The sequence below is a fragment of the Allobosea sp. Leaf344 genome (genome assembly GCF_001426225.1).
Taxonomy (GTDB): domain Bacteria; phylum Pseudomonadota; class Alphaproteobacteria; order Rhizobiales; family Beijerinckiaceae; genus Allobosea.
In genome coordinates this window covers 923284-980954 of sequence record NZ_LMRT01000001.1, presented here as the reverse complement: position 1 = coordinate 980954, position 57671 = coordinate 923284, and the positions used below count along the sequence as shown (strand labels likewise).

47 protein-coding genes, 4 pseudogenes and 1 riboswitch (2 of these 52 only partly in view) are annotated in these 57671 nt (G+C 63.2%); of the genes and pseudogenes, 23 read left to right on the top strand and 28 right to left on the bottom strand.

Going from position 1 to position 57671, the window contains the following annotated elements:
- Nucleotides 1-969: the 5' portion of a bifunctional cobalt-precorrin-7 (C(5))-methyltransferase/cobalt-precorrin-6B (C(15))-methyltransferase gene (locus ASG72_RS04340; protein WP_056709360.1), read on the bottom strand. The gene continues 282 nt to the left of window position 1, outside the view; only the first 969 of its 1251 coding nucleotides appear in the window; it begins with the start codon at nucleotides 967-969; its stop codon lies beyond the left edge, outside the window.
- On the opposite strand from ASG72_RS04340, the gene ASG72_RS04335 reads away from it, so the two are divergent.
- Nucleotides 968-1732 carry a cobalt-precorrin-6A reductase gene (locus tag ASG72_RS04335; RefSeq protein ID WP_056709358.1) on the top strand — a complete coding sequence of 255 codons (765 nt, stop codon included), beginning with the start codon at nucleotides 968-970 and terminating at the stop codon, nucleotides 1730-1732. The genes ASG72_RS04340 and ASG72_RS04335 overlap by 2 nt on opposite strands.
- Here the strand turns inward: ASG72_RS04335 and cobJ are convergent.
- The 8 genes from cobJ to ASG72_RS04295 are packed head-to-tail and all read right to left on the bottom strand — an operon-like array spanning nucleotide 1675 to nucleotide 10615.
- Entirely contained in the window at nucleotides 1675-2463 is a 789-nt protein-coding gene (cobJ, locus tag ASG72_RS04330) for a precorrin-3B C(17)-methyltransferase (RefSeq protein WP_056709356.1), read from the bottom strand. The two genes, ASG72_RS04335 and cobJ, sit on opposite strands and share 58 nt — an antisense overlap.
- On the bottom strand, nucleotides 2460-3188 hold the full coding sequence (locus ASG72_RS04325; protein WP_280137733.1) for a precorrin-2 C(20)-methyltransferase: 729 nt from the start codon (nucleotides 3186-3188) through the stop codon (nucleotides 2460-2462). Before ASG72_RS04325 ends, cobJ begins: the two co-directional genes overlap by 4 nt.
- Nucleotides 3189-3207: 19 nt before the next feature.
- Nucleotides 3208-3840: a precorrin-8X methylmutase gene (locus ASG72_RS04320; RefSeq protein WP_056709351.1), complete on the bottom strand. Its 633-nt coding sequence runs from the start codon at nucleotides 3838-3840 to the stop codon at nucleotides 3208-3210.
- Nucleotides 3837-5138 carry a precorrin-3B synthase gene (cobG, locus tag ASG72_RS04315; RefSeq protein ID WP_082540069.1) on the bottom strand — a complete coding sequence of 434 codons (1302 nt, stop codon included), beginning with the start codon at nucleotides 5136-5138 and terminating at the stop codon, nucleotides 3837-3839. Before cobG ends, ASG72_RS04320 begins: the two co-directional genes overlap by 4 nt.
- The gene (gene cobN / locus ASG72_RS04310) at nucleotides 5135-8491 is read right to left on the bottom strand and encodes a cobaltochelatase subunit CobN (RefSeq protein WP_056709348.1); all 3357 of its coding nucleotides are present in this window, start codon (nucleotides 8489-8491) and stop codon (nucleotides 5135-5137) included. The genes cobG and cobN overlap by 4 nt, the downstream gene beginning before the upstream one ends.
- Nucleotides 8492-8497: 6 nt before the next feature.
- Nucleotides 8498-9523 carry a cobalamin biosynthesis protein CobW gene (cobW, locus tag ASG72_RS04305; RefSeq protein ID WP_056709962.1) on the bottom strand — a complete coding sequence of 342 codons (1026 nt, stop codon included), beginning with the start codon at nucleotides 9521-9523 and terminating at the stop codon, nucleotides 8498-8500.
- 23 nt (nucleotides 9524-9546) lie between these two features.
- Nucleotides 9547-9966, bottom strand: coding sequence for a DUF1636 domain-containing protein (locus ASG72_RS04300; RefSeq protein ID WP_244488688.1), 420 nt, complete (start codon nucleotides 9964-9966; stop codon nucleotides 9547-9549).
- A 7-nt stretch (nucleotides 9967-9973) separates the two neighbouring features.
- On the bottom strand, nucleotides 9974-10615 hold the full coding sequence (locus ASG72_RS04295; protein WP_162246189.1) for a HupE/UreJ family protein: 642 nt from the start codon (nucleotides 10613-10615) through the stop codon (nucleotides 9974-9976).
- Between the two features lie 128 nt (nucleotides 10616-10743).
- A riboswitch (cobalamin riboswitch) is annotated at nucleotides 10744-10929 on the bottom strand.
- A gap of 59 nt (nucleotides 10930-10988) precedes the next feature.
- Between ASG72_RS04295 and cobU the strand changes: the two genes are divergently transcribed.
- Both cobU and cobO read left to right on the top strand, forming a co-directional pair.
- Entirely contained in the window at nucleotides 10989-11501 is a 513-nt protein-coding gene (gene cobU / locus ASG72_RS04290) for a bifunctional adenosylcobinamide kinase/adenosylcobinamide-phosphate guanylyltransferase (protein ID WP_056709344.1), read from the top strand.
- Nucleotides 11502-11514: 13 nt separating this feature from the next.
- Nucleotides 11515-12126 carry a cob(I)yrinic acid a,c-diamide adenosyltransferase gene (gene cobO, locus ASG72_RS04285; RefSeq protein WP_056709343.1) on the top strand — a complete coding sequence of 204 codons (612 nt, stop codon included), beginning with the start codon at nucleotides 11515-11517 and terminating at the stop codon, nucleotides 12124-12126.
- 1074 nt (nucleotides 12127-13200) lie between these two features.
- Here cobO and cbiB read toward each other — a convergent pair.
- Complete coding sequence (gene cbiB / locus ASG72_RS04280) at nucleotides 13201-14181, bottom strand: adenosylcobinamide-phosphate synthase CbiB (protein WP_056709341.1); 981 nt, start codon at nucleotides 14179-14181, stop codon at nucleotides 13201-13203.
- A gap of 17 nt (nucleotides 14182-14198) precedes the next feature.
- On the opposite strand from cbiB, the gene cobD reads away from it, so the two are divergent.
- Entirely contained in the window at nucleotides 14199-15275 is a 1077-nt protein-coding gene (gene cobD, locus ASG72_RS04275) for a threonine-phosphate decarboxylase CobD (protein ID WP_244488687.1), read from the top strand.
- 16 nt (nucleotides 15276-15291) lie between these two features.
- The gene (locus ASG72_RS04270; protein ID WP_056709339.1) at nucleotides 15292-16263 is read left to right on the top strand and encodes a D-2-hydroxyacid dehydrogenase; all 972 of its coding nucleotides are present in this window, start codon (nucleotides 15292-15294) and stop codon (nucleotides 16261-16263) included.
- Between the two features lie 49 nt (nucleotides 16264-16312).
- On the opposite strand, the gene ASG72_RS04265 is transcribed toward ASG72_RS04270, so the two are convergent.
- From ASG72_RS04265 to ASG72_RS04255, 3 genes are all read right to left on the bottom strand, one after another.
- Complete coding sequence (locus ASG72_RS04265) at nucleotides 16313-16837, bottom strand: hypothetical protein (RefSeq protein WP_056709338.1); 525 nt, start codon at nucleotides 16835-16837, stop codon at nucleotides 16313-16315.
- Nucleotides 16834-18468, bottom strand: coding sequence for a GMC family oxidoreductase N-terminal domain-containing protein (locus ASG72_RS04260; protein WP_056709335.1), 1635 nt, complete (start codon nucleotides 18466-18468; stop codon nucleotides 16834-16836). Before ASG72_RS04260 ends, ASG72_RS04265 begins: the two co-directional genes overlap by 4 nt.
- A gap of 87 nt (nucleotides 18469-18555) precedes the next feature.
- Nucleotides 18556-19293, bottom strand: a complete 738-nt coding sequence (locus ASG72_RS04255) for a haloacid dehalogenase type II (protein WP_056709333.1) — start codon at nucleotides 19291-19293, stop codon at nucleotides 18556-18558.
- Nucleotides 19294-19523: 230 nt separating this feature from the next.
- Between ASG72_RS04255 and ASG72_RS04250 the strand changes: the two genes are divergently transcribed.
- The 6 genes from ASG72_RS04250 (at nucleotide 19524) to terL (ending at nucleotide 26870) form a co-directional block, all read left to right on the top strand.
- On the top strand, nucleotides 19524-19865 hold the full coding sequence (locus tag ASG72_RS04250) for a hypothetical protein (RefSeq protein ID WP_056709331.1): 342 nt from the start codon (nucleotides 19524-19526) through the stop codon (nucleotides 19863-19865).
- A gap of 160 nt (nucleotides 19866-20025) precedes the next feature.
- Nucleotides 20026-21447 carry a phosphomannomutase gene (locus tag ASG72_RS04245; protein ID WP_056709329.1) on the top strand — a complete coding sequence of 474 codons (1422 nt, stop codon included), beginning with the start codon at nucleotides 20026-20028 and terminating at the stop codon, nucleotides 21445-21447.
- 126 nt (nucleotides 21448-21573) lie between these two features.
- A complete protein-coding gene (locus tag ASG72_RS04240; protein WP_056709327.1) occupies nucleotides 21574-22989 on the top strand; it encodes a mannose-1-phosphate guanylyltransferase/mannose-6-phosphate isomerase in 1416 nt (471 codons plus the stop codon).
- A gap of 660 nt (nucleotides 22990-23649) precedes the next feature.
- Nucleotides 23650-25032 carry a DNA methyltransferase gene (locus ASG72_RS04235; RefSeq protein WP_082540066.1) on the top strand — a complete coding sequence of 461 codons (1383 nt, stop codon included), beginning with the start codon at nucleotides 23650-23652 and terminating at the stop codon, nucleotides 25030-25032.
- On the top strand, nucleotides 25022-25441 hold the full coding sequence (locus ASG72_RS20580) for a DUF5681 domain-containing protein (protein ID WP_156395791.1): 420 nt from the start codon (nucleotides 25022-25024) through the stop codon (nucleotides 25439-25441). The genes ASG72_RS04235 and ASG72_RS20580 overlap by 11 nt, the downstream gene beginning before the upstream one ends.
- Complete coding sequence (gene terL / locus ASG72_RS04225; protein ID WP_082540065.1) at nucleotides 25434-26870, top strand: phage terminase large subunit; 1437 nt, start codon at nucleotides 25434-25436, stop codon at nucleotides 26868-26870. The genes ASG72_RS20580 and terL overlap by 8 nt, the downstream gene beginning before the upstream one ends.
- An 18-nt stretch (nucleotides 26871-26888) precedes the next feature.
- Here the strand turns inward: terL and ASG72_RS04220 are convergent, their stop codons facing one another.
- The 4 genes from ASG72_RS04220 to ASG72_RS04205 all read right to left on the bottom strand — a co-directional run bounded on the left by ASG72_RS04220 (nucleotide 26889) and on the right by ASG72_RS04205 (nucleotide 29364).
- The gene (locus ASG72_RS04220; protein ID WP_056709322.1) at nucleotides 26889-27353 is read right to left on the bottom strand and encodes a hypothetical protein; all 465 of its coding nucleotides are present in this window, start codon (nucleotides 27351-27353) and stop codon (nucleotides 26889-26891) included.
- Nucleotides 27350-27979 (bottom strand): lambda exonuclease family protein, encoded by a 630-nt coding sequence (locus ASG72_RS04215; protein WP_056709320.1) that lies wholly within the window; start codon nucleotides 27977-27979, stop codon nucleotides 27350-27352. The genes ASG72_RS04220 and ASG72_RS04215 overlap by 4 nt, the downstream gene beginning before the upstream one ends.
- A complete protein-coding gene (locus ASG72_RS04210; protein ID WP_082540064.1) occupies nucleotides 27976-28713 on the bottom strand; it encodes an ERF family protein in 738 nt (245 codons plus the stop codon). Before ASG72_RS04210 ends, ASG72_RS04215 begins: the two co-directional genes overlap by 4 nt.
- A 255-nt stretch (nucleotides 28714-28968) precedes the next feature.
- Nucleotides 28969-29364: a hypothetical protein gene (locus tag ASG72_RS04205; RefSeq protein ID WP_156395790.1), complete on the bottom strand. Its 396-nt coding sequence runs from the start codon at nucleotides 29362-29364 to the stop codon at nucleotides 28969-28971.
- Nucleotides 29365-29484: 120 nt separating this feature from the next.
- On the opposite strand from ASG72_RS04205, the gene ASG72_RS04200 reads away from it, so the two are divergent.
- The 5 genes and pseudogenes from ASG72_RS04200 (at nucleotide 29485) to wecB (ending at nucleotide 38139) form a co-directional block, all read left to right on the top strand.
- Nucleotides 29485-29712, top strand: coding sequence for a helix-turn-helix domain-containing protein (locus tag ASG72_RS04200; RefSeq protein ID WP_056709314.1), 228 nt, complete (start codon nucleotides 29485-29487; stop codon nucleotides 29710-29712).
- A gap of 458 nt (nucleotides 29713-30170) precedes the next feature.
- A pseudogene (locus ASG72_RS04195) lies at nucleotides 30171-31371 on the top strand (IS256 family transposase).
- A 125-nt stretch (nucleotides 31372-31496) separates the two neighbouring features.
- Nucleotides 31497-33764 carry a glycosyltransferase gene (locus ASG72_RS20210; RefSeq protein ID WP_082540063.1) on the top strand — a complete coding sequence of 756 codons (2268 nt, stop codon included), beginning with the start codon at nucleotides 31497-31499 and terminating at the stop codon, nucleotides 33762-33764.
- On the top strand, nucleotides 33761-37021 hold the full coding sequence (locus tag ASG72_RS20575; protein ID WP_156395789.1) for a glycosyltransferase: 3261 nt from the start codon (nucleotides 33761-33763) through the stop codon (nucleotides 37019-37021). The genes ASG72_RS20210 and ASG72_RS20575 overlap by 4 nt, the downstream gene beginning before the upstream one ends.
- Nucleotides 37022-37026: 5 nt before the next feature.
- The gene (gene wecB / locus ASG72_RS04190; protein ID WP_056709312.1) at nucleotides 37027-38139 is read left to right on the top strand and encodes a UDP-N-acetylglucosamine 2-epimerase (non-hydrolyzing); all 1113 of its coding nucleotides are present in this window, start codon (nucleotides 37027-37029) and stop codon (nucleotides 38137-38139) included.
- Between the two features lie 250 nt (nucleotides 38140-38389).
- Here the strand turns inward: wecB and ASG72_RS04185 are convergent.
- Nucleotides 38390-39351, bottom strand: a pseudogene (locus ASG72_RS04185) (IS481 family transposase).
- 5 nt (nucleotides 39352-39356) lie between these two features.
- Nucleotides 39357-40142 (bottom strand): annotated as a pseudogene (gene istA / locus ASG72_RS04180) (IS21 family transposase); the annotation flags it as partial.
- A 149-nt stretch (nucleotides 40143-40291) separates the two neighbouring features.
- Between istA and ASG72_RS20195 the strand changes: the two are divergent.
- Nucleotides 40292-40747, top strand: a pseudogene (locus tag ASG72_RS20195) (integrase core domain-containing protein); the annotation flags it as partial.
- Between the two features lie 118 nt (nucleotides 40748-40865).
- On the opposite strand, the gene ASG72_RS20190 reads toward ASG72_RS20195, so the two are convergent.
- Together ASG72_RS20190 and ASG72_RS20570 are read right to left on the bottom strand one after the other, a co-directional pair.
- The gene (locus ASG72_RS20190; protein ID WP_156395788.1) at nucleotides 40866-41672 is read right to left on the bottom strand and encodes an ABC transporter permease; all 807 of its coding nucleotides are present in this window, start codon (nucleotides 41670-41672) and stop codon (nucleotides 40866-40868) included.
- Nucleotides 41659-42702 carry a capsule biosynthesis protein gene (locus tag ASG72_RS20570; RefSeq protein ID WP_156395787.1) on the bottom strand — a complete coding sequence of 348 codons (1044 nt, stop codon included), beginning with the start codon at nucleotides 42700-42702 and terminating at the stop codon, nucleotides 41659-41661. The genes ASG72_RS20190 and ASG72_RS20570 overlap by 14 nt, the downstream gene beginning before the upstream one ends.
- A 366-nt stretch (nucleotides 42703-43068) precedes the next feature.
- Here ASG72_RS20570 and ASG72_RS04170 point away from each other — a divergent pair, with 366 nt between their 5' ends.
- From ASG72_RS04170 to ASG72_RS04160, 3 genes are read left to right on the top strand one after another with little or no spacing between them, the layout of a single operon-like run.
- Nucleotides 43069-44262, top strand: coding sequence for a capsule biosynthesis protein (locus ASG72_RS04170; RefSeq protein WP_156395786.1), 1194 nt, complete (start codon nucleotides 43069-43071; stop codon nucleotides 44260-44262).
- 10 nt (nucleotides 44263-44272) lie between these two features.
- A complete protein-coding gene (locus ASG72_RS04165; RefSeq protein ID WP_244488686.1) occupies nucleotides 44273-44986 on the top strand; it encodes an ATP-binding cassette domain-containing protein in 714 nt (237 codons plus the stop codon).
- Between the two features lie 20 nt (nucleotides 44987-45006).
- Nucleotides 45007-45999 (top strand): hypothetical protein, encoded by a 993-nt coding sequence (locus tag ASG72_RS04160; RefSeq protein WP_056709306.1) that lies wholly within the window; start codon nucleotides 45007-45009, stop codon nucleotides 45997-45999.
- 128 nt (nucleotides 46000-46127) lie between these two features.
- Here the strand turns inward: ASG72_RS04160 and ASG72_RS04155 are convergent, their stop codons facing one another.
- Entirely contained in the window at nucleotides 46128-47288 is a 1161-nt protein-coding gene (locus tag ASG72_RS04155; protein ID WP_056709303.1) for a polysaccharide biosynthesis/export family protein, read from the bottom strand.
- 300 nt (nucleotides 47289-47588) lie between these two features.
- Here ASG72_RS04155 and ASG72_RS20565 point away from each other — a divergent pair, with 300 nt between their 5' ends.
- On the top strand, nucleotides 47589-48620 hold the full coding sequence (locus ASG72_RS20565) for a hypothetical protein (protein WP_156395785.1): 1032 nt from the start codon (nucleotides 47589-47591) through the stop codon (nucleotides 48618-48620).
- Here ASG72_RS20565 and ASG72_RS04150 read toward each other — a convergent pair.
- From ASG72_RS04150 to ASG72_RS04135, 4 genes are all read right to left on the bottom strand, one after another.
- Entirely contained in the window at nucleotides 48583-49380 is a 798-nt protein-coding gene (locus tag ASG72_RS04150) for a hypothetical protein (protein ID WP_056709301.1), read from the bottom strand. The genes ASG72_RS20565 and ASG72_RS04150 overlap by 38 nt on opposite strands.
- 175 nt (nucleotides 49381-49555) lie before the next feature.
- Nucleotides 49556-50407, bottom strand: coding sequence for an SDR family oxidoreductase (locus tag ASG72_RS04145; protein WP_056709298.1), 852 nt, complete (start codon nucleotides 50405-50407; stop codon nucleotides 49556-49558).
- A gap of 24 nt (nucleotides 50408-50431) precedes the next feature.
- A complete protein-coding gene (locus ASG72_RS04140; RefSeq protein ID WP_056709296.1) occupies nucleotides 50432-51289 on the bottom strand; it encodes a lysophospholipid acyltransferase family protein in 858 nt (285 codons plus the stop codon).
- Between the two features lie 4 nt (nucleotides 51290-51293).
- Nucleotides 51294-52724 (bottom strand): cytochrome P450, encoded by a 1431-nt coding sequence (locus ASG72_RS04135; protein ID WP_082540061.1) that lies wholly within the window; start codon nucleotides 52722-52724, stop codon nucleotides 51294-51296.
- 314 nt (nucleotides 52725-53038) lie between these two features.
- Between ASG72_RS04135 and cysD the strand changes: the two genes are divergently transcribed.
- Nucleotides 53039-53962 (top strand): sulfate adenylyltransferase subunit CysD, encoded by a 924-nt coding sequence (gene cysD, locus ASG72_RS04130; protein ID WP_280137738.1) that lies wholly within the window; start codon nucleotides 53039-53041, stop codon nucleotides 53960-53962.
- A complete protein-coding gene (gene cysN / locus ASG72_RS04125; RefSeq protein WP_056709294.1) occupies nucleotides 53962-55863 on the top strand; it encodes a sulfate adenylyltransferase subunit CysN in 1902 nt (633 codons plus the stop codon). Before cysD ends, cysN begins: the two co-directional genes overlap by 1 nt.
- A 66-nt stretch (nucleotides 55864-55929) precedes the next feature.
- Here cysN and ASG72_RS04120 read toward each other — a convergent pair whose 3' ends face one another.
- Both ASG72_RS04120 and ASG72_RS04115 read right to left on the bottom strand, forming a co-directional pair.
- A complete protein-coding gene (locus ASG72_RS04120) occupies nucleotides 55930-57255 on the bottom strand; it encodes a glycosyltransferase family 1 protein (protein WP_082540060.1) in 1326 nt (441 codons plus the stop codon).
- Between the two features lie 18 nt (nucleotides 57256-57273).
- Nucleotides 57274-57671, bottom strand: the 3' end of a protein-coding gene (locus ASG72_RS04115; protein WP_056709291.1) for an FkbM family methyltransferase. Its footprint extends 469 nt past the window's final position; only the last 398 of its 867 coding nucleotides appear in the window; its start codon lies off the right edge, out of view; it ends in the stop codon at nucleotides 57274-57276.

Sequence of the window (57671 nt, the reverse complement as noted above, 5' to 3'; positions counted from 1 at the left end):
CGCGCGCCCCTCGACGATGGTCACGGGCAGCGCGCCCAGCGCCTGCCGGTTGGCGGCGATCCTTGCCGCCCGCTCCGGCCGCTCCTCGAAGGCGATCGCCCGGTTCGCGCCATGGCGCAGGCACCATTCCAGCCCGATCGATCCCGAACCGGCGCCGACATCCCAGAGCAATTCGCCGGCCCGCGGCTGCAGGGCCGAGAGCGTGACGGCGCGGATATCGGCCTTGGTCAGCTGGCCGTCATTCGCGAAGAACCCGTCGTCGAGCCCGGCCGCGAGCGGCAGGATGAACGCCTCCGGCGCGGCCTGCAGCTCCAACGCCACGAGGTTCAGCGGGTCGATTTCCGACAGCGCGAAATCCCTAGCCGTCGTGGCACGCACCCGCTCCCTCGGCCCGCCCAAAGCTTCCAGCACCACCAGAAGCGATGCGCCGAAGCCGCGGTCGCAGAGCAGCTGCGCCAGCCGGGCCGGCGTCGTCCCGTCCCAGGACAGGGCGAGCACGCGCCGGCCCGGCTGCAGATGCGGCACGATCCGCTCCAGCGCCCGCCCATGCAGCGAGACCAAGGCGCAATCCTGCTGCGCCCAGCACAGCCGCGCGCAGGCGAGGCTGAAGGCCGAGGGCTGCGGAAACGCCGCGATCTCGCTGGGTGCGACCAGCCCCGCCAGCTGCACGCCGACGCCGTAATGGAAGGGGTCTCCCGAGGCGAGGACGCAGACCGGCCGGCCGCGCCGTGCCATCAGCGCCGGGAACGCGTCGCTCAGCGGGCTAGGCCAGGCTAGTGTCTCGGCCGCGACGGGGGCGACCAGCGCCAGATGCCGCGCCCCGCCGACGACCAGCTCGGCTCGGTCCAGCGCCGCCAGCGCCACGGGCGCCAGCCCCGCGCGCCCATCCTCGCCCAGCCCGACGAGGCTGAGCCAGGGTCGCAGCGGGGCGCTCGACAGCCCGGCCGTTTCAGGCGAGAACATGGTCATGACCGTCCTCATCCTCGGCGGAACGAGCGAAGCCGTCGCGCTTGACCAGCATCTCGCTGAGCAGGCTCCGGATATTCGCGCCATCATCTCGCTGGCCGGCCATACAGCCGATCCCAGGCCGCTGAACCTGCCGGTCCGCAGCGGCGGCTTCGGCGGCATCGACGGGCTCAGGCGCTATCTCGTCGAGGAAGGCATCATCGCCGTCATCGACGCGACGCATCCTTTCGCGGCGATCATGCCCTTCCATGCCCAGGCGGCCTGCAAGGCCGAGGGTGTGCCGCTGCTCGCCATCCGGCGCAAGGCCTGGACGCCCATGCCGGGCGACCGCTGGACCAGCGTGCTCGACATGGAGGCGGCCGTCGCCGCGCTCGGCGAGGAGCCGCGCCGGGTCTTCCTTACCGTCGGCCGGCTGGAGCTGCCGCATTTCGCGGATTCGCCGCGCCACCGCTATCTCGTCCGCGTCATCGAGCCGATCGGCGACCGGCTGCCGCTGCACGACGTCACGGTGCTGCAGCAGCGCGGGCCCTTCCTGGTCGATGAGGAGGAGGCGCTGATGCGGAGCGAGGGCGTCGAGATCCTCGTCACCAAGAATTCCGGCGGGGATGCGACGGCCGCCAAGCTGATCGCCGCGCGCCGCCTCGGCCTGCCCGTGATCATGGTGGAACGCCCGCCCAAGCCCGATGTCGAGACCGTCGACCATATCGATCAGGTCCTGCCCTGGCTGGTGGCGCAGGGGCTCTTCGTCACCGAGCGCGGCGTATAGACGATCGGCTCCCGGCCCGGCCGCGCGATCAGCCGGGTGGTCGAGGCGCCGATCATGACCAGCGTCGCCATATCCGCCATCTCCGCCCGCGCCTGGGCCAGCGGCACGACCTGCAGCGCTTCGTCCGGGCGGCCGATCGCGCGGGCGAACAGCACCGGCGTCTCCGGCGCGCGATGCCGCGCGGCCAGCGCCAGCGCCTCGCCGAGCTGCCAGGGCCGCGCCTTGGAGATCGGGTTGTAGAGGCAGATCACGAAATCGGCTGCCAGCACTGCCGCGAGCCGGGCGGTGACGAGCTCCCAGGGCTTGAGATTATCCGAGAGCGAGATCGCGCAGAAATCGCCGCCGAGCGGGGCGCCGGCACGGGCGGCGGCGGCCAGCATAGCGGTGATCCCGGGCTCGACCAGGATCGGCAGGTCGAGCCAGCCGGGCTCGCCCGCCTCCAGCGCCTCGAACACCGCGGCCGCCATGGCGAAGACGCCGGGATCCCCGCCCGAGACCACCGCGACCCGGTGGCCGGCGGCGGCGAGCGCGAGCGCATGCCGCGCCCGCTGCAGCTCCACCCGGTTGTCGCTGCCATGCTTAAGCCGTCCCTCCCGGTCCGGCACCCGGTCGAGATAGGGGCCGTAGCCGATCAGATCGGTCGCATCGTCGAGCGCCGCCTGCGCCGCCGGCGTCAGCCAATGCGCACCGCCGGGGCCGAGGCCGATCAGGGTCACGCGGCCGCCGCTCATAGCCGCCGCCCTTCGCCCGGCACCAGCACGATCGAGAAATACGGCGCCCGATCGTCTTGCTTGTCGGCGAGGCGGGTGATGGTTTGGCCCGGCATGGTGGCGTGCTCGACATAGATCGCGCGGTGGAGCAGCCCGGCCACGGCCAGCGCGCGCCGGACCTTCGGCAGGTTGCGGCCGAGCTTCATGATCACCGCGGCGTCGGTATCGCCGAGACGGCGGGCGAGTTCCGCCTCCGGCAGCGTGCCCGGCAGCACGGTCAGCACATCGTCGCCCCAGGTGATCGGCGTCTGCGCCCGCACCCAGGCGCCCGTCATGCTGGTAACCCCCGGCACCACCTCGGTGGGGAAGCGATGCGCGAGCCGCCGCCACAGATGCATGAAGGAGCCGTAGAAGAACGGGTCGCCGTCGCAGAGCACGGCGCAGCTGCGCCCGGCCTCCATCTCCGCAGCCAGACAAGCGGCCGATTCATCGTAGAAGGCGGCGATCGGCACGGCATAGCCCGGCTCCGCCACCGGCACTTCGATGGTGACGGGGAAGGCGAGCGCGATCTCCCGCGCGGCATCCGGCGCCACCACCCTGTCGGCCGTCTCGCGCGCATGGCCCCTGCTGCCGCGCTTGCAGAAATGCACCAGCCGGTCGGCCTTGAGGATGATGTCGCGGGCGCGCACCGTCATATAATCGGGCTCGCCGGGGCCGAGCCCGACGCCGAAGAGAAGCGGTGTCACCGGTCCTGCCTCCACCGGCTCATTCCCTCTCTTGCGCCAGCGCGTTGACGGCCGCGGCCGCCATCGCCGAGCCGCCGCGCCGCCCATGCACGACGATGAACGGCACCCGTCCGTCCCGCGACAGCGCCTCCTTCGATTCCGCCGCCCCGACGAAGCCGACCGGGATGCCGATCACCGCGGCCGGCAGCGGCGCGCCCTCGTCCAGCATCTCCAGCAGCCGGAACAGGGCGGTCGGCGCATTGCCGATCACGATCACGGCGCCGGCCACCTGCTCGCGCCACAATTCCATCGCCGCCGCCGAGCGCGTCGTGCCGAGCTTCGCCGCCAGCCCGGGCGTGCGCGGGTCGTCGAGCGTGCAGATCACCGGGTTGGCCGCCGGCAGCCGCGTCCGCGTCACGCCATTGGCCACCATCTTGGCGTCGCACAGGATCGGCGCGCCGGCCCTCAGCGCCGCCTCGGCCGCCTCGCAGGCGCCGGGCGAGATCTCCACGTCCGGCGGCAGGTCGGTCATCCCGCAGGCATGGATCATCCGCACCACGACCCGTTCCGCCGTGCCGGAGAAGCGCGACAGATCCGCCTCGCTGCGGATGATCTGGAAGGAGCGGTCATAGATCGCCGCCCCGTCATGGATGTAGTCGTAGCGCGTGGTCACGGCATGCGTCCCGAAGGCCGGGCGAGCCGGCTGTACAAATCCTGTCCGGGCTGCAGACGCGCCAGAATGGCGGCGAGGTCAAGCCGGGCCAGCGCCTCGTCCCGCGGCGCGCCCCCCACCACCAGGTCATAGCCGCCTTCCGCACCGACCAGCGTCAGATCGGCGGGCCCGGGATGGGCGCAGCCCTTGATGCAGCCGGAGACATGCAGCGACAGGCCCGCGGCGAGCAGCGGCGCCAGCCGCTCCGCCAGCACCGCCGCATCGGCCATGCTGTCGCTCTGCGCCCGCGCGCAGGCCGGCCTGCCGGCGCAGGCCTGCACCCCGAGCCGCGGATCGCCATCGGCGACGATGAGGCCGAGCTCCTCCGCCTGGGCGAGGAAGCGCAGCGCCGCCGCCCGCTCGAGGTCGAGACAGGACAGGCCGCGCCAGGGCGTCAGCCGCAGGGTCTTCGCCCCGCCTGCCGCGGCGGCCTCGCCGAGCCGGCGGAGCACGCCGGCGCCGCAGCGGCCGAAGGGCAGGGCGACCATTGCGGCGCAGCGCCCGTCGGCGGCCGTGAAGAGCCCGGCGCGCGCCGGCGCAGGACGCGGTGCAGGCGCGGCGCAGCGAGGTGTCGCGATCATCGCGGCGAGGTTGGCCGGCGTGCAGTCGCGCAAGCGGCGCAGCTCCGGCCGGTCCGGCCGCATCGCGGCGAAGCCGCGCAGCAGCGCCAGCGCCGCCGTCAGCGCGGAATCGGGCGCGAGCGGCCCGTACCAGAGCCCATGCGGCAGGCCGAGGCTGACCAGCCCCGGCGCCACCCCCACCAGCCGGAGATCGGCCGCGACGCCGTCGAGCGCCATCGCTCCGCCGCCATCGACCACGATCGCGCATTTCGGCGGCAGACCGGCCAGTTCGCGCCCCGCCGCGGCGAGCTCGCGGGCGAGCGCCGCCGCATCGACGCAATCGCCGAAATCCAGACCGGGGAAGCCCGGCCGCTCGTCCAGCAGCGGTGAGGTCAGGACCAGCCGTTGCGGTCCCTCTCCCGCGACCTCGTCGACCAGCCGCTCCCGCAGCAGCGCCGCGACGAGCTCCGGATGCGCCGCCGCGCTGATGCCGCGCAGCTGCAGGTTCGCCCGCGCGGTGATCTCGATCAGCCCATTGCCGAAGCGCTCGGCCAGTGCGGTGATGGCGATCAGCTGTGGCGGGGTGAGGCAGGCCTGCGGCGGATGCAGGCGCACCAGCCAGCCATCGCCGGTTTCCATCGGCCGCAGCGTGCTCGGGCACCAGCCGCGCCGCAGGGATGCGGGAGAGGCGGCCGTCATTCCGCCGCCTCCCGCGCCAGGAAGGCGCCGACCGAATTGCGCCGGCTGGTCCAGAGGCCGCGGCGCTGGGCCTCCGCCAGCCTCGCCCGGATCGCGGCGGCGGCCGGGGCATTGGCCTGCTCCAGCGCGCTCCAGACCTGCGCATCGGCGCACCAGGCCTGGAAGACCGCCTCGAACAGCCCATCCGGCACCGCATCGGTGCTGGTGGCGAAGACGAAGAGCGTATCCACCGCCTCGGCCAGCTCGGCCGCGCCGCGCCAGCCATGGGCGAGCTGCCCTTGGATCCAGCGCGGATGGGTCAGCCGCCCCAGCACGATGCGCGCCAGATCCTCCGGCAGCGTGCGCACCACCGGCCGCTCGGGCTGCGACGTGTCGAGGCTGTAGATCATCGGCGCGGCGCCCAGGCTCTGCGCCGCCGCCACCAGCCCGCCGATCGCATCGGCCGCGCTGCTGGCTTCCAGAATATCGCGGCCGGCCGTGTCGCTGACATGGACGAAGGCGTCGGAGGCCGCGATCCGCGCCGCGAAACCCTCATCCGCCTGCGCCTCCCCCTCGGCCCCGCCATAGGCATGGTCGGAGGCCGCGAGATAGCGCGCGGCGAGGTCCGATCGCGCCTGCCAATCCCCGTCCAGGGCCGCATCGGCCATGCCGGCGCCATAACGGCCGGGCGCCGCACCGAAAATCCGCGCGCCGCTCTCGCCGCGGCGGCGGGCGGCCGCCGGCTCGTTCCACTCATCGGGCTCGTCCAGCGCCGCGACCGCGCGCGCAGCGGCGTCGAGCAGCGCGATCTGGGCGGGAAACGTGTCGCGAAAGGCGCCGGAAATGCGGATCGTCACGTCCAGCCGCGGGAAGCCGAGTTTTGGCTGCGGCGTGATGGCGAAGCCGGTGACGCGTGTGGAGGCATGGTCCCAGATCGGCGCCACGCCCATCAGCGTCAGCGCCTGGGCGATGTCCTCGCCCCCGGAGCGCAGGGTCGGCGAGGCCCAGAGATCCATCACGATCCGGCGGGGATGGTCGCCGCGCTCCTGCAGATGGCGCGTCACCAGCGCCTGCGCCGCGGCCGCGCCCAGGCTGGTGGCGGCGCGAGTTGGGATCGCGCGCGGGTCGAGCGTCGACAGGTTGCGGCCGGTCGGCAGCACGTCGTGCCGCCCGCGATGCGGCGAGCCGGCCGGACCGGGGACGATGAAGCGGCCGTCCAGCGCCCGCAGCAGATTATCGCGTTCCGACTGCGCGGAGACGGGGTCATGCGCCGCCGCGCCGAAGACGTGCAGCCCGTCGCGGAAGGGCAGTTCCGCGATATCGCATAATTGCGCGTCGAGCCGGGTCAGCGCCTCGGAGATCGGCATCTCGGGCGTGACGCCGCAGGCCGCCGAGAGCCCGCTCGCCTCGGCGCGGGCGCGGATCTCCCCCGCCACCAGCGCCGCGCGTCGCGGATCCATGACCTGCGCCTGCGCGAATTCCTCGACCAGCTCGCGCAGCAGCGCCACCTCGCCGCCGGCTCCGGTCTCGGCCAGGCGCGGCGGCAGATGGCCGAGGGTGATCGCCGAGAGCCGGCGCTTGGCGGGCGCGGCCTCGCCGGGGTCGTCGACGACATAGGGATAGATGACGGGCAGGCCCCGGGTGACGATGCGCGGCCAGCAGGCAGCGGAGAGCGCCACGGCCTTGCCCGGCAGCCATTCCGTGGTGCCATGCGTGCCGAGATGGATCAGCGCATCGCTGCCCGCCCGGCGCAGCGCCAGGTAGAAGGCGAGATAGCCATGGCAGGGCGGCATGTCGGGGTCGTGATAGCCCGCCTTGCGGTCGCCGCCGTCGCGTGGCGGCTGCAGGGCGACGAGGAGATTGCCGAAGCGCATGGTGCGGAAGCGGAAGCTGCCATCCGTGCAGGAAGGATCGTCTTCGGCCCCGCCATGGGCCGCGAGCAATGGGTCGCGCGCTGCCGCCGGCACGGTCGCGAGCCAGTCGCGATAGGCAGCGAGCGGCACCGTCAGCCCCTCGGGCCCGGCGGTCAGCGCCTGCATCAGCTCAGGGCCCGCGCCGGCCGGGTCCGGAAGCGGCGCCTGGGGCTGCGGCGCCAGGTCCTGCCCGACATCGTAACCGGCCCCCGCGAGCAGCGCGCGGATGGCGCCGACGCTCGCCGGCGTGTCGAGTCCGACGGCGAACCCCGCCCGTCCGCCCCGCGCCGGATAATCCGACATCACCAGGGCCAGCCGCCGCCGATGCGCGGGGGTCGCGGCCAGCGCGATCCAGCCCGAAGCCAGCTCGGCCAGCGCGGCGATCCCGTCATCATCCGGCACCAGGCGGCGCGTCGGCAGCCCGCTGGCGGGGTCGAGGCTCTCCAGCTTGAAGGCGACGGGGATGGCGCCGAGCCGGCCGTCGAATTCCGGCAGCGCCACCTGCATCGCCAGATCGACGGCGGACAGCCCGCGCGGCGAGGCCGCCCAGGCCTCGCGCGTCGCACCGACCGGCACGGCCTGCAGGATCGGGCAATCCGCGAGGTCGAGCGGAAATCGCGCGCCGTCACGGGCCGAAAAGGCGGTGGTGGTGACGATCAGGGCCGGTTTGCGCGTGGCGATCAGCGCCGCGAGCTCGGCGAGAACCTCCTTGTCCTTCAGGCTGGTCAGCGCCAGCGGCAGCGGCGCGTGGCCCGCCTTGGCCAGGGCCTGGACGAGCGCCTCGCCCATCGCGCCGTCGCCGGCGCCGATCGCGGAGCGGTAGAGCAGGATCGGGATCAGCGCCTTGTCAGCGGGCAGGGCGGCGAGCGCCTCGCGCCAGGGCTGCGGCCCGCCGGCGGATGCCGCGAATAGCGCCGGCAGGACGGCCGGACGCAGCGGCTCCGGCATGTCGAAGCGCGTCTCGCTCGCCCTCTCTCCGGCGGCGAGGACGAGGGAGATGCCGCCCAGCAGGCGGCGCATCGAGTCTACGCCGCCGCCGTCCCTGAAATAGGCCAGCAGCGCCTGCGCGCAGGCGGGCGGCACGGTGCCGAACTCCGCCAGCCGCGGATCCGCGCGGTCGTCGCCCGGCAGCACGGCCAGCGCCACGCCATGCGCGCGGCAGGACAGCGCCAGCTGCTCGATGCCGTAGCGCCAGTAATCCAGCCCGCCGAGGCAGCGCAGCAGCACGAAGCGGCAATGCCGCGCCGTCTTCTCGATCAGCAGATCGACCGAGAGCGGGTGCTGCAGCCGCCGCAGTGACGCCGATCTGACGGCGAGGCCGCCCGCCCCCGCCGCCGCCGCCAGCGCGGCGAGATCGCCGTCGCTGAACGACAGGACGAGGACATCCCCCGGCGGCAGCGCGAGATCGACGGCATCCGCGCCGTCGTCGAGCCTGATCTCGCTGGAGGGCAGGAGGTGCATGTCACATCAGCCCGCCAGGGCCGCCTCGACGGCCGCACGGTCGAAGCCCTTCAGGCCGATCACCACGAGCCGCCCCTCGCGTGCCTCGTCCGCCGCCCAGGCGCGGTCGAAATGATGGCTGACGCGCTGCCCGACACCCTGCACCACGAGCCGCATCGGCTTGCCGGTGACGGAGGCGAAGCCCTTGAGCCGCAGCACGCCCTCGGCCTCCGCCGCCCGCGCCAGCCGCTCGGCCAACACCTCGGGGGAGGTCACGGATGCGAGCGGCAGCGCCACCGAATCGAAATCATCATGGTCGTGCTCCTCGCCTTCGCCATGATGCGAGGGCCGCGCGGCGAGATCGCTCTCCGCCGCCGCGCCGAGCCCGATGATCAACGCCGGATCGACGCTGCCATGGGCGGTCTCGACGATCTTGATCGCCTTGGGCAGATGCGCCGCGATCTCCTGCCGGACGCGCGCCTTGCCGGCCTCGTCCATGAGGTCGCTCTTGTTGAGCAGGATCAGGTCGGCGCAGAGGATCTGGTCCTCGAACACCTCCTCCAGCGGATTGTCGTGGTCGAGCGAGGCATCCTGCGCCCGCTGTGCCGCGAGCGCCTCCGGATCGTCGGCGAACTGCCCCTCCGCCACCGCCGGCCCGTCGACCACCGCGATCACGCCGTCGACGGTGACCCGCGCCCGGATCGCCGGCCAGTTGAAGGCCTGCACCAGCGGCTTGGGCAGGGCGAGCCCCGAGGTCTCGATCAGGATATGCGACGGCGGGTTCGGCCGGGCGAGCAGCTTTTCCAGCGCGGGGACGAAATCATCGGCCACCGTGCAGCAGATGCAGCCATTGGGCAGCTCCACCACATCCTCGCGCGTGCAGCCGGCGATGCCGCAGCCCTCCAGGAAGTCGCCGTCGAAGCCGAGATCGCCGAATTCATTGACCAGCACGGCGAGGCGCCGGCCGCCGGCATTCTCGAGCAGATGACGCACGAGGGTCGTCTTCCCGGCGCCGAGAAAGCCGGTGATGATGGTGCAGGGCGTCTTCGCCATGCCGGTCGTGGGATTGAGCTCTGTCACGTCGGTCTCGCAATCGGGAAGGGGGGCAGGCGTGCGATCACGCTCTTGCGGATGATCTCGGGTCGCTCGCGCCAGGGCACGACCCCGTCCGGCGTCGCGCCATATTGACGGGCGAAATCGAGCAGCGTCTGCGCGCCGGTCTCGGCATCGAGATCGCCATAGATATAGGTCCAGCGCCCCTCGCCGCTCAGCGCCACCGTGCAGGGACGCTTGCAGACCGACAGGCATTCGACCGTCTCGACGCTGATCCGGGGATCGCCGTCGCGGACCAGCCCGGCGGCGAGTTCGGCGGCCAGCCGGGCGCCGGGCCGCGGCGCATCGGGATCGCCCCCGGCCGCGCGGCAGGTCGCGCAGACGAGGATGCGCACGATGTCCGCGCCCGTCGCCGGGCGCGGCATTGCCAATGTCTCGCTCATGGTCCGCTCAGGCGAGGCCGGGCAGAGCGGAGACCAGGAAGACGACGCCGATCGCCGCCAGCGCGCCACCGCCGGCACGCAGCACCAGCGGCGTCGACGCATGGCCGGCCAGCAGGCGCCGCACCAGCAGGATGGTGGCGACGGTGATCGTCGCCTGGATGGCGACGAGCCCGACCAGATAGGCGCCGACCACCGCCGTATCGGCACCGATGATCGATTCGGCCAAGGCATGGCCATGGGCGAAGCCCGCGGCGGCGAAGACCAGGCCGAGCAAAGCGAGCGGCAGGGTCGGCCTCAGCAAGGCGAGACAGCCGAGGCCGATCAGGCTGGCCGCGACCATGAGCTCGCCGCCCGGCAAATCGATCCCCCGCATATGGGCGAAGGCACCGAGCGCCATGCCGATGATCCACAGGACGGGCAGCGCCAGCGCCCCGCTGGCGAAGCGCGAGGCCAGCAGCCCGACCGCGACCAGCGCGGCGAGATGATCGAGGCCGAGAATGGGGTGGCCGAGGCCCGAGAGCAGCCCCTCGCTCAGGGTCGAGGGGGTCTTGCCGCCCATCGGATGGTGGGCGAGCGCCGGGCTGGACGCCAGCACCGCGAAGGCGAGGGCGGCAGGATGGGCGAGAAGGGAGGCAAGGCGGGCGCGCATCGTCACTGTCATCTCCGTCACAAGCAGCCGCGCCGATCCGGCTCCGGCCAACGCTCCCACAGACGGAGCCGCGCGATTCGACATCGCACGGACACAGCCGCCATCGGAACACCCCGTCCGAAGGGCCCATGAGAAGCAGTCTCGACGGCAGGTCTCCTGGCTCGCGGGTCCGGGTCCTTCGCCGCCTTCCCGGAGGGGTTCTCCAGTGGCCGATGGCGCAGAACTCACCGCTTACAGTTGCGGGGGCAGCCGTGGCATCGCACCACGTTCCCTTTTCACCCCGTCGCCGGGGCACCGTCGCCGCCAATCATTAGCCATCCAAGGGCGGCTGTGCAATGGAGCGAATCTCTGATGGCGCGCAACGGGTCCGGTCATGGCGACAGCTTCCCTCACCCTCATCCTCGGCGGCGCCCGCTCGGGCAAGAGCCGCCATGGCGAAGGGCTGATCGAGGCGCTGCCCGGCCCCTGGACCTATATCGCGACCGCGCAGGCCTGGGACGACGAGATGCGGACGCGGATCGCCGAGCATCGCGCCCGTCGCTCGCCGGACTGGCTGACGGTGGACGCGCCGCTCGCTCTGGCCGCCGCCATCGCGGCCACTCCGCCGGGCCGGCCGATCCTGGTCGATTGCCTGACGCTGTGGCTGACGAATGTGATGCTGGCGGAGCAGGATACGCAGGCGGGCTGCGCGGATCTGTTGCGCGCCTGCGCCGGACGCGCCGGCCCGATCGTGCTCGTCGCCAGCGAAGTGGGGCTCGGCATCGTGCCGGAGAACGCGCTGGCGCGGCGCTTCCGCGACGAGGCGGGCCGGCTGCATCAGCGGCTTGCGGCGCAGGCCGACCGCGTGGTCTTCATGGTCGCCGGCCTGCCGATGCAGGTGAAGTGAGCGGGACAGCCCCATGACGATCGACGAAGCCGAGGCCAGCCGCCACAGGGCGAAGATGGCCAAGCGCAAGGCGGTGCAGGATGCCGAGGTCGCGTCCAAGACCGTCGAGAAGGGGCTGCTGATCGTCAATACCGGCCCCGGCAAGGGAAAATCCACCGCCGCCTTCGGCCTGATGCTGCGCGCGCTCGGCCATGGCTGGCGTGTCGGCGTGGTGCAATTCATCAAGGGCGCCTGGGAAACCGGCGAGCGCAAGGCGCTCGACGCCTTCGGCGACCGGATCGTCTGGCATACGATGGGCGAGGGCTTCACCTGGGAGACCCAGGACAAGGCGAGAGACATCGAGGCGGCGGGGCGCGCCTTCGCCAAGGCGCGCGAGCTGATGGCCGACGAGAGCATCCGGCTGATCGTGCTGGACGAGCTCAACATCGCGCTGCGCTATGATTATCTGCCGCTGGACGCGGTGGTGGCGGCGCTGTCGGCCCGGCGCGCCGACCTCCACATCGTCGTCACCGGCCGCAACGCCAAGCCGGAACTGATCGCCGCCGCCGATCTGGTGACGGAGATGACGCTGGTGAAGCACCATTTCGCGGCAGGGGTGAAGGCGCAGCAGGGGATCGAGTTTTGAGCCGGGGGCCGGGGCTCATCGTCCTTGCGAGCGCAGCGAAGCAACCCAGTCCAGTAGCGCTCTGCGGCTCTGGATTGCTTCGCTACGCTCGCAAGGACGGAGTCGCGCTTCACCGCTTGAGTGACCGGCGTCACGCCATCAGCGCCCCACTTCCCGCCAATCCGGCCACAGCAGCCTCGGTCAGCGCAGAACCGGCTCCCCGTCATTGCGAGCGCAGCGAAGCAACCCAGTCTCGTAGCGCTCTGCGGCTCTGGATTGCTTCGCTGCGCTCGCAAGGACGGAGTCGCGCTTCACCGCCTGAGTGAACGGCGTCACGCCGCCAGCGCCAGCACCGCTGCGCTTCCCGCCAATCCCGCGAGCCTCATCCCCAGCGCGCCTGGCCTGGCAGCCTAGGCTCATCGTAATTGCGAGCGCAGCGAAGCAACCCAGTCTCGTAGCGCTCTGCAGCTCTGGATTGCTTCGCTGCGCTCGCAAGGACGTGTTTCCGCTCCCGCCCGAGTAACCAGCCTCACGCCACCAGCGCCAGCACCGCCCACTTCCCGCCAATCCGGCCACAGCAGCCTCGGTCCGCGCAGGATCGGCTCCCCGTCCCTGCGAGCGCAGCGAAGCAACCTAGTATCGTAGCGCTCTACGGCTCTGGATTGCTTCGCTATGCTCGCAAGGACGGAGTCGCGCTTCACCGCCTGATTGACCAGCCTCATCCCATCAGCGCTAGCATCGCCCAGGACCCCGCCGATTCAGCCAGCCTCAGCCCCAGCGCGCCTGCCATGGCAGCCTCGGCTCCCCGTCCTTGCGAGCGTAGCGAAGCAACCCAGTGTCGTAGCGCTCTGCAGATCTGGATTGCTTCGCTGCGCTCGCAAGGACGTGTTCGCGCTTCACCGCCTGAGTGAAACGGCGTTATGCCGACAGCACCCCCCACTTCCCGCCAATCCGCCGCTGACAGCCCCGGCCAGCGCAGGATCGGCTCCCCGTCATTGCGAGCGTAGCGAAGCAACCCAGTCTCATAGCGCTCTGCGGCTCTGGATTGCTTCGCTGCGCTCGCAAGGACGTGTTCGCCCTCCCGCCCGACCAGCCTCACGCCACCACCGCCAGCACCGCCCCGCTTCCCGCCAATCCCGCCAGCAGCAGGCAGGCGCGACGATAGAGGCGCAGTGCTCGTCTGATATCGGCCGCATCGGCTTGCGCCCTGCCATCCCCCATCCAGCCATCCGCGACCAGGACCTCGCCATAGACCCGCGGCCCCGCCAGCCTCAGCCCCAAGGCGCCGGCCATCGCGGCCTCGGGCCAACCGGCATTGGGCGAGCGGTGGAGTTTGGCGTCGCGCCGCACCGCGCGCCAGGCTGCCGCCGCATCGGCCTCCTCGTCCAAAGCTGCGGCGGCCAGGATCAGCAGCGCCGTCAGCCGCGAGGCCGGGAGGTTGACGAGGTCGTCGAGCCGCGCCGCCGCCCAGCCGAAGGCACGGTGCCGCGGCGTCCTGTGGCCGATCATCGAATCCGCCGTGTTGATCGCCTTGTACAGCGCGATGCCGGGCAGCCCGGCCAGGCCCAGCCAGAAGGCCGGCGCCACCACCCCGTCCGAAAAATTCTCCGAGAGGCTCTCGATCGCGGCCCGCGCCACCCCCGCCTCGTCGAGCTGCTGCGGGTTGCGCCCGACGATCATCGCCACCGCCGCCCGCCCCGCCGGCAGCCCGCCACGCTCCAGCCCCTCCGCAACGGCCGCGACATGGACGTGCAGGGAGCGTTGCGCCAGCAGGGAAGAGGCCAGCAGCGCCAGCGGCAGCAGGGCGAGCGGCCCGGCCAGCCGGCACAGCGCCTCGAGGAGCAGCGCGGCCGCGGCCGTGACGGCGAGCAGCGCCGCCAGCGCCGCGATCCCCTGGGCCCGCCTCGTCGCGAAGGAGGCGGTCTCGCGGTTCAGGCCGCGGTCGAGCCGGCCGATCAGGGCGCCGATCCAGGTGACGGGATGGCCGATCCGCGCATACAAGGCTTGGGGATAGCCGACCGCCGCCTCGACCAGAAGCGCGCCGAACAGCAGGGGCAGGGTGTCGGGCAGGCTCATGAAGGGCGAGGCTTATCGTGGTTGAGGAGATCTGGCATGGCGGCGATCTGGCCGAGGCGCGGGCGCTGTTTCCGCAGGCGCCCGAGCCCTGGATCGATCTCTCCACCGGCATCAACCCCATCCCCTATCCGCTTCCCGCCCTGCCGTTAAGCCTGTGGCAGCGGCTTCCGGGCGGCGAGGAGGAGGCGGCGCTGCTGGCGGCCGCCCGCGCGGCCTATCGCGTGCCGCCGGATGCGGAGATCGTCGCCGCGCCGGGAACCCAGATCCTGATCGACTTGCTGCCGCGCCTGCTGGGCGAGGGCCCGGTCGCCGTGCTCGGCCCGACCTATGCGGAGCACGAGGCGGCCTTTCGGCGCGAGGGGCTGACGGTGGAGACCGTCACGCGGCCGCAGGATGCCGGCTCGGCCCGTATCCTCGTGCTGGTGAACCCGAACAACCCCGATGGCCGGGTCGTCGCGCCTGCCGAGCTCGCAGGATGGGCGCGGCGGCTCGCGGCCCGCGACGGCTGGCTGATCGTCGACGAGGCCTTCTGCGATTTTTCGCCTGAGGCCAGCCTGATCCCCAGCCTGCCGGCGCGCACGCTGGTGCTGCGCTCCTTTGGCAAGAGCTATGGGCTCGCCGGCCTGCGGCTCGGCTTCGCCATCGGCGATCCCGGTCTGGTCGCACGGCTGCGCGCGGCGCTCGGCCCCTGGGCGGTGGCCGGGCCCGCGCTGCGCATCGGCGCCGAGGCGCTGGCGGATCGGCCCTGGCTGGAGCGCGCGGCGCAGGACCGCGCGGCCGATGCGGCCAGGCTCGACGCGCTGCTCGCGCCCTATGGCACGATCCTCGGCGGCACCAGCCTGTTCCGGCTGCTGGGCTGCGCGGAGGCGCCGGGGCTCTTCGCCCATCTCGGCCGGCACGGGATCTATGTCCGGCGCTTCCAGCATCGGCCGGGCCTGCTGCGCTTCGGCCTGCCGGCCGGGGAGGAGCCGTGGCGGCGCCTCGCCCAGGCGCTGGCTTGCTTCGCCGGCGCTCCCGCCCCGGCGGCGCGGCAGCATGCGCCGGACGCCGGGACGCATCGGCCAGCCCCGGCTAATTTACAGATTGAGCCGTGAGAGAGGACAGAACCCTATGCCAGCCATGCCGAACGAGAGCGACCTGACCATCTGCTTCGCCCATGCCGCCTATCAGCTGCAGGCCGCCTTCGACAGACGGGGCCGCACGGCCCGCAGCTTCGAGGTCCGCTCGCTGGAGGAGCTGAAGGCGCGGGCGCCCGAGGCGGATGTGATGGTGGTCTCCGGCATGTGGCGCAACGAGCTGATCCCGCTCTGCCCGAAGCTGCGTTTCGTGCAATCGGTCAGCGCCGGCACCGACCAATACGACAAGGCCGCCTTCGCCGCGGCCGGCATCCGCCTCGCCAGCGCGCAGGGTGCCAATGAGCGAGCGGTCTCCGAACATGCGATGGCGCTGATCCTCTCGCTCACCCGGCAGATCCACCTCGCCCGCGACAACCAGACCGCGCGCCATTGGCGGCCGATGATCGGCGATCGCGGCCGGCGCGAGGACGAGCTCGGCGGCAAGACCCTGGCGATCATCGGCCTCGGCCGCATCGGGCTGCGGCTGGCGGCCCTGGCCTCGGCCTTCGGCATGCGCGTCATCGGCGTGCGTCGCAGCCCCGAGAAGCAGCCTCACATCGAGGCCGTGGTCCGCCCCGACCAGCTGCCGGAGGTGCTGGCGCAGGCCGATATCGTGGCGCTGACCTGCCCGCTGACGCCGGAGACCGAGGGGCTGATCGGTGCGCAGGCGCTGGCGGCGATGAAGCCCTCGGCGCTGCTGATCAACGTCGCCCGCGGCAAGGTGGTGGACGAGGCGGCGCTGCTCGCGGCGCTGACCGAGAACCGCATCGCCGGCGCGGGGCTGGACTGTTTCCATGACGAACCGCTGCCCGAATCCTCGCCGTTCTGGACGCTGCCGCAGGTCGTCGTCACCCCGCACAGCGCCGGCGAGACGCGCGCCTATGAGGACAATGTCGTCGACATCCTGGTCGAGAATCTCGGCCGGCTCACCAAGGGCGAGACCACGCTCCGCAACCAGATCGTCTGATCCGGCGAGCGGGACCCGCCGCCGCCGAGGGGGCGAAGGGCCGCTCGCCTCAGCCGCTCGGCAGGCGCAGCCAAAGCCGGCGCAGCCGCTCGCGCGCCGCGGCAGCGCCGGCACGGGCGGCGAGGTAGAGCGGCTGCCGCCTCACCCAATCCAGGACGAGGCCGCGCAGCCGGCCGAGCCAGCCGACGGCCCGGGCGAGCCAGCCATAGCTCAGCAGCTGGGCCTCGCCGGCGCGGAAAATCCGCTCCACGATCAGGATGCTGGCGAGATAGGCGAGCGCCATGACGAGCAAGCCGCCCATCACGCGGCCATGTCCGATCATCACCAGCCCGACCAGCTTCAGCGGCTCGGCGATGGCGAAGGGGATGGCGAGCAGGATCAGCACCGCGAGCCGCGGCAGCGTCGCGATCCAGCCCTCGATGCGCTGCACCAGCCGCAGCGCCGCGACCCATCGGGCGAGCGGCCGGTAGAGCGGGCGGACCAGCTCGTCGAGCAGGATCAGCAGCGTCGCCAGGGCGCTGAGCAGCCCGAGCGCGAGCCGGCGTGCCAGCCCCGGGCGGGCCGCCGCGCTCATCGGGCGCGGGCATCCTCGAGGATCATCGCCGCGCCCTTTTCGGCGATCATCATCGTCGGCGCGGCCGTATTGCCGGAGGTGATGCTCGGCATCACCGAGGCGTCGACCACGCGCAGGCCGGAGACGCCGCGCAGCCGCAGCCGCCCATCCAGCACCGCATGCGGATCGTCCTCCCGCCCCATCCGCGCCGTCCCGGCGGGGTGGAAGATCGTCGTCGCCAGCAGCCCCGCCGCCTTCAGCAGATCGTCGTCGCTCTCGATTGCGGGGCCCGGCAGATGCTCCTCCGGCCGGAAGCGCGCCAGAGGCGCCTGCGCGACGATGCGCCGGGTGAGCTTCAGCGCATCGACCGCGACGCGCTTGTCCTCGTCGGTGGTCAGGTAGTTCGGCGAGATGCCGGGAGGCGCGGACGCATCGGCGCTGGTCACATGCACGCTGCCGCGGCTCGTGGGGCGCAGATTGCAGACGCTGGCGGTGAAGGCGTTGAAGCGGTGCAGCCCGTCGCCCCATTTGTCGAGCGAGAGCGGCTGGAAATGAAACTGCAGATTGGCCGTCGCATAATCCGGCGAGGAGCGGGTGAAGGCGCCCATTTGCGACGGCGCCATGGTCAGCGGCCCGGTGCGCATCACCGCATATTCCAGCGCCATCAGCGGCCGCCGCCACAGCCTGGCATAATCGCCGTTCAGGGTGCGCACCCCTTCCACCTTGTAGACCGGGCGGATTTGCAGATGGTCCTGCAGATTCTCGCCGACCCCCGGCAGATGCGCCTTTGTCGCGATGCCGAGCCCCTGGAGCCTGGCGCCATCGCCGAGCCCCGAGCGCTCGAGCAGCGCCGGCGAGCCGACGGCGCCGGCGCTGAGCACCACCTCGCCGGCCACCTCGACGCTCAGCCGCTCGCCGCCATGGCTGAACTCGACGGCGCTGCAGCGGCCGTTCTCCACCACCACGCGCTCGACCAGAACATGCGTCTCCAGCCGCAGATTGGGCCGGTCCAGCACCGGCAGCAGGAAGGAGCGGAAGGCGCTCCAGCGCCGGCCGCGCCGCTGATTGACCTGGAAATAGGCCGAGCCCTCATTGTCGCCGGTGTTGAAATCCTCGATCTTCGGGATGCCCGCCGCGGCGGTGGCGTCGCGCACCGCGTCGAGAATGTCCCAGCGCACCCGGGGATGCTCGACCCGCCATTCGCCGCCCGAGCGGTGGAAGCCGTTGGGGCCGGGCGCGACATGGTCCTCGTGCTTCAGGAAATAGGGCAGCACATCGTCCCAGCCCCAGCCTTCGAGCCCGAGCTGGCGCCAGCCATCGTAATCGGCCGCCTGGCCGCGCATGTAGATCATCGCGTTGATGGCCGAGCAGCCGCCGACCACCTTGCCGCGGGGATAGGCGAGTTCGCGCCCGCCGAGTCCCGGCTGCGGCGCTGTCTTGAACAGCCAGTCGGCGCGGGGATTGCCGATCGCATAGAGATAGCCGACCGGGATGTGGAACCAGATCCAGTCATCCTTGCCGCCGGCTTCCAGCACCAGCACCTTGCGCCGGGGATCGGCCGAAAGCCGGTTGGCGAGCAGGCAGCCGGCGGAGCCGGCGCCGATCACGACATAATCGAAGCGGCCGAGACTGCGGCGTTGCGGATCGGTCATGGCGCGTCCTGAGGCTCCGGCGTTGCGGCAGCGATGGTTAGGCCGCTTGCGCGGCAGCGGCAATCCCACCTTCGGCCCGGCCGGGCGCTAGGAACCGACCAGCCCCGCCAGCTCCGCCAGCGAGCCGATCACCCAATCCGGCCGGTGCCCGAGATGCTCCTCCTGCATGCGCAGCGCCTTGAACATCGTCCTGGGCGGCATCGGGCTCTGCGTCGCGATCTCCGCCTTCAGCGCCGCAGGCGAGACCCGCGCGATCCGCGCCACCCTGAACCCGAAATGCTTGGCGCCGGCGACGTCGAAGCCGTTGGACGAGACGAAGACGACCTCCTCCGGCAGCAATCCGAGATGCTCCCCGACCAGCCGGTAGCAGCGGGCGTCGGGCTTGTAGACGCGGGCGGAATCGGCGCTGAGCACCGCTTCGAACCGCCCCTCGAGCCCGCTTTGCGCGATCAGCGCCGCCAGCATGGTCGGGCTGCCGTTCGACAGGATGGCCAAGCGGTGCTGCGACAGGGCCGAGAGCGCCGCCGCGCTGTCGGGATAGAGCGCGAGCCGGTCATAGGCGCCGGCCAGCCCCGCGATCGTCTCCGCCGAGGCGGACAGCCCGAGAACCTCCAGCGTATAGGCGAGGGACTCCAGCGTGACCTGCCAGAAATCGCGATAATCGCCCATGCCGGAGCGCAGCCAGGTATATTCCAGCTGCTTCATCCGCCAGATCTGCGTGATCGCCTCGCCATGGCCGGGAAAAGCGGCCTCGGTTTCAGCCGCGACCGACTGGACGTCGTAAAGCGTGCCATAGGCATCGAAGACGAAGGCCTTGATGGTCATGGTCGGATCCCCGGCTGCGATCAGAGCGGGCCACTAGATCATCCGGACAGGCGAAGCGTCCAGCGACTCCGCGATCCCATCGCGCCGGCGAGTCTCGTGCCATGACATGCCTGCCTGCCGCAGCTTCCCTCACGATTCGGTTGGCACCGGTTGCAAGGCTTGAAGCGCTCGATTGATCGGCGCAGCATTCGCGATCACTCGCCGAGCCCGTCGCCGCTTGGGAGGCCGCCATGCGTACAGCCCTCGCGCTCGCCCCGCTGATCCTGGTCTCGCTCGCCCGGGTCGCTGCGGCCGAGTGCGCCCAGCATTCCGCCGACGCGCTGTCGAAGGCTGCCATGGCGGCCGTCGCGAACAAGCGCTGCGGAAGCGGGTTTCTCGGCTGGAAGAGCGCAGATGCGGATCTGCGCAAGATGTGGCGCGACGTCTTGTGCGTGACGGGCGGTGACGAGATCAGGTTGCGCCTGGCCGAGGGTGGCTATCAGCACAGCATCGCCGAAGCCGAGCGGCAGTTCAGGATGGCCGGCGCCGGAGCCTGCCAGCAATCGCAAGCGGCAATCAAGCTCAGGCGATGACCCGCGATCATGAACCCGGGGGCGGCGCCATGACAGGCCATCAGGGTTCGGGCTAAGACAAGGCCGATCGACCGAGCCCTCATCCTGTCGAGACGCCGCCGACGCGGCTCCTCGGGCTGAGGGCCGAACACTGAATCAGCCTCTCTTCGAACGGCCGGACATGAGCAGCCTGAAATTCGGAACCTCCGGCCTGCGCGGCCTCGTCACCGAGCTGGTCGGCCTGCCCAGCTACGCCCATGTCCGCGCCTTCTGCGCCATGCTGCGCGAGGATGATGGAGCCGGCATCGGCGAGGTGCTGATCGGCCGCGACCTGCGCGCGTCGAGCCCGCTCATCGCCGCTCAATGCGCGCAGGCGATCGCGGATTCCGGCCTGATCCCGGTCGATTGCGGCGCGGTGCCGACGCCGGCCCTGGCGATGGCGGCGATGCAGGCGGGCAGCCCGGCGATCATGGTCACCGGCAGCCATATCCCCGATGACCGCAACGGGCTGAAATTCTACCGCGCCTCGGGCGAGATCGACAAAGCCGACGAGCAGCGCATTCTCGCTCATCACGCCGCGCTGGCGCTGGACGGGATGCCCGTTGTCACCGTGACACCGGCCTCGCGCGACGTCCTCACCCGATATCGCGCCCGCTATGTCGATTTTTTCGGCCGCGTGCTGCAGGGGATGACCATCGGTGTCTATGAGCATTCCGCCGTCGGGCGCGACCTCGTCGGCGAGATCCTGCGGGCGCTCGGTGCGGAGACCGTCAGCCTCGGCCGCAGCGACCGCTTCATCCCGGTCGACACCGAGGCGCTGCGCCCCGAAGACGAGGAATTGGCGCGCGACTGGGCGAAGGAGCGCAGGCTCGACGCCATCGTCTCGACCGATGGCGATGCCGACCGGCCGCTGGTCGCCGACGAGACCGGCCGCTTCCTGCGCGGCGATCTGCTGGGGGCGCTGACCGCGAAGCTGCTGGGTGTCGAGACGATCGTCACCCCCGTCACCTCCAATTCGGCGCTGGACCGGCCGGGGCTCTTCGCCTCGGTGGTCCGCACCAGGGTCGGCTCGCCCTTCGTGATTGCCGGGATGGAGCAGGCGAAAGCCGAGGGCGCCGAGACGATCATCGGCTTCGAGGCCAATGGTGGGCTGCTGCTCGGCTCGGACGTCACGCGCGATGGTAGGGTGCTGAAGGCGCTGCCGACGCGGGATGCGATGCTGCCGATCCTCGCGGTGCTGGTCCTGGCCGCCGAGACGCAACAGCCGCTGAGCGCGCTAGCCGCCCAGGCCCGCTTCGCCGTGGCGCTGTCCAACCGCCTGCAGGAGATCCCGCAGGAGCGCACGGCGGCGCTGATCGCCCGCCTCGACGCGGAGGATCCAGGCTTCCGCGATGCGGCCTTCGCGGCCCATGGCGGCGTCAGCGCGCGGGATCGGCGCGACGGGCTGCGGCTGACGCTGGGCGACGGCGCGACCGTGCATTTCCGCGCCTCCGGCAATGCGCCGGAGTTGCGCATCTATGTCGAGGCGGCGGATCAGGCGGAAGCCGAGACGCTGCTGCAGGACAACCTCGCCTTCGCGTCGGCGCAGATGCGGGGCGCGTGAGCCCGTGAGGATCAGGCGCATCCGCGCCCCGGGCCGAGCATTGACAACAGCGCCTTCGGCCATCCATTGCCAGCATGATTCCGAACGGGCCCGCCTCTCCGCCCGCCCTCCGAAGGTGAACAGCCCATGGCCACGACAGAGCTGATGGTTCCCGTCATCATCTGCGGCGGAGCGGGCTCACGCCTCTGGCCCGCCTCGCGCGAATCCTTCCCCAAGCAGTTCATCGCGCTGCTGGGCGAGGAATCGATGTTCCAGAAGACGCTGGCGCGGGTGAGGGGTCCGCTCTTCGCCGAGCCGGTCATCGTCACCCATGCGGATTTCCGCTTCCTCGTCGCCAGCCAGATGATGCAGATGGGAATGCAGGGCGCGCTGCTGCTCGAGCCGGCGCGCCGCGATTCCGGCCCGGCCATCGCCGCCGCCGCGGCCTTCGTCGAGGCGCGCCACCCCGGCGCCTGCATGATCGTGCTGCCCTCCGACCATCTCGTCCTCGACGAGCCCGGCTTCCTCGCAGCCGTCGCGAAGGCCGACGGGGCCGCCCGTTCCGGCCGGATCGTCACCTTCGGCATGGTCCCCGATCATCCCGCCACCGGCTATGGCTATATCCAGCCGGGCGAGGCCACGGGCGAGGGCGTCCACAGCGTCGCTCGCTTCGTCGAGAAGCCCGATGCGGCGACGGCCGAGCGCTATATCCGCGACGGATATGTCTGGAACAGCGGCATGTTCCTGTTCCGCAGCGACGCCTTCCTGGCCGAGCTCGAAGGCTTCGAGCCCGAGATGGTCGCGGCCGCGAAAGCCGCCGTATCCGGCGCCGAGGAGGATCTCGGCTTCGTCAGGCTCGATGCCGAGGCGTTCGGCCGCGCCCCGAAAAAATCGATCGACTACGCGCTGATGGAGCGTACCGAACGGGCCAGCGTCGTGCCGGCCTCCTTCGGCTGGTCGGATGTCGGCAATTGGTCGAGCGTCCATGCCGCCTCGCCCAAGGACGCGGCCGGCAATGCCACGAGCGGCGAGGTCGCGCTCGTCGACAGCCGCAACAATTATGTCCAGACCACCGGGCCGCTGACCGTGCTGATCGGAGTCGAAAACCTCGTCGTCATTGTCGAGAACGATGCGGTGATGGTCGCCCATCGCGACAAGGCGGAAGCGGTGAAGGGCGCCTTCGAACAGCTGAAGACCCAGGGCCATCGCAGCGTCAGCGCCTCGCTGCGTGTGTATCGCCCCTGGGGCTATTACCAGACGCTCGACCTCGGCGGCCGCTACCAGGTCAAGCGCATTCTCGTCGATCCCGGCCAGAAGCTCTCCCTGCAGAGCCATCACCACCGCGCCGAGCACTGGGTGGTCGTGCAGGGCACGGCGCTGGTCACTCGCGACACGGAGGAGCTCCTGCTGCGCGAGAACGAATCGGTCTACCTCCCGCTGGGCTGCGTCCACCGCCTGGTAAACCCGGGAAAGATCCCGCTGGAGATCGTCGAGGTCCAGTCCGGGAGCTATCTCGGGGAGGACGACATCGTGCGGTATGAGGATGTCTATAAGCGGGTGTGAGAGGGCAAGGTGGCTTGGGCCATGGCTCACCTCGCCCAAATCTTCCGACCGCAACGAGGGCGCCTCCCGTAATCTGATCCCCGGCTATTTTGAATTGCGCATTCCCTGCTTGCAGGGAATTTAGAACCAGAAACCGAAGCGCTCACCTCGCCAGGGACTGTTGTCGGGCCAATTTCTGAGGCAGTGGCGGGCACTTGTAGATCCGAAGCCGTTATTCGTGCGGGAACTATGGCTGCTCAACGCAGGGAATTTTCCGGTACCGTGCAGGGAGTGTCACAGGCGGTTGCAAGGATCGTTGTACCGGCTTCAGTCAAAGGCATCGACCGCCCAGCGGACTAAGACACTGTATTCATTTAAAAAAATGATCACTTTGGCACTTGGCAGGCCGATCGGGTGCGGATATGGAGAGACGGCTGCGCCTTTGCAGCTGAAGCCCAAGTTCGACCTCGTCTGACTTTTTGGCACACTTAGATCGAGGCATTATCACTGGAGATCAGTGAGCAGCCCTCATCGTTGTATAACCTGAAACGCGATTTCGCGGGGCAGGGCCGGTACAGCATGAGTGTTGCTCAATGATGGCCAGGTCGTTCTCCAACGGAGACGACGCCAATGACCTCTACCAATACCTCCCGGCCCACGGTCCGCAATCGGACCAGACCAATGACGGACACCGGGGTGCAACCCGGTCTGCCCCGGCATCTTCAGCTCAAGGTGATCGAGCGCCCGATCGACGAGATCAGGCCCTCGGATCGGAACGCCCGCACACACTCCGATAGCCAGATCACCAAGATCGTCGCGAGCATGGTCCGGTTCGGATTCACCAACCCGATCGCGGTTGACATCAACGATGAGATCGTCGCCGGTCACGGCCGCTACGCCGCAGCCAAGCGCATGGGGCTGCAGACCGTGCCGGTGATCGTGCTTGATCACCTTAACCCGGCGGAGATCCGCGGCCTCCGGATCGCAGATAACCGGCTGGCCGAGGCTGCGGGCTGGGATCCGGACCTGCTGCGGCTGGAGCTGGGCCACCTGATCGAGATCGATTTTGAGATCGATCTCACCGGGTTCGAGACGCCCGAGATCGACATCCTGCTGAACGGTGCGGAGACGGAGAGCGTCACGAAGACCGACCCCGCCGACGAGGTGGGCCCCGTGGCGGAGCGCGCCGTGAGCCGCCGCGGCGATCGCTGGCTGCTCGACAACCATCGGCTCTTCTGTGGCGACGCGCGGGAACCGGCCGATTACGAGCGTCTGCTGGGCGGTGAGTTCGCCCAGATGACGTTCACCGATCCCCCCTACAATCTCGCGGCAAACAGCGTCGGAGGGCTCGGCGAGTTCAAGCCCCGCCCCTTTGCGATGGCCTCGGGCGAGATGAGCAAGCCTGAGTTCACTGGGTTCCTGACGCAGGCCCTGGAGGGTATCCGCGGCGCCTCGCAGGACGGAGCGCTGGTCTACACCTGCATGGATGGGGCTCACCTCCACGAGCTCCTCACCGCCGGGCACAGCGTCTACGCTGAGCTCAAGACGGTGATCTGCTGGGCCAAGACCAATGCTGGCATGGGCTCGCTCTATCGCTCCCAGACTGAGTTCGTGGTGCTGTGGAAGGTCGGCAAGGCGGCCCACATCAACAACATCGAGCTTGGCAAGCACGGGCGGTATCGCACGACGCTGTGGACCTATGCCGGGGCCAACACCTTCCGCAAAGGCCGGATGGAGGATCTGGCGGCACACCCGACGGTGAAGCCCTGCGTGATGGTGATGGACGCCATCAAGGACTGCTCGAAGCCCAACGGGATCATCCTTGATCCCTTCGGCGGCTCCGGAACGACGCTGATCGCGGCGCACAAGACCAAGCGCCGCGGCTACTTGATGGAGTACGACCCGCTCTACGTCGACGTCGCGATCCGGCGTTGGGAGAAGCTGTTCAAGCGCGAGGCGCGCCACAGCGAGACGGGGCTGACCTTCAGCGAGATGGCAGCGTTCCGTCGGGGCGACGCCGTGGCGACTGAGGCTGCGAGCGAGGGAGGCTCTGATGTCGACTGAGCCTCCTGAGCCGCCCGACGCTCCCGTCGGTTACAAATCTCCCCCGAAGCACAGCCGCTTCAAGAAAGGCCAGAGCGGCAATCCCTCCGGTAAGCGCAAAGGCAAGGGCAGCTGCCAGCTGCATTTTGATCCGTTCGACGTCTTGGCCAAAGTGCTTGCGGAGCCGATCCAAGTGACAAAGAATGGCAAGTCTAAGAATGTTTCGCTCTTTGAAGCGTTTGTGCGCAAGACGTCCGAGGCCGCTCTGAAAGGCGATAGCGCGGCGCGCAAGGACATCATCAAGCTGATCGGGCAGTTGCCGAAGAGCGATGTCATCGGTGAGGACGATACTCTCGCTGAGAGCGAGGAAATGGTGATCGAGCTGCGCAAGACCCGCCCGTTTAAGCCAGGGGGCACGGTCAATGGCTAGCCGGGCCGAGCTCAACGCATTGCTGCGTCAGGACGTCGGGAGCTTCATCGTGCAGTGCTTTGGCACGCTCGAGCCAGGCACACCCTATCTCGACAACTGGCACATCTATGCGATTGCTCATCAACTGATGCGGGTATCGCGCGGCGAGTGCAAGCGGCTCATCATCAATGTGCCGCCGCGCTCGGCCAAGTCGATCTGCGTCACGATCGCCTACACAGCCTGGGTGATGGGCCATGATCCGCGCAAGCGGATCATGGCCATCAGCTATGCCAACGAGCTCTCCCGCAAGCACGCGCTCGACTTCCGGACTGTGGTTGGCAGCGCCTGGTTCAAGAAGCTTTTCCCGCGCTTCCGGATCAAAAGCGACCGCGAGGGCGAACTGATCACCACAGACCGGGGCTCGCGCTTTGCGGGCTCCGTCGGTGGCTCGGTGCTCGGACGCGGCGCCGACCTCATCATCATTGACGATCCAATCAAGGGCCTGGACGCCGCATTGTCGGCTGCCGAACGGCGGCGCGTGACCGAGTTCTACGATTCGACCCTGTACTCCCGGCTGAACGACAAGCTGAATGGCGCCATCATCATTGTGATGCAGCGCCTGCATCAGGACGATCTGGTCGGCCACGTCCTCGACAAGGAGGAGTGGGAGGTGCTGTCGATCCCTGCGATCGCTCCGGAAGATAAGATTTACCGCCTCGGTGACGGCGCCGAGGAGGTCTATTGCCGCAAAGCCGGCGAGATCCTCCATCCCGGCCGCGAACCGGCCGCCTGGCTCGAAGCCGCGCGCAAAAATCTCGGGACGCAGAACTTCTCCGCCCAATATCAGCAAAACCCGCTGCCGGCGGAAGGCAATGTGATCAAGCGTGATTGGCTGCGCTACTATGACAACAGGCCGGTCGCGCTCGAGCGCGTGGTGGCCTCCTGGGATACGGCCTCGACCATCGGCGAGGCCTCTGACTGGTCGGTCGGGACCGTCTGGGGCGCGATCGGCCAGGAGTTCTATCTGCTCGACGTGATCCGAGGCCGCTGGGAGAGCCCGGAGCTGCGTCGGCGCATGGTCGAAGTGGCAAAGGCCCACGCTGTCGACGCGACGCTGGTTGAGGATACCGAGCTTGGCCGGGCCCTGTCGCAGGACCTGCGGCGCACCGGCCAGCTGTTCCCGCTGCTCCAGCAGGCGCGGTTCGACAAGACGGCGCGGCTGCTGGCCCAGGCGGCACGCTTCGAGGGCGGCCAGGTTTATCTGCCTCTTTCGGCAGATTGGCTGGTAGGCTATCTCTCGGAGCTGCTGGCCTTCCCGGCCGGGCGCAATGACGATCAGGTCGATTCCACAAGCCAGGCTTTGAAATACCTCACGGCCCGCACGCCGGTGGAGCGGCCGCGGCCCCAGAGCGTTGTTCGGCCGAAGTCGCTAAGGGCTCGTCCGAGCTGAAGGCCGAGCCGCCCGCTATCAACAGGGGTCGCGATCGCAGCCAACCTCGCGCTGATCCCCTGGCGCCGCTTGAACAGTGGCGGCTCCCGACCCCCGCCAGGCGGCGGGCTTGGCGAGCGGGCGCGAGGCCGTGCGTTGCGGAGCTGGGCGCCCAAAGCCTGTTCTTCTGGCTTGCTCGCTGCGGCGGATGCCGAGATGCCTGGCCTCGCGGCGTTTGGCCTCGGCGATATCGCCGCAGTCCCGGGCTGTCTTGCCGCCTGGGACGCGGTGACAGCAATCGCGTCCGAGTACGCGACCATCGCGGCTGGTTAAAAGCACGGTCTTATCGAGGACAAGCGCCTCGGCAACGATGTGGTCGAACTCGATGACCTTGCCGGTGATGTTGAGCCCGCAGCCTTCACAGCGGATCTGGCCTTGGCCGTCCATGGCGCGCTTCAGCATCTCGGCCTTCTGCGCACGGGTGAACTCGCGGCGAGAGCTCATGCTGCCCTCTGCAGCCGATGGCCCTGCACCCGCGCGACTGTCGCGTCGAGCTCAGCGGTGAAGATCTCGACCGCCTCGGCCAGCTCGCGGATAAACGCCTCGTCGCGGGTGGCGCGGGTGACAAACAGCGGCATGCCCGGCCAATAGACCGCGATGTCGATCCACTCCCGCTCGGCCACCCAGAGCTGACCCTGACACTGCGCCTTGTGCTCTGGCGGGAACTCGTCGCGCAGCAGCGCCTCGATCAGGAGGTGCGGCAGCTTGGTCTTGATCTCCACCAGGCCGTTCGCCCCGATGAGTCCATCAGGTGAGGCGCCCTTGCGGCCGTTGCGGATAAAGCCGACGGGCTCGCAAGCGGTATCGGTCATGAACTCGTAGTAGGAGCGGGCTTCCTCCTCCATCAGCTTGCCACGCTCCATATGTCCGTTGCCAAAGCTCTCCATCGGCTCACCGGTGATGATCTCGCCTGCGAGCTTGTAGAGATAGGTCTGGCGGGTGCGGCTCTCGCTGCCGCCGCGTCCCTTGGCCATGATGCTCGCGAACTCTGAGGCGGTCGGGATGCCTAGCCGGGCGGCCAGCCATTGAGGCGAGCCCTGCTGGCAAGTGACGATCTCGATGGCGCTCATGCGCGCTTCCCCTTGGCCGTCAGCATGTCGGTCGCCTGCCGGAACTTGATCGCCGGCAGATCGGGCAACGCCTCGATCTTGAAGAAGCGCAGCAGGGCAGCCTTCGACGTGCCGCTCTGTTTGAGCAGGGTCAGGATCTCGCGGATCTGGTCGCCATCGATCGGCAGCTGCGTGCCTGTCGCCTGACCGTCATCGTCCTCAGCGGCGGCTAGGCCCAGCGAGGCCTTGAGCGTCATCCGCTGCAGATAAGTCAGCGCCGAGCCGATCGCCTGGATCGCGTTCTTGCCGCCGCTCTCGTCCTTGGCCGCGCTGATCTGGTTCTCTTCCGCGTGGCCATCGCGATGCGAGACGATGCAAGTGACCATCACCCGATCGTCCTCGACCGAGGTCCGGAACCGGTAGGACAATCCGTGTCGTGACAGGATCGGATTGACCGTTCGGGCGATCTCGGCGAGGTCCTCATAGCGATAGGCGTTGCGCCTTGACCCGGACCCAAGCGTGACGTCCCGCTTCTTCAGGATCACAGGGATCTCTGCCTTGGCTTGCGCCATGGCGTTGTCGAAGGCTTTGCGCGCCTGATGCGCTTCAAAGCGTTCGTGCAGCCCCATCAGCCGTTCGATTGTGTCGGGCGATGCGCCGCGCTCGACCGCCTGGCTCAGCATCGCCAGCGGCGCGATTGCGAAGAGGGGAGAGATCGGCTCTGGCGAGCTGTGAGCCGTGACGAGCTTCATCATCGTTCTCCCGGGTGGGCCAAGACGGACAAAAGAGCAGCGGAAACGCCGTTGCTGCCGCGCACGATCCAGCGCCGGTACTCGGTCGCGAGCTCGGCGGGGGTCTGACGAACACGTGGGGTTAGAGCTGTTCCAGGCTGCGGTGCTGACGGGCTGCCGGAAGAGGGCTCTGCACTGTCCAGCTCAGCCAGAGGCTGGAAGCCATCGACCGGGGCAGACGATGATCGGGATATGCGGATGATGCTGTCCATGACGCCCTCAATGAAGCTGATGGCGCTGAGGCAGGGCTGCCAAAGCCGCTTCAAGTTGCGCAACCCGCGCGAAATCCATCCGGTCGCGCATGCTCTCCCGCAGCAGTGCGCCCTCGATCGCTGACCGGTTGTGGCCATAGGCGGCGATCAACGCAGCACTCTCGCGGGCGCGATGTTCCAGCCAGGCGCGTCGGTCCGCATCCTGCGCCACGCGCCTAGCAAGCTCCGAACGCTCGCTCCTTGCTTCCGCCCAGGCGCGCTTGAGCCAGTGCGAGCGCTGAAAGTTGCGCTCCTGAGCATCCCGACACATCCGCAAGGCGAACCGTCCGAGCTCGTGGGCGCGCCTCATGATCGCGGAATGATAAAAGATGGTTCGGCCGTCAGCCGTGGTGATCAGACACATGACACTCAACCTCATCAACGTTTATTGTCGATGAACGACGGTTAGCGTCGGGTCCGGCCAGCAGTCAACCGCAACTGTCGAGGCTCGACAGAAATCGTTGCTGAATGCTATCCACGCTTCATGATCACGCCAGCCCAGTCGCGCGCCGCCCGCGCCCTCATCGAATGGTCGCAGTCAGACCTTGCCGCCGCAGCCCACCTCGGGCTCTCGACCATCCGCGACTTCGAAAAGGGCAGGCGGACGCCAACTCATAACAACCTGCTTGGGATCAAACTCGCGCTCGAGGCGGCAGGGGTGGTGTTTATCGCGGCGGACGGAGAGGGCACCGGGGTCAAACTAAGGAAGTGATCAAGACTCGGCTTAACCAGCTTCAACGAGTGAGTTTTTGGTCCCGAAGTCGTGACGCTGTTCTGCGCGGGATGCGGAGGACGCGTTATGGCCCGGGCATTTTCCCGGCAGCACCCGCACAATGCCGCGGGTTCGAGCCGAGCTCCAAGCGACGAAAGAGAAGACCAGCGTTCTTGCCCGGCGATGCGGGCTGAGCCGAACCACGGTTACGAAGTGGCGCGAGCCGACGTCGACGTCGGATTCTCATGGCCCACCGCGATCCGCGCAGCATAGTGCACGCCTGTGCTGAGGAAGCCACGGCTTTTAAGTTTCGGCGCCACACGCTGCTGCCGGTTGACGACGTTCTCGGGTCGGGGAAGCTCTCAGGCCATCGACAAGGGACGTCAGGGTTTGCCTGTGCGGGTGGGCAAAATGGATCCGATGGAGGTTCCCGGTGGCACGACGCAAAGCCCCCCGGCATTCCTGACGCGCTTTTGGACCAGCTCTTGTCTGGCGCCGATCCCAAGACGGCCTTCGACCCCAATGCCTGCTCGACGATCTGAAGAAGGCCTTCGCCGAGCGGGCCCTGAATGCCGAGATCGATCACCATCTGGCGAGCAACGAGTCCGGCAACAGCCGCAACGGCTACGGCCGCAAAACCGTGACGACCGAGACCGGCCGGATCGAGCTGGAGATTTCGCGCGATCGACAGGCGACGTTCGATCCGCAGCTGATCGCCAAGTATCAGTGCCGCCTCCCCGGCTTCGACGACAAGATCGTCTCAATGTATGCCCGAGGCATGAGGGCCCGCGAGATCGTCGGGCATCTGCGCGAGCTCTATGCCATCGACGTCTCGCCCGATCTCATCAGCGCGGTCACCGACGCGGTTCTGGAGGAGATCGCGGCCTGGCAGGCAAGGCCGCTGGAGCCGGTCTTCCTCGATGCCATGCGCGTCAAGATCCGCGACGAGGGCGTCTTCCGCAACAAGGCCGTTCACATCGCGCTCGGCGTCCGGGCCGACGGCGCCAAGGAGATCTTGGGTCTCTGGCTGGAGCAAAACGAGAGCGCGAAGTTCTGGTTGCGCGTCATGAACGAGCTGCGCAACCGCGGCGTCGATGGTATCCTGCTGGCCGTCATAGATGGCCTGAAGGGCTTCCCCGACCCAATCCGGGTCGTTTTTCCGGAGACTATAGTTCAGACCTGTATCGTCCACCTGCTGCGCCACAGCCTGGACATCGTCTCCTACAAGGAGCGCTAGCTCGTCGCCGCCGCGTTGAAGGACATCTACCGCGCCATCGATGCCGCCGCCGCCGAGGCGGCGCTCAATGCCTTCGAGGAGGGGCATTGGGGCCACCGCTAACCGGTGATCGCCCAGAGCTGGCGGCGCGCATGGCGCGAGGTCGTGCTGCTTTACACCTTCCCGGCAGACGTCCGTCGCATCCTCTACACCACCAACGCGATCGAGGCGCTGAACGCCAAGCTGCGCCGGGCCGTGCGCGCCAGAGGACACTTTCCAACCGACGAGGCCGCAACAAAGCTCCTCTTCCTCGTCTTGAACCACTCCAAAAAGGAGTGGAAGAGCCGCGTGAGTGGGTCATGAAAAATCAAGTCAATCGAATGGCGAAAAAAAAGCCCTGTATGTTGAATCGATCCGTAATGGATGTTACACGGCACTGCTGAAACAGACGGCAGTGGATCGGTTGACCGAAGCAAATGGGCCACGCAAAAACTCGCCCGCCTAGAGGGTTACAAGACATATGGCAGCGACAAAATTTATGTTAAGCTGGAACGCTCGCTAGCAAACGATGAAGATCTATCGTCGAATATTTCTTGCCTTGCGTACGCGAATGGTCGAGCTGCTTGCTACTACTGCGGCGACTAATCCAGAGGGCATCATTCGCGCAATCGACCAGGGCAACATGGCGCGCGATCAGCGCGAATGGCAGAGCGCGATTGATTCATATGCCGAAGCGGTGCGATGCGCCCCTCATCGTGCTGATATATTGGTCCAACTAGGGCACGCGTACAAGGAATTCGGCGACATAGCTGCTTCGAGAGCCTCGTATCAACGTGCCGTGTCACTTGGTGATCCTTGCCATTCGCCCGACGCATCTCTGCATCTCGGTAATTTAGAGGGGGCAGCAGGGAACAGGGCCGTTGCTAAGTGTATTCTAGAAGAACTTTTACACCAAACAGCTGAATCAGCTCAGGAGCTGAGATATGCCGTGCACGTTGGCCTAGGTGGCTTGGCGGCCGTAGATAAGCTGTGGAGCGCCGCTCGTGTTCACTACGAATCAGCTTTGCAATTAGACCCCTCCCACGCAGACATATGGATACAACTTGGGCATTGTCTTAAAGAGCTGGATATCAAAGATAAAGCCGAACTCTGTTATCGCGCAGGAGCTGCGCTGGAAAATTCTGTAGACGCATGGCTGCAGTTGGGCCGGTTAAAAAAATCGGAAGGACGATCGAGCGAAGCAGCTGAATTTTTCGCGAGGGCAGTGAATGCCGACCCTCAACATCGAGAAGCAGTCAATGAATTGCGAATTGTCAGTGGATACTCGCCAGGCGAAGCCGAAACTCGGTTAGCCCACGCTGCTAATTCCAACAATCTCAATGTTGCCTTACAATTGACCGTTGCCCGCGTCGCTCTCGCTGCGGGTCGAGAGTTCACGCGACAAGCGGGGAAGGGGCAATCGGCAACAGCTCATGCCAAGTTTGTTCGCCGGTTCAGTCACCCATCACGCCACCGCAGTGGTCCACTCATCGGCATTCACGCGATTATTTTCGCCAATATAGATTGGCATTATAGAAAGCAGAGACCGCAGCATCTTGCGGAAGGCCTCGCCAAGCTTGGCGCATCAGTGCTTTATATATCGCCAACGTTTGAGCAGACAGGAACATCGTCGGGATGGCGCATTATCGATTGCCCATTCCCCCATATTTATGAGGTTCGCTTCACTGTTCCAAAGGGATTTCCTGCCTCTGTACATTCCCTCGACAAAATATCCCATCGTTGCCCCGAGCTTGAGGCTTGCCTGACAAAGCTAATAGCTGAGCTAGAGATTGATGACGCGGCGTTGCTCGTCCAACATCCCGGTTGGTATGACACGGTCGCCGGAACAGCTCGCGGACCTTTGTTATTTGACTATCTGGATTCGAATGCGGCTTTTTCTGGCGCAACCGAAAAGCTCGACGAGTTTGAGAAGCTTTGTCTGAGCCTCGCTGACACGGTGATCTGCGCTTCAAGGCCACTGCTTCTGGATTGCACAAGAGGCGATGCTGTATTGATCAGGAACGGAGCGGAGAACGAACGTTTCGTCTGCTCGACCCGGATCCGCAGTGATCGCGATCGCCGCCCGGTCGTTGGCTACTACGGCGCCATTGCTGACTGGTTTGATTTAGCTCTTTTACATCAAGTGGCAATAATCTGCTCGGATTTTGACTTTTTGCTCATAGGCGAGCCGACGGTGGAAGTTTCCGAGATTGCCAAACTTGGTAACGTTTACATAAAAGGTGAATTAGCATATGAACAACTTCCGACGGAATTGTCGAGGTTTGACGTTGCAATCATACCGTTCAAGATTAATCAGTTAACGTTTTCCACTAATCCCGTGAAAGTCTACGAATATTTAGCTAGCGGCAAGCCGGTTGTCGCCACACCAATCCCGGAGCTTGAGGAGCTGGCAGGCCTAGTTGAGACTGCGCATACACCACAAGCTTTTGCCGCTGCAATTCGATCCGAATTTTATGGTGACAATATCGGTAAAGCTGCCGAAAGACGGCAGTTTGCCTTGGATAATGACTGGAGCCTCCGTGCACAGTCATTAGGGCAAGCGATCCTTGCTCAGTATCCTCCGATCTGGATCGACGGATGTTCCTCCTTCGAGCAATTCGAGACCATTGCGACAGCTGCTCGCTACGGCGGGAAGATCAGCAGGGGAGCGGGGGGGGCGCCCGGGGGCGGCGACCCGATATCGATCCACCTGAGGGATATTGAATGTTCGTCAGGCTGGGCCCGCCGGCTGGTGAGATACAAACAACACGAACGTCTGCGAGTGACTGACAAATGAATGACACGCCAAATGAGAGTGCGAATAAGCGGTCCGCGAGAAGCTTGTGGGAAGCATATGCGGGCGCAATTGATGAAGGAGCAACGCTCTTCGACCAGACTGAAAAGGCGAGCGGAGGTGATGACTGGGCCTACCTAGCGGACGCTATTAAAAAACTAGACCTAGGTGCCATCGACGATGGTGTTACAGCACTTAGAGAGGTTGTCGTGGCTCGCCCATCATTTTTGGAAGGACATCTCACTGCAGTCCAAAAGCTCGTTGAGGTCGGCTGCGAAGAGGATGCCCTCGAACTGCTAGCGTCAGTTGAAGAAAAATTCGATATTTCAACATCGGAATTCTCCAGATTTATAAGAGAAGAAATTGCTTTGCGCCGGCCGCAACTGATTGTTAACAAAATCAATAATGCGAATATCGAATCAAGTGACGCATTCCTTTCGGAGAAAATCCCAGCACGAATAGTTTCTATTGAGAACTCCCGTGTCGCGCACATTTATACAGTTACGTTTTTCGATTTTGGCGGACAGCGAGTATATCCCGGAGGAGCGGAGCGATACATTTTTGACCTTGTTGAAATCTTGAGAGATTTGGGATATGAAGTCATAATTTATCAGGGCGGCAGCCGGCACTGGAAGCGTAGCGTCCGGGGAATACAAGTGATAAGTATTCCATGGAAAAATAGTATTTTTGATCTAAGTGTAGATTTTTCCAAGTTAACTGAACCCGGTGATGTAAATATATACTCACCCTTCACATTAGGCGTTGCAAATGTACATAGGCCGTCAATCGGAATTTGTCACGGAGTTTATTGGGATCATCCTAATTCGACACTGCTGGATCCTCACGTCAGTAGGGACGTTTTTAGTTCTATATTACATCTGGACGAGTGTATTTCGGTTGATGCGAATTCGATCAACGTGTTGAGAGCGACGCGGCCGGACATTGCTGCTAAACTTGCCTACGTGCCAAATTACGTTGGAAGCGAATTTTTTGCCCATCGGAAAGTAGAAGATGAGCGGATCAGCGTCCTTTACCCGAGGAGGCTCTACAGTCCTAGGGGGTATTGGCTCTTAGCCGATATCGTTCCGAAAATTATTGAAGAATTTGACAATGTTGATATTTTATTCCTAGGCGATAGCGATGACCGGGAAAAGACCCACGTTGATATGCTTTCATCAATGTATCCAAATCGCGTTAAGCATATTGTATCGCTACCAGAAGCAATGAGTGGTTATTATTGGAGTGCAGATATCACTGTTATTCCCACTCTACAGTCAGAGGGGACATCTTTGTCAGCGTTAGAGGCGTTGGCTTCTGCCAACGCAGTTATTGCTACTGACGTTGGGGGGCTTTCTAATATTATAATCGATGAGTTGAACGGTTTGCTTATTGCACCCCGCCGCGATGACCTTCATCAGGCAATTCGCAGACTCATCAATGACAAGCCGCTTAGAAAACGCCTACAGAAAGCCGGCCGAGAGTCTGCAAGGGCGTTCTCGAAAGAAAAGTGGGCTTCTGTTTGGCGAACTGTTCTCCTTCGCAATCTGCCTGGTAATGTCGTTCGAAAAAAGCTTTCCGCCGTGGAACAGGCCACGCCCTCCACGATCATTCATGTCGGCACGGGCGGAATAGTGTGGGCTAGTTCAAGCAACAAACTCCCTCTACAGCGACCTCATCACCTAATGCGAGCGTTATCGAGCCTAAAGCAAAATGTCATTTTTGTCGAAGACAGGAAACAAGAGTCTGCTGAATCTGCTGATGATGGCAGGCTAGAGATACTAGGGAAGGATGCGATTGTATATGCAGATCGTGGCTTACTTTATGTATACTACGCTTACCATGTTTGGGCGCTGGGCTCCGCCGCAAATGATTGGTTAACTTCATTGCCACGAGATCGGCGGGATAGTTTCACTAACGGAGCGTCAAATTACGCGGTCAACGAACGCAAAGTTTGGTTCGATTTGATTGACGAACCAAGTCTCCACGAAGACCAGCTATATCTGGAGGCAGTTCAGTTGTTTTTAAAACATGCCGATTATGTTACGACATCTAGTCGCGTACTCAAGGAGCGCTTCACCGAAATCCGTCCGGATATCATATTGGTTGAGAATGCATGTTGGCCTAGCCACTTTGACGCTGGCGTCGAGTATGACGCTGCTAATGTAAGAAATCTACTCGGAATTAGTTGGGCTGGGCAGGCAGCAAAAAAAACCATCGGCTATGTTGGGGCTATCGCACCATGGTTCGATTTCGATTTGCTAGAGCGCCTGCTTGCAGATCGGCCTTTTGACCATTTTGTCATTGTCGGACCAATATCGCCTGAGGTGCGTAACCGAGTGGCTGCAGTCGCGCGCTCGCCAAACGTAATATTTACGGGGGCAGTTCCTTATGAGATGGTTCCGAGCATAATGATCGCAATCGATCTCGCAATTTTACCGTTTATCCCTAACAAGATTACTCACGTAACTAATCCAGTTAAGCTATACGAGTATCTCGCATCGGGCACGGAGGTTGTCTGCACCGATCTCGACGAGATCCGTGCAATAGCGCAAGCTGACAGCTTGTCCGCTGTCTCGATTTGCGACGATTCGGACATGTTTGTCTTTGAGGTGTCAAGGCGTTTGGATGCCGGTCGCGTTGACAGCCGATCGGACGAAGCGCAGCGTTTTGCGCTGTCCAATACCTGGTTGGACCGGGCGGCTAGCGTGATCGCTATGCTACCCAGGGGAGAATCACAGATGGATGCAGCTCCTGCAGTCGTCGAAAAATATATCGTCCGTGGCGCATACAATGGGCCTCGTGCGGAAAGCTATTCTTCCCCACTCTTAGAGCGGGGCGGGAACAGCCGAGTTCTGACATTGGCTGCCGGTCGGCACAGAAGAGGCCAGACCTATCACTGGCTAATACCGGTCTTTATAGTCAAGCAAGGATACTATCTTGTCATGGTGCGTATCGTGCGCGATGGGTTTAATTTGGTCGACAGCACTTTTAGTATTGATGCTTCTGGGCGAAATTTGGCTTATGAGCAGCTTGCTGATGACGGCTTAAGGCTGGATTTCGAGATCGCAGCACGGCTGCGTCCAGGCGTTCATAATGTGACAGTGACGATTGAACTGGGCCGGGACATTTTCATATCTCGAAAGGCTAGCCTTTCTTTGGTCGATTTCGGTTTGAATGAGCTACCGTTTTCACGGTCGGAATCGGCTCGGGTGTCTATATCGGATAGTAGCAGCCAGTTGAAAGCGTTAGCGGAGTATTGATAAAGATGAGCATTTCGAAAAAGCGCATTGTTTGCGTGATCGGCACGCGCCCGGAAGCCATCAAGATGGCACCTGTGATTTGGGAGCTGCAGCGACGTAATTGGACTATAGTTGAGGTCTGGATCACAGAGCAGCACCGGGAATTACTTCACCCGCTGCTCGAATTTTTTGAGCTCAAGGCGGATCGCAACTTTGAGGTAATGGCTCCTGGGCAGGGCTTATCCGGGCTTAACGCGCGCATTTTGGTCGGGATGGGAGAGGCTTTGGCGAACAGTGCGCCAGATCTTGTAATAGCGCAGGGGGACACCACGACAGTTATGGCCGCCGCCCAGTCCTGCTTTTACGCCGGAGTCCCTTTTGCCCACGTTGAGGCAGGACTTCGAACGGGCGATCTGATGCAGCCTTTTCCAGAGGAATTTAACAGACTGGTCGTCTCTTTAATAAGTCGTTTCAATTTTGCGCCGACGTGGCGGGCGTACAATGCGCTTTGCGACGAGGGTATATCAAAAGAAAAAATACTAATGACTGGTAACACGGTTATTGATGCGTTGTTTTGGACTGATCGCCAGAATAAAAAAAGAGAGATCAGCGATGATGCAGGGCGAAAGTTATTGTTAACATTGCATAGAAGAGAGAATTTTGGAGTTCCTATCCGCTCAATCTTCGGCGCGGTTTTGAGGTTGACCGAAGAGTTTCCCGACCTTTCAGTTCTTTATCCGGTTCATCCAAATCCAAACGTGCGCTCTATTGCTTATGAGTTGCTTGGAAACGTTTCACGTATAGAGTTGACTGAGCCGCTGGACTACCCGGACATGGTTGCCGCGATGCGTGCTGCTACTGTAATCTTGACAGATAGCGGTGGGATTCAAGAGGAGGCACCGGCCCTCGGAAAACCGGTTTTCGTAGCGCGCAACTCCACAGAGCGTCCTGAGTCTATTGAAGACGGGTGCGCCATACTTGTAGGATCTGATGCCGATTACATAGTCGAGTCGATCGGTCGAGTGCTGAGACATTCGGTACACTACCAGGCTATGGTTAAAGGGCGCTCGCCGTACGGGGATGGGACCGCGAGTTTACAGATCGTCAATGCTTTGGAGGCGCATTTCTCGAATGAATGAGCGAACTGGGGTTAGGTGTTTGGTCGCGGCGATTCGTGATGTGTCGATGCGGCGGAGCTTGATATTGGTGAAGAAGCGCTTGATTAGTTTCCTGTCATTATAGAGGAGGCGGCTAACGCAGATCAGGTCTGTCCGGTTATCTTGGGCGAGTGTTGGCTAAGGCTGTAGGGTAAATTGACGAGCGCGCGCAAGGGTTTGGCGTCGTAGGCTTTGTCGGGCATCAGCTTCGCGCCAAGAACGATTTGGCTCCTTAGGTGTTTGGTCCCGGCATGAGGTGACGCGGGTTGATCTTGAAGGGTGACGGGTCTTTCGTCCATGCCTGACAGATGGCCTCGAATGGCGTTCGCCATCGCAGAGCCTTCAGATGCTTGGCGAAGTTGTAGGCGGCGACGAAGGCCAGCACGTGAGCCTTCAAGCTTTCGAGGTCGGGGTAGTGGAAGACCTTGGTCGTTGCGTCCTTGATCGTGCGGTTCATCCGCTCGGCCTGACCATTTGTCCAAGGATGATAGGGCTTGGTCAGCTTGTGCTCGATGCCGTGTGCGAGACAGAGGCGGTCGAACATGGGCGGCCCCCACTGTCGGGAGATGCCATTGCGGTTCTTCGGCAGGTCGGCGAAGGCCATACCGTTGTCGGTCAGGACCGTGTGGATCGCATAGGGAAACGCTGCGATCACGTTCTCCAGGAAAGCAGTCCCGTTCAGCATCTTGGTGCGATCGTGGAACTCGAGGTGAACTTCGAGACGCGATCGATTGCCAGGAACATGTGCAGTTTGCCGTCAGCCAAGCGCAGCTCGCAGTGATCGATATGGACGTAGCCGATCGTCGTCGCGGCGAACGTGCCTCGTTTTGAAGCCTTCTCTTCGCTTTGCGGAAGCCGTGAGATGCCGTGGCGCTCCAGGCAACGATGCAAGCTCGAACGCGTCAGCGCCGGAATAGCGTCTCTCAGACAGCCGAGAACGTCGTCGAGTGGCAGCAGCGTACGGCGACGGAACTCAAAGACCATCGCTTCCTCAGCCAAGGAAAGAACCGTGCTGCGCGGATCGCGGGGCCCCATCCGAGCGTCCGACGTCGACGTCCGCTCACGCCATTTCGCAACGGTCGTTCGGCTCAGCCCATATCGTCTGGCAAGGACACTGGTCGTCTCTTGCGACGCTTGGAGCTCGGCTCGAACTCGCGGCGTCGTGCGGGCGCTGCCGTGAAGAACTCCTGCCATAACGCGTTCAGATCGTCGAGATTCCGGAACGAGCGCGCCAGGAAGAAGTCCTTGCGAATATAGCTGAAGGGGCGCTCGACCTTTCCCTTCGTCTTGGCCCGATAGGGCCGGCAGGCGCGTGGATGGAAGCCGTAATGCTTCGCCAGCGCGAGGAGGGACCGGTTGTAGACGATGTGGCCCTGATCGTCCTCGCCCGTCACCGCCGTCTTCATGCGGTCGTAGAGGATCTCGATCGGCACGCCGCCCATCGCGGCAAACGCGGCCATATGGCAACGCAGCAGGGTTTGCAGATCCTGATGCAGCCCGAAGCGGGCGACGATGTGCCGGGAATGGCCCAGCACCATCCAGAACAGCCAGATGATCCGGGTGATGCCGGGCTCGTCCTCGAACACCGTGACGAAGCGCGCGAAGTCGACCTGGGCCTGATGGCCGGGAGGCGTCTCGAAGCGAACCTCGAAAGGCTTGGGGCCGTCGCTCGGCCGGATCGCCGCCACGAACCGCTTCACGGCTGTATAGGCGCCGGTGCAGCCGCGCTCGCGCAACTCCCGCGTCAGGCGGGTCGCCGTCAGTTCGGGGAAGGCCGCGATCCGCTCGCGCACATAATCGAGATAGGGCGTGATCTTGTTGGGCCGGCCAACCTGGCGCGGCCCGTAGGCCGGCAGTTCCAGACCCCGCTCGATGAATTTGCGGATCGTCTTGGGATCACGCCCCGTGCGACGCGCGATCGCCGTCACGGACAGTCCCTGGCGGTGAAGATCCAGGATCATCATCAGTTCTCCAAGCTGGACCACCGCCGCCGCCCCCTGCCGTTCCCACGGCGGACATCATCGACGACAGGTGGAAAGCCTGAAGCTGCGGGGCGCGCCCCGCAGCTTCAGGCAAGGACGCCAGCCAGGGAATTCTCGGCGCCCACTTTCAGGGAGAATTCAACGCCCAGCGACAGCTCGCCACTGGCCGCAAGCTGCGGGTTCTGACCATCGTCGACACCTTCAGCCGGTTCTCGCCGGGGCTGGACGTTCGCTTCAACTTCCGCGGCGCCGACGTCGTCGAGGTGCTGGAGCAGGTCGGCGCAGCCCATGGTTTCCCGGCCAGTATCCGGGTCGACCAAGGTACCGAGTTCGTCAGTCGCGACCTCGACCTGTGGGCCTATCAGCGCGGCGTCACCCTCGACTTCTCCCGCCCGGGCAAGCCAACGGACAATGCCTTCATCGAGTCGTTCAACGGGAAGTTCCGGACTGAATGTCTTAACGCCCACTGGTTCATGAGCCTGCCCGATGCGCGGGAGAAAGTGGAGGCTTGGCGAAGGGAGTACAACGAGCTACGACCTCATAGTGCGATCGGAAACAAGACCCCGATATCGCTCGTCAATCGGCCACCGGCATGCAGCCCGCGGTGACCGTTTTACCCCCTGGAAGCGGCCAGCGAGCCGGTCCAGCATCGGGGGCAGGCCCATAATTGGCCAGAACGAGTTTCGAACTGGATTATCTCAGAGGGGCAACGTCAGGCCTCCTAGATTATACTCGGTCGCGGACCCAGTTAATCAGCAGAATACCGGAACTGGCGATAATAAGCGCGCAACCAAATCCATAAGACAAGGAATAGTGCGTGATGATTGATGGGCCAAACATTCCGGCGCGTATCGCTTCAAAGGCATGAACGAGCGGGATGTATAGCACTAACTGTTGAGCTTCGAATGGAAGCCAATTCACCATAAAAAAACATCCCGACAACGGTAGCATAAGATAATTAAAAGCGGGCATAAATTTTTCAATAGGTTCGGAAAGCTCAGAAAGGCCTGCGTAAAGACAACCCATCGCAGACGCAATACAGCCCATTAACAACCAGCCAGCCAGAATCATACCAAAATCATGCGCGGGTTCAACAAAGCGAAAGATTATAAGCACCGCATAAATCACTAACGCGGCCGCCGAAGTTGCTAAAAATTCCATACAAAAACGAGATATTAAATTATCGTAGTAAGTAATATTCCGATGTATCAAAGTATTTTTAGAAGACCGCAAAATAAAAATTCCAGAATTCGACAAATGTCTCAGTAGCGTTAACGGCATGTAACCCGTAAATACGATCGCAATAATCTGGACACCATGTTCATATCCTCCTTTCAAAATCGACCAAAGCGCCATGACGCCTACACAGAGTAGCATTGGCTCGAGAATAAGCCATAGAAACCCTATATTCTCACGCCCGTACCGGGTCATAATAAACCGAACAGCCAACGCACTCATGGTGCGCGACTGGATCGCAATAGATCTAAAAATTGAAGCCTGCTGCGGGCTTTTTGAAAATTCAGTGGCCGGCAACGCTATGCTCCTTAATTCCCGCAGAAAAGAGCCACCCGATAAAGAAAACAAGAATGGATGCCATACAGATAATCAAGGTCATCCTTAGACGCTGTGGCTCTGCCGAGTAGTCCGCTGCGTGAGGCTCAACAACTCGCTCGAGATACAATAGTTGGCGTCTAGCCTCATTGCGCGCGAGTTCTAGGCTGGTCACAGATGACGCGAGAGCTTTTACCGAAAAATCTCGCTCGAGGCTCAGTCGCTCGAAATCAGCAATCTTACTGGCGAGGCCATCAGAGGAGTTTGACACCCGTTGACGCTCCAGTGCAACTTGACCCTCGAGTGCCTCAGCTCGACGCCGAAGCCCTGGAATCTGTGGCGAGTTGGGGGACGCCGCCTCTACTTCTCGCAACTGAGCTGTCACCGCCGCCAACTCAGCAGATAGGCGTCCAATCAGTTCAGCGACGAGGAGTGAACTCTTGCTAGGGTCCAGCATTAATTCTCTGTTGCGAAATTCGGTGATCTTAATTTGCGTCTCGACGAGCCGATCTTGCGCGCGGCTGACTTCGCCTTCAGCAAACCGAACAGAATCTTCACGGATGCGTGTGTTCATCCGGTTCACCAACTCTTCGCCGAGCGTGAGAAGTGCCCGGTTGATGGCAAGCGCATCGTCCGGGCGAAAGGCTTGGACACGCAACGTGGTTATGCCTGTTGTGGAGACGTGAGTAGTCTCGACCATCCTCTTATAATGTAAAAACAGTTCCTCATCGGTATCCCCCGAAATGGGGCTTGGAAAGCGGGCGATAAAGTCCGCTCCAGGACGCGCGAAAATATCCCGCAAATTGAGGCGATGCGACAAAGCTGCGACCGCGTCGCGGGACAAGATGTATTCCTGAACGGAATATGCGTCGTCCTGTGAGCGTGAAATGCCGGTCATCTGCAGCAGGCTGCCCAACCCTCCTGCTAAAGGCTGTTTGGCCGACCGGACGACAAATGATGATTCTGAAACGAAACGGTCTGAAGCAACAAACCCAAAATAGGCTGATGCCAACGCCGAGGGAAGGAGAACGACTACCCCAAAAAAGAGCTTCGCCCGCGTCCATCGCCAAAGCGTAGTCCCCGACGTACGAATTCGTTCGATAGGCTTAGGAAGAGGTTCGGGACCCCGGTCCGGCAACGTCGACCCAGGGCGGCCAACGTGCGCAGATTGTCTGTAAGAATGCCACCCGGGCTGCAGACGGCGAGACAGTTGGTACAAGCGCTCTCTCATGGCGTCCTGCCGTTGATCGTTTCGCGCTTTGAGCTTGCCGCAGGCATAGCGCGACTCGTCGCTTCGAGGGTCGGCATTGGCGATTATGTTCCTGTCTGCCAGCTAAGCTGCTATCTATCATTCCGAAGCGGAGAGTAGAAGTCGAGGATGGCCCCTGTACCCCAACCAGAAGCAACTCCTAATTACATTGAGCTTGTCCCAGTGCGGGCAGGCGGAATAAAGGCGATCGATGCAGCGTTTGACCGACGAGCAGGTTGGCTGCAGCGAAATCGCTTTTTTTTGGGGATTTTTGTGCTCCCAAGCCTGTTGGCAGTCATATATTTCGGCTTGATCGCGGCTGATCGCTTTACCACGGAAGCGCAATTTGTCGTGCGTAGCCCGAGTCGCGCCAGTGTCGACCAGCTGACCAGTCTCATCCAGACAACGGGCACGGCGCGAGCTGACGATGAAGCGAGCGCCTTGCATGAGTTTATCAAATCTCGCGATGCAATGACGCTGCTCGTCAATTCCGCAGATCTTCGCGGCATGTTCTCCCGCCCCGAGGCAGATTTCCTTTGGCGGTTTCCCAACATTTTTTCCGGCGATCTGCAGGAGAAGCTTTTCGAACATTATCTTAAATTCATCGATATCAAGCAGGATAGTTCGACAGGCATTAGCAAGCTAACGGTTCAGGCCTTTCGACCTGATGATTCCGTTAAAATGGCGACGACCTTGATCGATGGGGCCGAAGCCTTGGTCAATCGACTGAATGACCGTGCGCGTCGCGACACGATTGCGGCCGCCGAGCGCGAGGTTGCGTCTGCTAAGGAGCGAGCATTCGCGCGACGGGAAGAGCTGACAGCCTTCCGCACGAAGGTAGGCACCGTTGATCCCGCTAAAACATCGGCTTCTTTACTGGAGACAATCGGGAAACTTTCCTTCGAGCTCGCCCAGGTGAATGCACAATTGTCGGAGATGCTGCGAAGCGCCCCACAGGGGCCACAGATTGCTAATCTGCGGAACCGCATGCAGGCGCTTGAACTTCAGATTGTGGAGGAGAAGCGTCGGATTGGTGGTACGGCACAGGCACTGGCACCGCTTATTGCCGATTACGAGCGACTGATTCTCGAACGCGAATTTGCCGACCGAACGCTGGCCTCCGCGCTGGCGTCCCTCGAGAATGCTCGTATGGAGGCGCAGCGCCAGCAGATCTACCTCGAGCGGGTTGTCGAGCCGCGTGCAAGTGACTACCCCGCCCAGCCTAAACGCATCATGTGGATCGCTATCTCGATGGCCTTGAGCTTCGCAGCTTACACAATTCTGAGCTCCCTGATTGCAAACGTCCGAGAGCACCAGCCGTGAGCTTGTTGAGATGACCACTTCATTCGCTTTGGAGCCCATGCGGGGCATCGTTTTGGCTGACCAAATTTCCGAGCGTTCGATCCGCGCGGAGAACGTTGTCAAGGAATTCCATACCGAACACGGGCCACGCCGAGTTCTAGATGATATTTCGTTTTCCGTGCGGATGGGCGAGCGGATGGCCATCCTGGGGCGCAACGGTGCTGGGAAATCGACCCTGATCAGCCTTCTCGCAGGTGTCGAGCGACCGACATCTGGGAAAATTCATCGCGGCTTGAACATGTCGTGGCCGCTCGGCTTGGGCGGTGCCTTTGAGGGGCAAATGACCGGATATGACAATTGCCGGTTTATCGCCAAACTGTATGACGCACCGCTAAAGGATCTGGTCGAGTATGTCGCGGACTTCACCGAGTTAGGCAGTCAACTCTTTACCCAAACCAGATATTATTCCGACGGCATGCGGGCCCGTTTGGCATTTGGACTATCGCTCGCCATCAATTTCGAATGCTACCTGATTGACGAAGTTATCCTTGTTGGTGACAGGCGTTTCCAACAGCGCAGTCACGACGAGTTTGTGCGCCGAGGAAAGGACTGCGCCATGCTGATGGCCATCCACTCGATGGAATTTGCGAAGGAATTTTGTAGTTCGGCGCTTGTCCTGAAAAACGGCCGTGGTCGCGTTTTCTATGACCTCGACCTGGCTTGCAGCATCTATGCGACGCTGTGATTGCCGCTCAGACGTCATGATTGCAGGCTATCGTCGTTGATATGATATTTCTTGCCTTGGGAATGCCGAGCCAGTTCAGCGTGTGGGGATTTGAGGCTCTGCGGCGGATCGTGGAGCTCGAGCACGGCGGGATCGAGACCATTTGGTTCGACCGGTTTGACCCGGTGCATCGTCTCGACAGTCAATCGGCCATCGCAAATGCATATTTCCCGAGCCGTGCGCTGAGCGATAAGTGTTTGCCCGAGAAAAGCTTAGGCGTTTTCTTCACGACGTCGCCCGTTGAAGCGACAGCCTATCAAATGACGAAACACGGCAGTACGGTTGCCGAAGCTTTGAGAACCGTAGGGTGCAGTTTGGCGCTGATGCAGCCTCTCAGAGGGCGGCGAAATATTTTGATGATTGATCAAGCGCCGGCATTAAATGCCAGCACGGTGATCGCGGCGATAGCACGTCATTTCCGTATCAGCGTTCCAGGAGAGGCCGCTGTTGAGATCGAACGCAGTATCGGCCCGCCAAATCGGTTCAAGATTGACGGTTCGCAATTTTCCGAGGCCGATGAAAGCATCGCGACTCTGGTTTTGGGCAACGCGATTGGTCATTTTCATGATCCCTCCGTGCCTCTGAAATCCATATGGCCGCATCGCGTCTTCTATTCAGGCGATAAACCAAACGAGGAAGCTCCTCTCGTCACCGAAGCGACCGGCGCTTCCCGCGTCCTATATTACGGGCCGTACTTTCATCTTGCGGAGGGCAGGTGGCAGGCCAAATTAACACTTGGCTTCTCAAAGGACGCCGTGGGCTTGCCAATGAAGGTGGCCGCCTACGGTCCCGGTTTGCTCGGAGAGGCCAATTTCCGAGCCCGCCAGGAGGGGATATTCTCGGCGCGGTTTAACTTCAGCGTCACCGAACCCGAACACCCCGTTGAACTGCATGTTCGGACTGAGGAGGGTGCTATCGAGGGGCGAATCGCTCTGGGCCAGGTCGAACTCACTTGGACAGCTGCCAAAAATTGAAATCCCGGCGACCGACTTTAGGCTCACTGGCTCAGGAATGGCGGCGGTGCCTGCCGCCGATGGATCTGCATCAATTCGGTACCCCCTCAGCCCGACGGCGTCTAATGCGCCGCGAACAGGATGTGACGTCAGCGGAATCCTGACGCGATACCAGCACCCTGTACCGCAGGGCCTGTGAGCGCCTGGAAGATCGAGAAGGCTTTCTGGACATCGGTCAGCGGAGCGTTCGAAACGTAAAGGACATCGCGGTTCTGCATACGCAGTCCCTGGGCTAAGAAATGTCCGCTCGGTTCACGCAGGTTCAGACGATAGATGACAGGGACACGCGGGCCATAACGGAGGAGCGAACTGTTCGGCCTGATTCGACGCAGCGTCTCGGCATCTTCGAGCCGGTATAAAAAGACGCCTTCCGGATCGGCGCGGTAGTCAAGCAACCCACCGGCTTTGGCCATGGCCTGGGCCAGCGTGACGCTATCGCTTTCGAAGGGGATTTCAGCATTTCGGCCAGTGGCGCCGGCAGCGGTGAATGTCCGTTGATTCCTGACCAGCGTCAAAGAGTCACCGCCTCGCAAAAAGATGTTCTCTCTAGGATTGGCGACTACCACCCCCATCGGGACGGCAACAGTGGTGTTCCCGCGCGACAGTCTGATCTCAGTCTCGTTAACAGGCGCGCGGATGCCGCCTGCAGTGGCTATGACCTCGAGGATGCGATCACCCTTGGTCGAGAGTGGGATCCGCCCGCCCTGGGCTACCTCGCCGGTCACAGCGACCGTATTGCTGATCGGTCGGCTAACGGTCACAAGGATCTGGGGCTGGATCGCTTTGCCTGCCAGCCGTTCTTCGATCGCTGCTTGAACCTGGGCTGACGTTTTTCCAGCGACCACTATGCGCCCTGCGTAGGGTACGCTGATCGAACCGTCGCGGGCGACAGCCTGTTCGGGAATGGTCGCCGTCCGCGAGCCGGGCGAAAACCGATCTGTCGTCAAAGGGGCGGAAAACAATCCGCCGGCGCCAGCTTCCCAGATCGTGACTGCGACGAAATCGCCCACGCCAATGCGGGACTCGGGCGCTGCGCGATAATCTCCGAAACGTCCAGCAAAGCTCTCGCCGTGGCGCTGGTTTAGGCTCGCCAGAACAGCAGTCGATAGGTCAATAACCTCATATTGACGTGTCTGGTCGTCCTGAGCCTCACGCGTGAGGTCGCTAGTTGAAGGGCCGCTCGATGGCAACCCGGAGCACCCGCCCGCAAAAGCCAACGCAACAATCGAGACAATGCCTAGCCTTGCCATCCATTCCTCCAGACGCAAGGCGGACCTAGCATCGAACGCTCACGTATTGGAAGAGCAAATGCCTCCCAAACCGTTCGAGGCGTGTTAACTGTGGACTTACCGCATCGCTGAGCCCGCTAATTGCGGCGACAAATGGCCAAGATGATTATCAAAGCGGAAAGACCTACGACTCCACGGGGACACCCCCGGAGGGGGAGAGCCATCCGGATTGCGACCGTCGCAGCGACGCTGGTGATACTCGGCGCTGTAGGGTTGGGCTGGTTGGGGGCGAGCAGTGCGAGTGCGCTGAGCAATCGGCAAATGGTGGCGTTCCTGGCCCAATGTATCGAGACGTCGGAAGATGGCGCCCCTCGTTTCGGCGCTGATGCTCGTGCCTGTGAGGGCGGGGTATCGAAAGCGAGCGATGCGTTATCCTGGCGTAAATTCGATTGGCCAGGTCAAGACGATCCGCGCTCGATCCCAACGGGCTATCTCGCAAACGACGCGGTCTTGCTGAGCGCAGGCACGAACCCTGTCGTCGGGCATCTCGCCGATTTCGGCGATCATGTCCGCAGGTTCCGTCATTTTGACGCCGGCCAAGGTGATGGTGGTCAGGTCGTGCAGCTTATCGATGGTGCGGCCTATGGTGTCATGACCGAGGATGGCGGCGCCGGATATCAGTGGTTTGTGTCGCCGGCGTGCAAAAGCTCCGATAGCGGGCTGAAGCGCTTCAAGAGTTGGCTGTTTTTCGGAGCGGACGCGGTCACAGGCGTGTGGCGCGAGCAGGTGGTATCGCTCGCGATGGCCCGCAGCCCCAATGGCTGCCCAGCCGGCTTCGCGCAATCCTATACGCGCTATCGTCGTGAGAATATTGGCGTTCAGCTTCTCATCCTAGACGGCACACGCCAACAAAGAATGGAGAAAGCTGTCGACAGCATCATCTCGGAGCATTTTGGGCGCGGTTCAATTCGAACAGCAGACCATCTTGAACGATTCTTTTTCGGTCAGGGGCTGGGGCTATATCGCTGGGAACGTTGGGAGGAGAGCAGCCGCACCCTACAAAAGGGTGTTGCTGATCAGGCGGAGCGGCTTCTTCGCTCCAGGCGCTGTCCTGCGATCGCTTATTCAACGCCACCTGACGGCAACTGGGTGATGACGGATTGTCGAATGTGGACCAATTTAACCCGGCAGGAGCCTGCTTGGACCCCGGCCGATTTTCATTGGCCAGGGCCGCTTGATGTGCTGACCCGTGAGCGGAAGCGCTCTGCGGCGACAGGCCCCCTGCCGTTCGCTGATACAGCGTGGCGCAGAATGATCACCAATTCAGGAAGCGAAACCGACGCCTCAGATTGATGAGGTTGATGGCGAGTTGACCGCGCGCACGCAGGACTTTGCCTTGCTGCTGCTCAGCTATCTCAACGGCGCGTGGCGTGTCGAATGCATAGCTGCGATAAAGGTCAGCGAAGCGCTCCAGGAAGACCATATGGTCGTCTTGGTGCAACTCGCTGTGTCTCAGCGCCTTGCCCTTGCTGAATTGCCCGATGGCTTTGTTGCCGATGAACGTCTTGAGGACCTGATCAGGATCGATCTCGACGCCGATCTGAGAAGCCAATCGCCTGACGACCGACCGGCTATCGAAACAGATGTCGTTGTACAAGAACACATGCACCCCTGGAATTTCAGCCCAGGCGTTGAAATACCCGATCTGGTTTTCGATCGCGGGCAGCGTATCCTCCAGGCTTTGGAACTCCGCAAAGGGCACGTCTTTCCAGCGCTTAGCGCGTCGGCCATGGTCGAGCATCGATAGCGCAATTTCGCGCGGGTCGCGGATCGAAGCGTTCGCCAAAACAGCGCCCGATGCAATCAGGGCGGCGATGTTCCCCCGTGGAGGGCCGTGGGTCTTAAGTACGATATCATCATCACCGACGAGGTCCGCTAACTCACGCACTAACGCGTCGTCAACGACGTCGAAATAATTGTCGAGCGAGCCTTGCCGCCTGTATGGGGGGCCAAGTTTGCGGGGCTTTCGACCAGCGACAGCGAACACCTCCTCGGTGAGTTGGTATAAGAAAGTGCTCGCGGATTTGGTTATACCATAGCAAATATAGATCATGCGCTGTCCCGTGGAGACGGGTCATCCTGCTTCAGATGCCATTGGTTTGAATATTGACTGGGACGCTTGAACGCAATGCACCTGGAAACCAGCTTGTGGATTTGCGCAAGACGGGCTTTTCTCGATCGAAGGTGCATTTTATTCAATGTCGGGCTAGCCCATGCGCCGATCTTGGCTAGCTCCGATCGGTTCGTGTGTGCGTCACCCGCCTGAGTATGCGCCGCTGCTGCCAAGCAAAGATCGGGGCGTAGAAGCTGTGAGACCATGCCAGCAGCGCGATCACCGGCGAGGGCGCGAGCAGAAAACGCCCGGCTTCGGCCTGGCGGATGATACGCTCGGCTACCTCTGTAGCGGACATTACGCCGCCACCTTGGGAAATCAGGCGTGTCGCCAGCGGCCGGGTCAAATTCTCCCGGTGGAGTTGCGGTGTATCGGTGTCGGGGGGGAAGGCTACGCTGACTGAGATCCCGTGCGGCTCGAGTTCGAGACGCAACACCTCGCCCAGAGCACGCACGGCAAATTTGCCCGGCGCATAGCCAGAATAGCCGATGATTCCAACGAAAGCGGCCGCCGAGGCGATCATGGTGATCTTGCTGCCGGGTCGACCCATCATGACGCGGGCTGCCGCCTGGACAAGATGGAGCGTGCCGAAATAATTCGTTCGCATCTGGGCCTGGTGCGCCGCTAGATCGAGATCGAGGAACATGCCGGGTTCGACGATTCCCGCCGATGTGATCAGCCAATCGATGCGGCCGTGGCGATCCATGATCGTCGCGATTGCGGCAGCGCACGCCTCACCGTCATCGACATCGACGGGACAAATGTTGACGGCAGCCTTGAACTCCTGCTCAAGCGCAATCTTAGCCTGGCGTAGCCGCTCGGGATCGCGCGCAAGCAGGACGACATCATAATCCCTGCTTAGCAGTTGACGAGCGCAGGCAAGGCCAATGCCGCTCGATCCGCCTGAAATAACGGCGATCTTTGATCCGCTCTCGCCCATAAGCCGCTTTCTGAATATGGCGGTCATTCGATGTCCGCCCAACCACTCCGATCAAACAAGCGGCTCAATCGAGTCATCTAAATAATACCATTGGTCGAGATTACGCAGGATGATCGGCTCGATCTGAGAGTTGAGAAACGTTATATCGTCCAGGAGATTTTTGGCGCCCACCGGCAGCGAAACCGGCGGTTCGAAGCGCAATTGGAAACGCGCTCCTTTGATCCTGCGGCTATAGGTTACGATGATTTGGGCACCCGTCCGTCGCGCAAGCTTTGCGGCAATCGCTAGGTTACCGCGATCATGTGGCGGGCGGCCAAAGAGGGGAGCCATCGTTCGGCCGCGCCGCGCTTCATCGGGAAAGATTGCGACGGTCCCGTTGGCTTTCAGCAATGCCAAGGCGTCGTGGACGCCGTGGCGATCGGGCGTTAGCAGACGCATCCCAAACCCGCGTCGGGTATCCTCGGCAACCTTCCTGTGAAAGATGTCTGGCGGCGGCTCGTAGAACGTCGCCACCGGGACTCCGAGTTTCTGCAAGCCCGGTCCAAGCACCTCCCAATTGCCCAGATGCAGAACCAGCGCGATCGTGGGCATCTGCCCCACCCGTTGCGAGGCCGCCTCGCCGCCGGAAAAGGTCACCCTGTGCGCAGGGATGAGTTTATCCAGAACCGAGAACTCGGCCATCAACCGGCCGACGTTATCCAAAAAACGCCAAACGATGCGGTTGACTTGGGCCTCCGAAGCCTCGGGGTCATGTCGCCTGACGTTGCGGCGCGCGTTGCTGGCGATGCTGGTCCGATTGAACCGGACGTTCATCCGTACAATGAACCCGCCGATCGCGGAGGTGACCTCGATCGGCAGGTATCGCATGACGCGATGCAAAACCGCTTCCCAAACGCGCATGCCGTCCATTCCGTTAATTGTGGGCCGGGGGGTCGGAGCGCCGCTTCACGGTTGCGGGCAGGCCCCCGTCTGGACGCAGGGTCAGGCGGCAGACGGGAGACACCCTGTAGCCAGGGCGGGGAATGACCTCGAATTGTTGCGCAAGGATCGCCAAGCACAGCGCCGCTTCGTCCTGGCCAAAATTCATTCCCGGGCAAATACGAGGCCCAACCGCGAACGGGATATAGGCAAAGGGGTTGATCTTTTTGCCCTCAAGGAAGCGCTCTGGCAGGAAATTATTGGGCTTGTCCCATAGATCGGCCGATCGATGCAGCAGCCACGGAGCGATCATCACAAGCGCCGATTTCTCAACCTCGATATGCCCGATCCGATCGGCTGCGAGCGCCTGTCGCGGCAAAAGCGGGACCGGCGGGTACAAGCGCAACGTCTCCTGGATCACCGCACGACACCACGGAAGCTGAGGCAGGTCCGCCAGCGCGGGAGGACGCGCACCACACGCCGCCTTAATTTCCGCATGCACTCGCTCTGTCACCCAGGGAGCATTAGCTAGAAGATACCAGGCCCATGTCAGCGTCGTAGCCGTCGTCTCGTGGCCCGCCATGAAGATTGTCGCGGCCTCATTACGCAGGGCGGTCAAATCAAGTTCCGACCCCGCGCTGCGCTGGTTGCGACGGATAAGCAGATCAACCATCGAGCCTGCGTCGCCTTCGCCGGCGAGATGCGCGTTGATCACACTGTCGATGACCTCGTGGACCATCACGATAGCCTGGCGTTTCCCGCTCCCCCCTGATGAACTCCAGCCATCGTCCCACCCGAGGAAATATCCAAGATTGAACGAATCGGTTGCACGCTGGTAGGCGGTGAAGCCTGTAATGACCTGCTCGGCGGACGAGCGGCTGAGGCCTTTTCCGAAGACGGCGCGCGCGATGATCATCGCGGTCAATTGAGCCATCTCGCTCGTCAACTCAATCTCGGTATCATCGGCTAGCGCCGCCCAATCCTTTGCGAGCGCTAGCGCGGCGTCCTCCATCGTGGCGCCAAACTCGGGAACGCGGCGCTTGTGGACGATATCGGCGACCAGCGGCCTCCGTTTTTTCCAGATGTCGCCATCGCTGATGAAGAGGCCATCACCTAGCAGCGCCTCAAGTGCGCGCCTCATCTGAGGGCTCTTGCGCTCGAAATTATCGTGCCGCGTGACCAGGACGTATTTGATGTGTTCAGGCGAGTTCACGAACACGATCTGGCGTCGCAAGACTCGGAAGCTGTCGAGACCGGAGCGGTAATAATCTGCAATCCAGTTGTCGATCAGGCTATGCCGTGCACCCAAAATGATCTGAAAAAGATTGGGATCTTGCGCGCGGGGTTCCGGATGGCAAGGGATGAAGGCCCCAGGTTCATGGCGCTCGACCACCTGTGCAGGCTCATACATGGCCGACGTGATCATATTCCAAAGTCCGGCCGATCTGGGCGCCGGACCACGTTCAGAAGTTTTAGCTGCGGATAAGCGGTTGGTCATGGGTGCACGACCAATACAGCATCGGCCGTTGAATGCCAGATAGCCGCAGGGGCGAAACCGCGAGGCGCGAATGGCAGACGGGTATGTCGGTTCGATCTGTCGCGTCTCATCCCGATTGCAATCTGAATGAACGCCGGCGATAGCGACACTCGACAAAAGCAGTCTGTTAATGCGGGGCGGCCAAGCGCTGCTTTGCTCCGGCAGCGCGGTCAGAAGCGAGAATTGATAAGAGCTGGTTGGATCTGGCCGGCGGCAAGCGCGAATGGGAACCGATGACCTATCTCGATGAACTCGAAGCCGAATCGATCCACATCATGCGTGAGGTCGCAGCCGAGTTCAGCAATCCCGTCATGCTGTATTCGATCGGCAAAGACTCATCGGTCATGCTGCATTTGGCAGCCAAGGCGTTTCATCCGTCCAAGCCGCCTTTTCCGCTCCTGCATATCGATACCGGCTGGAAATTTCGCGAGATGATCGCGTTTCGCGACACGGTCGCGGCGACGGCGGGCATGGAGATGCTGATCCATACCAACGTCGAGGGGCAATCGGCAGGCGTCACGCCGTTCAGCCATGGATCGTCCCTCTACACCACCATCATGAAGACGGATGCACTCAAGCAGGCTCTGACCTCCCACGGCTTCGACGCCGCTTTCGGCGGTGCGCGACGAGACGAGGAAAAAAGCCGCGCGAAGGAACGGATATTTTCCTTTCGGACCCAGACCCATGGGTGGGAGCCCAAAAATCAGCGTCCGGAGTTGTGGAATCTCTTCAATACCCGCATTCACAAAGGCGAATCGATCCGCGTCTTTCCGCTGTCGAATTGGACCGAACTCGATATCTGGCAATACATCCTGCGCGAAAATATTGAAATCGTGCCGCTGTATTTTGCCGCCCCGCGCCCGGTCGTTTCGCGCGAAGGCCAGCTGATTCTTGTCGATGATGACCGCCTGCCGCTTGAGCCTGGTGAACAACCTGAACTCCGCAGCGTGCGGTTTCGAACATTGGGATGCTACCCCCTCACCGCCGCACTTCCATCCTCGGCCGCGACGCTTCCCGCCATCATTGAGGAGATGCTGATGGCGCGAACGTCCGAGCGTTCGGGCCGGCTGATCGATCACGACGAAGCGGGATCGATGGAGAAAAAGAAGCGCGAGGGCTATTTCTAATGGAAGCCGCAAGCGATCAGAGGCGCTCGGTCAATGGTGATGGAAAGGGTGGAGCCAAGGCGCTCCTTCGTGTCATCACATGCGGCTCGGTCGACGATGGAAAATCGACCCTGATCGGGCGGCTTCTCTATGACTCCAAGCTGCTTTTTGATGATCAACTAGCCGCGCTCGAACGGGATTCGCGAAAGCACGGTTCGGCTGGGGATGAGATCGATTTCGCGCTCTTGCTGGACGGGTTGGACGCTGAGCGCGAGCAAGGCATCACGATCGACGTTGCCTACCGCTTCTTTACGACCCCCATCCGCAAAATCATTGTCGCCGACGCGCCTGGTCATGTGCAGTATACCCGCAATATGGCGACAGGGGCCTCCAACGCCGATCTTGCCGTCATATTGGTCGATGCGCGCAAAGGGATTTTGACCCAGACGCGGCGCCATTCCTTCATCGCCTCCCTGCTCGGGATCCGCCACGTTGTGCTGGCGGTCAACAAAATCGATCTCGTGGGACATTCGCAGGAAGTCTTCGACGAGATTGTCGCAGACTACCGAGCGTTTGCTCGGGAGCTGCAATTCGACACTATGCAAGCGATCCCGATCTCGGCTCGTTTCGGCGCTATGGTGACGAGCCGAACGGAGGCGCTGGCTTGGTATGTTGGCCCCGCTCTCCTGGATTATCTCGAGGCCGTCGAAGTCGAACCGGGTCTGCAACAGCGCCCGTTCAGGTTTCCCGTTCAATGGGTCAATCGCCCTGATCTCGATTTCAGGGGTTTTAGCGGCACCATCGCCGACGGCCAGATCGCCGTGGGTGACGCGGTCGTGGCCTGTCTGTCGGGCCGCAAGTCGACGATTCGGAAGATCTCGACCTTCGACGGTGACAAAACCCGTGCGGCCCGCGGCGAGGCCGTCACGCTCGTGCTTGATGATGAGATCGACATCTCCCGCGGCGACCTTCTCAGCGGCGCCGATGGCCGCCCGGATGTAGCCGACCAATTCGCAGCTCACATTATTTGGATGCATGAAGAGGCGCTGCTGCCGGGCAGGCCCCTCCTGTTGAAATGCGCGAGCAAGACCGTCCTCGCCAGCGTGACCGAGATCAAGCACAGGATTGATGCCGACAATTTCCAGAAGCTTGCCGCTAAGCAGCTGGCACTGAACGACATTGCGGTAGCCAACATCTCAACCCATGAGCCGCTCGCATTCGACCCGTATGCGGTCAATCGAACCACGGGAAGCTTCATCTTGATCGATCGCATGACCAATCAAACGGTCGGCGCCGGCATGATCGATTTCGCGCTCAGGCGCGCGACGAATATCAATTGGCAGGCCGTTGATATCAACAAGCGCCAGCGTATGAGAGCCAAGGGCCACCGACCGGCTGTGCTCTGGTTCACAGGTCTTTCGGGTGCGGGCAAATCGACCATCGCAAACCTTGTCGAGCAACGGCTGTTTGCGCTTGGGTGCCACACCTACCTTCTGGATGGCGATAATCTCCGGCACGGCGTCAATCGCAACCTGGGCTTCACGACAGCCGACCGCGTCGAGAATATTCGGCGCGCGGCGGAAATCGCTAAACTGTTTGTCGATGCGGGTCTGATTGTGCTGGCGTCGTTTATCTCGCCTTTCAGGGCCGAGCGGCAACTGGCGCGCGAGATTCTCGAACCTGGCGAATTCATCGAGATTTTCGTCGATGCTCCGCTCGCTGTTGCCGAACAGCGCGATCCCAAAGGGCTCTATAAGAGCGCCCGCGCCGGCGCCATTCGAAATTTCACCGGCATTGATAGCCCGTATGAGCCTCCACAAACGCCAGAGATCCATCTCAATGCGGATGGACAAACGGAAACCGTCGACGCAATGGCCGACCGTATCGTCGCGTATCTCAGGGGCGGTGGCTTCCTGAAATAAGTGAGACTTGGCTGGCGCCTTGCGCAATCTGCGGCAGCAAGGCTGCGTATACCAGGAGCGACGACGTCATTTCAGCAGGCCATCGTAAACAGCAGCCATCCGCTCGCTATAGCGCTCAGGCGAGAAGAAGGCGGCCCGCTCCTTGCCGCGCGTTGCAAGTTCCACGCGCAGGTCCGCATCCGCATCGATCGTCTTAATCGCGTCCCGGATGCTTTCCGTCTTATAAGGGTCGACGAGCATCGCGGCACCGCCTGCGACCTCCGGTAGCGAACTCGTATTGGAGGTGATGGTCGGCGTGCCCAGCATCATTGCCTCAAGGACCGGCAAGCCAAATCCCTCATAAAGCGACGGAAACAACACTGCCCTGGCGCCGCGGATCAGTGCCATTAGTGAGGCGAGAGGTACGTACGGCAGGCGCTGAACACTGCGCTCGGCCCGGATGCGCTCCCCATCGAAACGCCAGCTCTGAAAACGTTCGTCGTTGAGGGTTTCGACGTCTCGATCGTATTGCCAGCCAAGCCCGCCGACAAGCACGAGCGGTCGCTTGGTGCCGGACGCAGCGAAGGCTTCTACCATCCGGCTCACATTCTTTTTTGGCTCGATTGCGCCCAAGAACAGAAAGTACTCTCTAAATTGCAGACCATATCGATGGGCGATAATGTTTGCCACTTCATCGTCGTTGAGATCGAGAAACGATTTTTCGATAGCAACCGCTTGCCAAGTGTTAGAAATTCGACTTTCAGGAATATCGAAAACATCCATCACATCGCGCTTCGTGAACTCAGAAACGGTCACGATGTGGTCGGCCTTCCTGACGATATCCTTGATCACACGATAGAAATATCGCTTGTTGTCGAGGGTCGAATAGGGAAGCCGCAGCGGCACGATGTCGTGGATGGTGTATACGTTGGCAGCACCTTTGACGGCCAACGGAATCGGCCGCGTTGCGTGAAACAGATCATGATGGCCGTCCGACTTAATAGACATGCGCCGACCATGGCGGTTGAAGTGAAGGAATGCCCGCTCTTCAAGGCGTAAGGCCCCCCTCGTTGGCTGCGGACGCGCTAAAGTGGAACCCGAGCTAGGGTCGAGCACGATACGTTGCGACGGTAGCAGCTGTGCGCGAGCCCCAGCAGGCATGCCAATCGCCCAGTCGAGCGCGCGACTAGCGGCCCTGATGGGATCAAAGCTCGGAGGCTTGCTTGCGTCATACAACGTGACCTCGGCCAGAAGCGGATCCCGGCGATTGATCGGTCGGTCAATGCCGACCAGCAATTCGGTCCGGTACCCGGCATTGCTCGCGGTTTTCGCCAAGTTTCGCGCATAGGTCGCGATCCCGGTTCCCTGTTTAAGGGTGAGCGCATGCGCCTCTAACAGGATGCTTTTTGACACCGACTGGCGATCCTTGTCCTAAATGTCGACGCTCAAGCCGGGGAAGCACAGCAGCCGGTCCTCGCCCATCCGCGTGCTCAAGATATCTGCAGGGTCAGCCGCGCCGCAGGCGCCGTCAAAATCAATTTCGCCGACCGATCCGTATACCGCCAACATTTGCTGGAGAATCGCTGCGGGATCCTCATAACGGGCAGCATTAAACTCGAGCACAATCGTAGGCTTGAAGCGTGCAATGGTCCCCATCATCCCGCGCAGCACGCCTGGCTCCGCCCCCTCAACATCAATCTTGAGAAAGTCCACCCGCTCCAATCCGGCGGTTAAATGATCGATGGACACGCCTGGGACGCTCACACGCAATTCGGCCGGGCGTGCTCCTCCGTCGAAGGCGACGGTGGCATTTTTGGGCTCGCCGAAGG

Coding starts and splice junctions, on each gene's coding strand:
- ASG72_RS04235 (WP_082540066.1), top strand. CDS start 23,650: ATGACGGACACCGGGGTGCAACCCGGTCTGCCCCGGCATCTTCAGCTC.
- cysN (WP_056709294.1), top strand. CDS start 53,962: ATGGAAGCCGCAAGCGATCAGAGGCGCTCGGTCAATGGTGATGGAAAG.
- ASG72_RS04250 (WP_056709331.1), top strand. CDS start 19,524: ATGCGTACAGCCCTCGCGCTCGCCCCGCTGATCCTGGTCTCGCTCGCC.
- ASG72_RS04220 (WP_056709322.1), bottom strand. CDS start 27,353: ATGAGCTCTCGCCGCGAGTTCACCCGTGCGCAGAAGGCCGAGATGCTG.
- ASG72_RS04200 (WP_056709314.1), top strand. CDS start 29,485: ATGATCACGCCAGCCCAGTCGCGCGCCGCCCGCGCCCTCATCGAATGG.
- ASG72_RS04215 (WP_056709320.1), bottom strand. CDS start 27,979: ATGAGCGCCATCGAGATCGTCACTTGCCAGCAGGGCTCGCCTCAATGG.
- ASG72_RS04135 (WP_082540061.1), bottom strand. CDS start 52,724: ATGATCACGTCGGCCATGTATGAGCCTGCACAGGTGGTCGAGCGCCAT.
- ASG72_RS04270 (WP_056709339.1), top strand. CDS start 15,292: ATGCCAGCCATGCCGAACGAGAGCGACCTGACCATCTGCTTCGCCCAT.
- cobW (WP_056709962.1), bottom strand. CDS start 9,523: ATGGCGAAGACGCCCTGCACCATCATCACCGGCTTTCTCGGCGCCGGG.
- cobJ (WP_056709356.1), bottom strand. CDS start 2,463: ATGAGCGGCGGCCGCGTGACCCTGATCGGCCTCGGCCCCGGCGGTGCG.
- ASG72_RS20580 (WP_156395791.1), top strand. CDS start 25,022: ATGTCGACTGAGCCTCCTGAGCCGCCCGACGCTCCCGTCGGTTACAAA.
- ASG72_RS04155 (WP_056709303.1), bottom strand. CDS start 47,288: ATGGCAAGGCTAGGCATTGTCTCGATTGTTGCGTTGGCTTTTGCGGGC.
- ASG72_RS04140 (WP_056709296.1), bottom strand. CDS start 51,289: ATGGACGGCATGCGCGTTTGGGAAGCGGTTTTGCATCGCGTCATGCGA.
- ASG72_RS04295 (WP_162246189.1), bottom strand. CDS start 10,615: ATGCGCGCCCGCCTTGCCTCCCTTCTCGCCCATCCTGCCGCCCTCGCC.
- ASG72_RS04245 (WP_056709329.1), top strand. CDS start 20,026: ATGAGCAGCCTGAAATTCGGAACCTCCGGCCTGCGCGGCCTCGTCACC.
- ASG72_RS04335 (WP_056709358.1), top strand. CDS start 968: ATGACCGTCCTCATCCTCGGCGGAACGAGCGAAGCCGTCGCGCTTGAC.
- cobN (WP_056709348.1), bottom strand. CDS start 8,491: ATGCACCTCCTGCCCTCCAGCGAGATCAGGCTCGACGACGGCGCGGAT.
- ASG72_RS20210 (WP_082540063.1), top strand. CDS start 31,497: ATGAAGATCTATCGTCGAATATTTCTTGCCTTGCGTACGCGAATGGTC.
- cobO (WP_056709343.1), top strand. CDS start 11,515: ATGACGATCGACGAAGCCGAGGCCAGCCGCCACAGGGCGAAGATGGCC.
- ASG72_RS04145 (WP_056709298.1), bottom strand. CDS start 50,407: ATGACCGCCATATTCAGAAAGCGGCTTATGGGCGAGAGCGGATCAAAG.
- cobG (WP_082540069.1), bottom strand. CDS start 5,138: ATGACGGCCGCCTCTCCCGCATCCCTGCGGCGCGGCTGGTGCCCGAGC.
- cbiB (WP_056709341.1), bottom strand. CDS start 14,181: ATGAGCCTGCCCGACACCCTGCCCCTGCTGTTCGGCGCGCTTCTGGTC.
- ASG72_RS04170 (WP_156395786.1), top strand. CDS start 43,069: ATGGCCCCTGTACCCCAACCAGAAGCAACTCCTAATTACATTGAGCTT.
- ASG72_RS20565 (WP_156395785.1), top strand. CDS start 47,589: ATGGTGGCGTTCCTGGCCCAATGTATCGAGACGTCGGAAGATGGCGCC.
- ASG72_RS04150 (WP_056709301.1), bottom strand. CDS start 49,380: ATGATCTATATTTGCTATGGTATAACCAAATCCGCGAGCACTTTCTTA.
- ASG72_RS04210 (WP_082540064.1), bottom strand. CDS start 28,713: ATGATGAAGCTCGTCACGGCTCACAGCTCGCCAGAGCCGATCTCTCCC.
- ASG72_RS04265 (WP_056709338.1), bottom strand. CDS start 16,837: ATGAGCGCGGCGGCCCGCCCGGGGCTGGCACGCCGGCTCGCGCTCGGG.
- ASG72_RS04300 (WP_244488688.1), bottom strand. CDS start 9,966: ATGAGCGAGACATTGGCAATGCCGCGCCCGGCGACGGGCGCGGACATC.
- wecB (WP_056709312.1), top strand. CDS start 37,027: ATGAGCATTTCGAAAAAGCGCATTGTTTGCGTGATCGGCACGCGCCCG.
- ASG72_RS20575 (WP_156395789.1), top strand. CDS start 33,761: ATGAATGACACGCCAAATGAGAGTGCGAATAAGCGGTCCGCGAGAAGC.
- ASG72_RS04255 (WP_056709333.1), bottom strand. CDS start 19,293: ATGACCATCAAGGCCTTCGTCTTCGATGCCTATGGCACGCTTTACGAC.
- ASG72_RS04240 (WP_056709327.1), top strand. CDS start 21,574: ATGGCCACGACAGAGCTGATGGTTCCCGTCATCATCTGCGGCGGAGCG.
- cobU (WP_056709344.1), top strand. CDS start 10,989: ATGGCGACAGCTTCCCTCACCCTCATCCTCGGCGGCGCCCGCTCGGGC.
- ASG72_RS04260 (WP_056709335.1), bottom strand. CDS start 18,468: ATGACCGATCCGCAACGCCGCAGTCTCGGCCGCTTCGATTATGTCGTG.
- ASG72_RS04205 (WP_156395790.1), bottom strand. CDS start 29,364: ATGTGTCTGATCACCACGGCTGACGGCCGAACCATCTTTTATCATTCC.
- ASG72_RS04165 (WP_244488686.1), top strand. CDS start 44,273: ATGACCACTTCATTCGCTTTGGAGCCCATGCGGGGCATCGTTTTGGCT.
- terL (WP_082540065.1), top strand. CDS start 25,434: ATGGCTAGCCGGGCCGAGCTCAACGCATTGCTGCGTCAGGACGTCGGG.